Here is a 57,275-nt window from a genome sequence, read left to right on the forward strand (position 1 = left end):
GGGCTGGGTGAAGGTGGACGTGGAGCCGGGCCGACAGCCTTTGTTCCGCTACACCGCGCGCCCATACAGCCCGGTACAGGCGGAAAAGTCCAACTGAAACGCTCAGCGCTGTTGCGGGTTCATGCGTCCCATGACCTGCTCCAGCGCGCGTCGAACGCTGTCGGCCGCCGCATCGACGCCATCGGTCGCCGCGACTTCGCTGACCACGTGATAATGCAGCACCAGCAGGCCGCGGAGCTTGTCCCAGGCGACCGGGTTGTCCGATGGGCACAGGTTCTTGTCGCCGCGCAGCACGCCCTCGGCGATACCGGGCTCCAGCAGGCTGATGTCGCACAACTGGGCCAGGCGGGCGATTTCCAGGTCGATGGACAGGAGTTCCGCGTCGTGGTTTTCGAAAGTGGCCATGGTGTGAAGGCTCCGCAATGATTTCAAGCCCATATTACCGCAGCGCAACAAATAAAACGTCATGACCGTGCCCATCGATATCAGCGAAGAATCCGGCGTCCGCTACCTGCATTTTGGCTCGGTGTGGGTGCAGGGCGCGATGCGCATCCGTAAGCCGGACGCGCTGGAACTCGAATACACCCGCGAGATGATGGCAGGCCTGCTGCTGCGGGCCGCACCGTGGCCCGAGCGGGTGCTGCTGATCGGCCTTGGCGCCGGCTCCATCGCCAAGTTCATCCACCGCCACCTGCCGCAAGCCCGCACCACCGTCGTCGAGATCGCACCGGAAGTCCATGCGGTGGCCAGCCAGTATTTCCGTCTGCCGCCCGAGGATGAGCGCTTGCAGGTGATGATTGGCGACGGCGTGCATTTCGTCGTCAACGACGACAGCCAGTGGGACCTGATCGTCGTGGATGGCTTCGATCGCAATGCCCGCGCCGGCAAACTTGCCAGCCAGGCCTTCTACGCAGCTTGCAGGGCGCGGCTGTCGCCCAACGGTCTGTTGAGCGTCAACCTGTTCGGGCAGATCCGCGGTTTCAAGACACAGCTCAAGCGCCTGGGCGAAGCCTTCGACGGGCGAGTGTTCGCGCTGCCGCCCTGCCCCAGCGGCAACGTGGTGGTCTTCGCCCACGCTGGTAATCCGGTGGAAACATCGCTGGCCGCGCTCGGCGAGCGTGCTTCCGAACTCAAGACTGCCAGCGGCCTCGACCTCAAGCCGAGCCTCAAACGGCTGGACAAGTCGGGGCAACTGCCGGACGGACGGATCGCCTTCTGATGGAGCGCGTGGACTGCGTGGTGATTGGCGCCGGCGTCGTCGGCCTGGCCTGCGCCCGCGCCCTCGCCCAGGCTGGACGTGAAGTGCTGATCCTCGAAGCCACGGAGCGCTTCGGCAGCGGCATCTCCAGCCGCTCCAGCGAGGTGATCCACGCCGGGCTCTACTATCCGACGAACTCCTGGCGCGCCCGCCTGTGCATGGCGGGCCGCCAGGCCTTGTACGCCTATTGCGCCGAGCGTCCCATTCCCCACCGCCGCACCGGCAAGCTGCTGGTGGCGACGGACGACGCCCAGCTACCGCAACTGGATGCCATCGCCAGCCGCGCCGCCGCCAACGGCGTGACGGGGTTGAGCCGCCTGCACGCCGACGAAGCCGTCGCGCTGGAGCCTGAGCTGCGCTGCGTCGGCGCCCTGCTGTCGCCGGACACCGGCATCATCGACAGCCACGCGCTGATGCTGTCCCTGCTTGGCGACGCCGAGGCGGCTGGTGCCACACTGGTCACCCACAGCCCGGTGCTGCGCGGCGAGCGCATCGCGAGCGGCTTTGCCCTCGAAGTGGGTGGCGATGCAAGCTTGAAGCTGCACGCCCGTAGCGTCGTCAACGCCGCCGGCCTGGGCGCCGTGCCGCTGGCCCGCCGTTTTGGCGGTCTGGCGGAAGCACGCCTGCCGAAGGCCCATTTCGCCAAGGGCAATTACTTCACGCTGCAGGGCAAGGCCCCGTTCAGCCACCTGATCTACCCGATCCCAGAGGCCGCCGGGCTGGGCGTGCACCTGACGCTGGACCTGGGTGGGCAAGCTCGTTTCGGCCCCGACGTGGAATGGATCGATGCGCCGGACTACGGCGTGGCGCCGACGCGCGCCGAGTCCTTCTACCCCGCCGTGCGCCGCTACTGGCCCGACCTGCCGGACGGCGCGCTGCTACCCGCCTATGCGGGCGTACGGCCGAAGATCCACGGCCCCGAGGAAGCGGCCGCCGATTTCATGCTGCTCGGCCCGCGGGAGCATGGCGCGCCGGGCCTCGTCGAGCTGTTCGGTATCGAATCGCCGGGCCTCACGAGCTGCCTGGCCCTGGCGGATGCAGTGCTGGCCGCGCTGGGCCAGCACCCGTGGGACAAGGAAACACGGGATAGCCCGACGTTTCCTTGAGGGTTTCAGGTTGCCGGCGCGTCGGCCGGCGCAGGCGGCAGCCACAGGCAGTTGCCCTTGTTGGCCTTGGCGATCTCGCCGAGCACCTTGTCGTGGCCTTCCAGCTCTTCCGGGGACGCGCGCAGCACCCGCAGTGGCGGGCGCTCGATGGGGCCGCCGGTGTCGCCATCGTCCACCTGGGCGGCCGGCTCGTCGAGCATCATGATCAGGCTTTCCTGTCCACGGGTCATGGCCAGGTAGACATCGGCGAGCAGCTCCGCATCGAGCAGTGCGCCGTGCAGGGTGCGGTGCGTGTTGTCGATCTCGTACAGGCTGCACAGGGCGTTCAGGGACGCCTTCTTGCCGGGGTTCTGTTCCTTGGCCAGCCTGAGGGTGTCGATCACGCTCGGGCAGATCGCAGTGAGCAAGGGCCGGCCCAGCAGGCTCAGCTCATAGTTCAGGAAGCCCACGTCGAAGGGCGCGTTGTGGATGACCAGCTCACCATCGGCAACGAATTCCTCAAACTCCTGGACGATGTCCTTGAACACCGGCTTGTCGGCCAGGAATTCATTGGTGATGCCGTGCACCGCAATCGCGCCGGCATCGATGTCCCGCTTCGGGTTGATGAAGACGTGGTAATGGCGTCCGGTCAGTTTGCGGTCAACCAGCTCGACGCAACCGATTTCGATCACCCGGTCGCCGCTCTTCCAGTCCAGGCCGGTGGTTTCCGTGTCGAGAACGATCTGTCTCATGCCGCAACTCCTGTATCCACTATTTTTCCTGTCTTGCGCACGGCATCCACGCCGCGCCGCGCGAGGGCGTCGGCCCGTTCGTTCTCCGGGTGGCCGGCATGGCCCTTGACCCATAGCCAGCGGATCTGGTGGCGGGACGCCTCGCTGTCGAGGGCGCGCCACAGGTCCTCGTTCTTGACCGGCTCCTTGGCGGCGGTCTTCCAGCCCCGTGCCTTCCAGCCATGGATCCACTCGGAAATGCCCTTCTGCACGTACTGGGAGTCCGTATGCACACGCGCTGCAACCGGGCGCTTGAGGGCCTGCAGTGCGCGGATCACCGCCAGCAGCTCCATCCGGTTGTTGGTGGTGGCGGGCTCCCCGCCCCACAGCTCCTTCTCGTGGGGACCGGCGCGCAGGATCGCGCCCCAGCCGCCCGGGCCCGGATTGCCCGAACAGGCGCCGTCCGTATAAATATCAATCTCGTCCAAAATCTTTCTCGACCAGGGTTGTCTGCGGGCGTCCCTTGCGGGAACCCGTCTTCTGAATGAGGGGCGCCAGCGCACGTGCCGCCGCCTTGCGTTCCCATTTGGGCATGATCAGCCTCATGCCCTGCACCCGCTTGATGGCGTGGATGATGTACACCCCACCGCCAATCGGCCACCAGCGGTCACCCGCGGCATCCATGAAAGCCAGGCGCTCGATCCACTTCTGCTGCTCCATGGCCGGCACATAGCAGCCCGAGGCCTGACAGTTGGCCTCAAAGCTGAGCAACGCCAACCAGTCCTTGATGCGTCGCAGGGACAGGTATTGCCCGTGCCACGGGTAAGCACAGGCTTCCCGAGCCAGCAGGCGCTTCATCCCGAACAGGCTGAGGGGATTGAAGCCGGCGATCACCACATGCCCTTCCGGCACCAGCACCCGCTCCACCTCCCGCAACACCTGGTGCGGATTGGCGGCGAATTCCAGCACGTGGGGCAACACGACCAGATCCAGGCTGGCCGCGGCAAAGGGCAGTGCAGCGTAGTCGAGCTCCACCTGCACCTTGCCGGCCCCGGCACGAAAACGGAAAGGCATCCGGTTGGTCTGCAACAGATCGAACTCGGGCAGCCCCAGCTGCGCTGCGTTGTAGCCGAAGATGTCCGCCACCAGCGTGTCGAAACGCGCTTTCTCCCACGCCATCACGTAGCCACCCAACGGGGTTTCAAGCCATGCATGGAGACCGGGAAAGGATTCGGAAGAGGGCATGTCGGATGCGGACGTACAGCGGCTACAATGACCAAATGCAGATTATCCCTCTTCCCGCGTTCCGCGATAACTATATCTGGGTCCTCCGCAACGAACGGTACGCCGTGGTCGTGGATCCGGGCGACGCCGCACCGGTGCTGCGCTACCTGACCGACGAAGGGCTGACCCTGGAGGCCATCCTCGTCACGCATCACCACTCCGACCACGTCGGCGGCCTGCCGGCCCTGCTCGCCGCAACCCCGGTGCCCGTATATGGGCCGGCGCGGGAGGACATCGCCGGCATCAGCCATCCGGCAGCGGAGGGCGAGGAAGTCCGCCTGCCGGGCATCGGCGCATCCTTCACGGTGCTGGACATCCCGGGCCACACCGCCGGTCATGTGGGCTATTACGGCGAAGGCTCGCTGTTCTGTGGCGACACCCTGTTTGCTGCCGGCTGCGGACGGCTCTTCGAGGGAAGTCCGGCCCAGATGTACGCCTCACTCGCCAAGCTGGCAGCCTTGCCGGGTGAGACCCGGGTCTATTGCACGCACGAATACACCCTGTCGAACCTGGCTTTCGCAGCAGCCGTCGAACCGGACAATGCCGCGGTCGCCAAGCGCATCGCCGCGAGCGAGGCATTACGCGCGGCCAATCAACCGACCGTGCCCTTCGCGCTGGCCGGCGAAATCGACAGCAACCCCTTCCTGCGGACCGGCGAGCCCGCAGTGATCCGCCAGGCCGAGGTGCAAGCCGGACGTGCGCTCACCGATCCGGTGGAGGTGTTTGCCGCGATCCGGGAATGGAAGAACCGCTTCTAGGATCAGGCCGGCGGTGACGTGACGGCCGCCGCTGCGGCGATACGATTCCGCCCACCCTGCTTGGCCTGGTACAGCGCGTCGTCGGCAGCCTTGACCAGATTTGCCGAGCGGACATCGCCGCGCCCCGGTATCACCGATGCGGCGCCGATGCTGATGGTCACCACCGTGTTGGCGCGGGAATAGCGGTGGGTGATGCTCAAGCCCTCGACCGACGAGCGCATGGTTTCTGCCACCTGCAGGGCACCGGCGATGTCGGTATCCGGCAGGATGACCGCAAATTCTTCGCCGCCATAGCGGGCCACCAGGTCTGCCGGCCGACGCAGGCTGCCTTTCAGGATGCGGGCCACCGCCTTCAGGCATTCATCTCCCACCTGATGCCCGTAGCCATCATTGAACTGCTTGAAGAAGTCCACGTCGCAGAACAGCAGCGCCAACGGACGCCCCTGCCGGCTGGCACGGCGCCACTCGGACTGCAGCGTGTCATCGAACTGGCGGCGGTTCGGGATGGCCGTCAGGCCATCCAGGGAGGAAAGACGGGTCAGCTCCTGGTTGGCTTCGTCCAGCTTGCGGGTCAGCACCAGCAGCGAGTAACGCATCTGGGCGATGCGCTGCATGGCCCGCACCTTGGCGGCCAGCACGGTTTCCGAGACAGGTTTGATCAGGTAGTCGTCGCCACCGACGGCGATACCCTTCTCCAGGTCTTCGTCGCTGGTGCGCGCGGTGAGAAACAGGATCGGCGTCCATTCGCCGGCCTGCTCCAGTTGCCGGATACGCCGCGCCACCTCGAAACCGTCCATGCCCGGCATGATGATGTCGAGCAGGACCAGGTCCGGGCGTTCCTGCTTGAACAGCTCGATACCCTTTTCGCCGTTGCGTGCGACGATAGGCTCGATCCCGATCTTGCGGAGTTGATGGGAGACCAGCGTCGCACTGGTCAGGGTATCCTCAATCAACAACGCTTTCACTGAACGCTCTCGGACAATAAGTGGGGAAACGGATCAGGGCAGGACCTGCCCTGAGGGGGATTGTGCCCTAAATGGGCTTGAAATGGCGCCCTCCGCCCCCCACGGAGCGCAAGGATTTGTTGCGGAATGGCGCGGCCCGCGGTTTGACCCCCCTGTACGCGGGCAGATAGAATTCCGCCTTTGCTTTTTGCGCGACGAATCCTGATGTTTCCAAGAGTTATCGCGCTGCTCCTTTCTCTAACCTGGGTCGCGCCGCTGATGGCCGCTGAAAACGGCCAGGCCCCGCTGCAGGTGGCCCAAGCCCCGTCGCTCTTCAATGCGAACGGTGCATCGCCCACGACGCAGACCTTCGAGATCCGGGATCAGCACGTCAAGGTGCCGACCATCGATCTGACGGTGGCGCCCGATGACCTGTGGGAACGCATCCGCCGCGGCTTCTCGATGCCGGACCTCAACACCGACCTGGTGACCGACCGGCAAATCTACTACATCAACCGCCCCGCCGCCCTGCGCCAGATCTTCAGCCGCGGCCAGCGCTACCTCTATTACATCGTCGATGAACTGGAGCGCCGCGGCATGCCCACCGAACTGGCCCTGCTACCGATGGTGGAGAGCGCTTTCAATCCGATGGCCCTGTCCTCGGCCCAGGCATCCGGCCTGTGGCAATTCGTCCCGTCCACCGGCAAGAGCTACCGGCTGGAACAGAACTGGTGGGTGGACGAACGGCGCGACGTGGTCGCATCCACCAACGCCGCGCTGGACTACCTGCAATACATCTACGAGATGCACGGCGACTGGCACCTGGCCCTCGCCTCCTACAACTGGGGCGAAGGCGCGGTCGGCCGGGCCGTGGCCAAGAATCGGGCTGCCGGCCAGCCGACCGAATACCAGTTCCTAAACATGCCCGGCGAAACACGCTACTACGTGCCCAAGCTGCAGGCACTGAAGAACATCGTGGCCCAGCCGGAGCTGTTCGGCATCACGCTACCGGCGATTCCCAACCGGCCCTACTTCGCCACCGTGGAGAGTCGCGTCCCCCTCGATCTGGCGACGGCCGCCCGTCTGGCCGAAACGCCGGTCGAGGAAATCCTCGCCCTCAACCCCGGCTACAAGCGCCCCGTGCTGCCGACCAACGGTACCCAGTCGCTGATCATTCCAGCCGACAGGGTGGACACCTTCCTCAGCAACCTCGAAAAACACGATCCGGCCAGCGCCAGCTGGAAGACCTACGAGCTCCAGGAGGGTGAAGCCCTGGAAGGCGTGGCCGACCGGCTGGGCATCTCGGCAAGCCGGCTGCGGCAGGTCAACGGACTGTCGCCGCGGGCCCGCATCGGCACTGGCTACACCCTGATCGTGCCGTCGGAGAGCGAAGGCGAGCGCATCACCCTCACCAACATGCTACCGACCAAGCCCCAGGCCGGCGCCATCGAGCCCCCCACCTTCATCGTCCAGCGCACCGTCGTACGTGGCCGTAACGGCAAGCCGACGGTGATCGAACGCAAGGTGCCGGTCAGCAGTCCGCCGATCAAGCCGTTCTCTTCCACCCACAGCAAGAGCGACACCTCTTCTGCCAAGGACAAGGATCAGGCGAAAGAGGCACCGCACGGCAAGCAAGCCAAGGGCAAAAGCACAGACAGGCAGGGCGAGAAAGCCGCCCCCGAAAAGCCATCCTCGAAGGACAAATCCGCTTCCTCTACGAAAGAGAAGGCCCCTGATAAGGAAAAGGCCTCCGAGAAATCCCAGGGCAAGGAAAAGGCCGCGGGAAAAGACAAATCCAGCGATAGCAAGGCGGAAGGCAGCCACAAGTCTGACAAGAAAGACAGCGCTGACAAGAAGGACGGTGGCAGCAAGTCCAAGGATGCCAAGGACAGCTCAAGCAAGGAAAAGAAGCATCACTGAAGGCGGGTGCCCGCGCGGGCACCCGCCTTCAGTGAAGATGGCAGCGCACCACGCGAGTCGGAGACAGCCGGGTTTCCTCCGGATAGGTCTTCCGGCAAACCTCCATCGCCTGGCTGCAGCGGGGATGAAAGTGACAACCTGCAGGCGGTGCCAGCGGGGACGGCAGATCTCCATGGGTCGTGTCGCCCCCGGGAGGTACGCCCCCACCATGCTCATCCACCCGCAGCACGGCCGCCAGCAACATGCGCGTGTAGGGGTGGCTGGGCGCTCTCAGCACCTCCTCCACACTCCCCTGCTCGACGATCCGCCCCAGGTACATCACCGCCACATGGTGGGCCAGATAATCCACGACAGCCAGGTTGTGGGTGATGAACAGGTAGGACAGGCCGTATTCCGCCTGCAACTCCCGCAGCAGATTGAGGATTTGCGCCTGGACGGACACGTCGAGGGCGCTGGTCGGCTCGTCGCAGACGATCAGCTTCGGCGATACCGCCAACGCACGGGCGATGGCGATGCGCTGGCGCTGCCCGCCCGAGAATTCGTGGGGAAAACGATGGCGCATCGCCGGGTCCAGGCCCACCCGCTTGAGCAGGGCTTCGACCCGTAGTGCACGCGCCTCGGCGGTCTTCTCAACCTTGAGGGCCTCCATCCCCTCCTCCAGAATCTCGCCGACCCGCATGCGCGGATTGAGGGAGCTGAAGGGGTCCTGGAAGATCATCTGCAGATCCCGCCGCAGAGGCTGCCACTCGCGGGGGCTGAGTTCGAGCAGTTCGTGGCCGCCATACCGGGCCGAGCCCCCGGTGGCCGGCAGCAGACTGAGCAGCGCCTTGCCCGCGGTGGTCTTGCCGCAGCCCGACTCGCCGACGAGGGCCAGGGTTTCCCCGGCCGGCACCTTCAGCGACACCCCGTCCACAGCCTTCACGTGGCCGACGACCCGGCGGAACAAACCCTTGCGGACCGGAAAATGGACCTGCAGGCCTTCCACCTCCAGCGCTCCGCCGGCCGTGGCCGGACCCGCAACGCCGGATTCAAGGCCGGCCGGCGACTCCGGCAGCCAGCCAATCGGCGCGGCCGGATCGTAGAGGTGGCAGCGCACGGTCTGATGGCCGACCGTGTACATGGCCGGCGCCACCTGGCGGCACAGATCCTGCGCCTGGGGGCAGCGGTCGGCAAAGCGGCATCCCTGCCGATGGGCGCCGAGACGGGGCACCTGGCCACGGATGGTCTCCAGCGCCTTGCCCCGCTGTGCCTGGGTCGGCAGTGCGGCAAAGAGTTTGCGGGAATAGGGATGCAGCGGTGCGCTGAAGAAATCCTCGCGCTCACCGGTCTCCACCAGTTCGCCGGCGTACATCACGCCAACCCGGTGCGCCATGCGTGCCACCACACCCAGATCGTGGGTGATCAGCAGCATGCCCATGCCCCGCCGGGCCTGCAGGTCGGCGAGCAGGTCCAGCACCTGGGCCTGGATCGTCACATCCAGCGCCGTGGTGGGCTCGTCGGCAATCAGGATCTGCGGGTCGCCTGCCAGGGCAATGGCGATCATGACCCGCTGCTTCATGCCGCCGGATAGCTGGAATGGGTACTCGGCCAGGCGCCGGCGTGCGTCGGAAATGCCAACTGCTTCGAGCAGGCGTTCCGCCTCGTTCCAGGCAGGCTGGCCGTGCATTCCCCGATGACGGACCAGCACCTCGCCAATCTGGTCGCCAACCGTCATGACCGGGTTGAGGCTGGTGGCCGGCTCCTGGAAGATCATCGCCAGGCGGCTGCCCCGGATGTCGCGCATCCGCGCTTCAGGCAGGCTGTGCAGCGCTTCACCGCCGAGACGTACCGAGCCTTCCGAGATCCGTCCGCCGGCTGGAAGAAGGCGCATGCAGGCGAGCGCGGTCATCGACTTGCCACAGCCGGACTCCCCAACCAAGGCGAGGGTGCGTCCAGCCGGCACATCGAAGCTGACGCCATCCACCGGGCATACGCGCCGACCTGGAACGCCCAGCTCCACCTGCAGATGGTCCACCTGCAACAGGGCCTGAATGTCCGTTTCCGATTTATTCATTGCAAACAAAACGGACCGCAATGCGGCCCGTTTATCGAGTCCGGGCTGACCGGCACCGGAATGACTCCCGAGCGCCGGCCAATAGGCACATCAGTGGTGATGGCCGCCTTCACCGTGCACGTGGCCATGGCCGATTTCTTCGGCGCTGGCTGCACGCACGCCCTTGACGGTGATGTCGAAGAGCAGCGCCGTGCCGGCGAGAGGATGATTACCGTCCACCACCACCTTGCCGTCGGCGATGTCGGTGATGCGGTAGACCATTTCGTCCTCGCCATCCTCGCCCACGCGCTCGAAGGACATGCCGACTTCGATGTTGTCGGGGAACAGGGTGGCGTCTTCCACCAGCACCAGCTCCTCGTCGTACTCGCCAAAGGCGTCTTCCGGCTGCAGCTTGACCTTCAGGCTGTCACCGGTGTTCTTGCCGTGCAGCGCTTCCTCGATCACGGTGAAGATGCCGTCGTAACCGCCATGCAGGTAAACCAGCGGATGCTGGCCGTCGTCGATCACGTTGCCATCCGGGTCGGTAACCTTGTAGTCAAGCGTGACGATCGTGTTCTTGGCGATTTCCATTTACATTCCTTGAGTTGAGTTGCTTTATCAGCTGGAAGACTTCGGCGGCATGACCGCGCGGATTCACATCGTGCAGCACATGCTGCACCACCCCGTCGCTGGAGATGATGAAAGTCGAGCGACGCACACTGCGCTTGGCGACCCCATCGACCATGCCCGACAACCACACGCCGTAAAGACGGCACACATCGCCATCCTCATCGGACAGCAACTCCACCGACAGGCCGTGCTGATCGCGGAAATCGGCATGGGTCAGGCAGTCGTCGGGACTCACACCGATCACCATGCAGTCTTCCTGCGCGAAATCGGCATCGTGATCGCTGAAATCGATGGCCTGACGCGTGCAGCCGGGGGTGTTGTCACGGGGATAGAAGTACAGGACCACATGCTTGGAACCCAGCACCGAAGCCAGATCGAACATTTCCATGTCGGCATCGGGCAGGGAAAAGAGCGGAGCGGGCGAACCTTCGCAAGGCACCACCGGCGAGTCGGAGGATTCTAACCGAGCAGCGCTGAGAACTCTACCCGAAGCGTGTTGCGGGCTGACGTACATGGGCATCTCTCCTCCGGGGGCTGGGGGCTCTCGGGAGCCCGTGGGGGTTGGGCGAATCGATTCGTGTGGCGCGTCTTGTCTTCGAGATATGTCGGCGGCGGCTCCGTGGCCAGCTTGCCACACCTGCATCCATCAGGAGAAGGCATGCTCTTGAATGGATAGTCCACCGCGGGCGGCGCCTCAAGTGATTTGTGACAGTGGCCTGAAGTTTGTCACGCTTGCCGGCACGGCGCACCCGGCAAGTCCATGGCACTCACTGCTTGCCATTCAGCGCAAGCTGTATAAAATTACACAAGACTCACAGGAGCCCCCAATGTCCGACAATCTCACTCCCCGCCAACAGGAAATCCTCCAGCTCATCCGCGACACCGTGGAGCTGGAAGGGCGTCCGCCAACCCGGGCCGAGATTTGCAGCGCCTTCGGCTTCCGTTCGCCCAACGCAGCAGAAACCCATCTGCGCGCGCTGGCCGCCAAGGGCGTCATCTCCCTGGAAGAAGGTCGTGCCCGGGGCATCCGCCTGAAAGAAGCCCTCGGCCTGCCGCTGATCGGGCGGGTCGCCGCCGGCAGCCCCATTCTCGCCGCCGAGCATGTGCAGGGCCGCTACCAGGTGGATCCGGGCCTGTTTTCCCCACGGGCCGATTACCTTCTGATGGTGCGTGGCCTGAGCATGCGCGATGCCGGCATTCTCGACGGCGACCTGCTGGCCATCCATCGCACCACCGAGGTCCGGGACGGGCAGATCGTCGTCGCCCGCGTGGAGGACGAAGTCACGGTCAAACGCCTGACCCGCAAGGGCCCCATCGTCGAATTGCTGCCGGCCAATCCGGACTTCGAGCCCATCGTCGTGGACACCCGCAGTGCCCCGCTGGAGATCGAAGGCATCGCCGTCGGCCTCATCCGCAACGACAGCTTCTGATCCCGCCTGCAAGGCTAAGTCACGCCATGGCCGCGCCCGCCTCCGTCGCCTCACCCCTGGACCACCTGGTCTGGCGCGGTGACCAGCTGGCGACGCCGGTCCTGCCCGGGCGACCGACCGGCCATGCCGCACTGGACGCAGCCCTGCCGGGTGGTGGCTGGCCCCCCGCCGCACTGACCGAACTGCTGCTGCCCCGCAACGGTGTCGGTGAACTGGGCCTGCTGTTACCCCAGCTTGCGGCAGTGCCCTCCGGACGCTGGGCGGCCTGCATCGCTCCGCCCGGTCTGCCCTATGCGCCAGCCCTGGCTGCCGCAGGCGTACCCCTCGATCGACTCCTCATCGTCCAGGCCGAAAGCTCCGCCCATGCCCGCTGGGCGGCTCGTCAGGCCCTCGACTCCCGCAGTTGCGAGGTAGTCCTGCTGTGGCTGGCCGAGGCCGACATGGGAGCGCTGCGCCGCCTGCAACTGGCCGCCGAGGAGAGCGGCACCCCCCTGATCCTGCTCCGTCCGGAAAGTGCCGCCCACCAGCCCTCACCGGCCGTCCTGCGGCTGGCGCTCACGCCCTGTCGCGGTGGGGTCGGGATCCGCATCCTCAAGCGCCGGGGACCGCAATTGGCCGCAGCTCTGGCCCTCCAGCTTCCGTGGCCGGGCGAAGGCTCGCGGCCCGACGGCGACACTGCGCCCTCCCCCGCAACAGCCGCTTTACAGCCCCCCTCCTCTCCCGGCAAGCATGCTCTGGTGCGCCCTTTACCTGCCCGATCTACCCCTTCAGGTCTTCACACGAGGGCGCAGTGAAAGCGCCCCGCTTGCAGTCCTCGATGGCCATCCTCGCCGGCGGATTGTGGCCGCGGATCCGGCGGCAATGGCGTGCGGCGTGGAGCCAGGGCTTGGCCGGGCCAGCGCACTGGCCATAGCGCCCGAGCTGTGCCTGGTCGATCGAGCGCCGTCGCTCGAACATGCCGCCCTGATCGACATTGCCAGCTGGGCCGGACGCTTCACGCCTGCCGTCAGCCTCGACCCACCCAATACCGTCCTCCTCGAAGTGGAGGCCTGCCTGCGCCTGTTCGGCGGACTCGCCCCCCTGGGCCGGCAGATCACCCGGCAAATCGAAGAGCTGGGCTTTCATGCCCGCTTGGCCTTCGCGCAGACAGCACTGGCCGCCCGCTGGCTGGCCCGCTTCGGCACCGGGGACGACGTCGGGAAACCGCTTGCGGAGCGGCTCGACCGGCTGCCACTGCGCGCCCTCGCCGAAGGCACGCCGGTGGGCTCCGACAACCTGGACCTGCTCACCGGAACCGGCCATGCCACCCTGGGAGAAGTGCGCCGCCTGCCCCGCCACGGCCTGGCACGACGTCACGCCCAGGCAGTCACCGACGCCATCGATCGCGCTTACGGGCATGTCCCCGATCCCCGCTCGTGGTTCTCTCCCCCCGAGCGCTATCTGTCCCGCCTGCCGCTGCCGACGCCGTCCGGGCAGGCCGACACCCTGCTGTTCGCCACTCGTCGCCTGCTTGCCGGCCTGGCCGGCTGGCTGGATGCCCGCCAGGCCGGCGTGGAGCGTTTCACCCTGGTGCTGGAATTCGAACGCAACAGCCAGGTGCCGGAAACGTCCGTCGAGATCGTCCTCGGTGTCCTGTCCCGGGATATGGTGCGCTGCCAGTTGCTGGCCCGCGAACACCTGAACCGCCTGCCCCTGCCGGCCGCCGTGGACGCCCTGCGTCTCGCGGCAGACTTGCCGTGTCCGCTGGCGCCCTCCGCGGGCGAACTTTTCGAGGGGGATGACGAGCATCGGGGAGACGCGGGCCTGCTGGTAGCCACCCTGCGCGCACGCCTTGGCGACCAAGCAGTACGCTGCCTGACACCGCACCCCGATCACCGCCCCGAGAAGGCCTGGCGCTGGATCGAGCCTCCGGTCCCGGGGCCCGTCCATACCCGCTCGACGCCCATCCCGCTGCCACCGTCACCTCGCCCCCTGTGGCTGCTGCCGGAGCCCCGCGCCATCCCCGCACCACAGCCCTGGAGCCTCCTCGCCGGCCCGGAACGCATCGAATCCGGCTGGTGGGATGGGCCGGAAGCTACGGTAGGCCGGGATTATTTCGTTGCCCGCACACAGGATGGCTGCCTGGCCTGGGTCTTCCGGGAGAGGGGCGCCCCCCATGGCTGGTACCTCCACGGCTACTTCGCCTGAAGGACGCCTGTCCAGCTGGGCTAGACTACGCGCCTCATGAAATCGTCACCCTCGCCCAGCCTCGTCCGGCGCATCCTCGAAATCGCCTGGCCGGTACTCGTCGCCCAGCTGTCGTCCATGACCCAGATGGTCAGCGACACGGTCCTGAGCGGCCGTTATGGCACCACGGACCTGGCCGCCGTCGCAGTCGGCAGCGGCATCTACATTTCCATCGTGATGCTGCTGGTGGGTATCCTGCAGGCCGTCTCCCCCACCGTCGCCCACCATGTCGGCGCAGCCCGCCACCAGGAAATCGGCCCTACCCTCCAGCAGGGCTTCTGGCTGGCCCTGCTGCTGTCCATCCCGGGCGTGGTGTCGCTTACCCAACCGGACTGGCTGCTGCAGCTCAGCGAGATGAGCCCCGAAGTCGAGGCCCTCACGCGCGACTACCTCGGCAACATCGCCTGGGGCCTGCCGGCAGTGCTGCTCTACCGGACCTTCTACGCCTTCACCAATGCGCTGGGGCACAGCCGGGTGCTGATGGTGATCAGCCTGGCCACGACCTCGGTGCACATTCCCCTGTCGTGGGCGCTGGTCAACGGCCATCTTGGAATGCCCCCCTTGGGCGGCACCGGCTGCGCCGTCTCCAGCGCCACGGTCGGCTGGCTTGCACTCTTCTGCGCCCTCTTCCACATGGCCAGATCGCCCATCTTCAGCGCCTATCGGCTTTTTTCCCGTTGGCAGGCGCCTCATCCACGGGTACTCGCCGAGTTGCTGCGGCTGGGCCTGCCGATGGGCTTTTCGAGTTTCGTGGAGATCACGGCCTTTACGCTGATCGCCCTGCTCGTCGCCAAACTGGGGGCATCGGTGGTGGCCGGCCACCGCATCGTCGGCAACCTCGGGGCGCTGATCTACATGCTCCCGCTGGCCCTCGCCATCGCCACCCTTGTACTGGTCGGCCAGGCCGTCGGTGCGCGGGATGGACGAGGCGCCCGTCATGCGGCCAAAGTCGGCATCATCCTGGCAGCCAGCCTGTCGACGGCCGTCGCCACCGCCATCTGGCTGGCCCGCGACCCGATCTTTGCCGCGTACACCAACGACCCCGCGGTACATCAGCTGGGAGCCTCACTGATGATCTACATCTGGCTCTACCAGTTCTTCGACGCCATCCAGACCGTGGCCGCCCACGCCCTGCGCGGCTACAAGATCACCTTTGGCCCGATGCTGGTGCACACCTTGTGCTTCTGGGGCATCGGCCTGGCAGGCGGCTACGGCCTGGCCTTCTACGGGCTCGGCACGCTGCTGGCGCCCCAGGGCGTGGCAGGCTTCTGGCAAGCCGCGGTGCTCAGCAACATTGCCGCGGCACTGCTCTTCGGTGCTTACCTGTACCGCGTGGCGCGAGGTCAGGCTGAGGCAGCCAGCCAACCCTGACGCAAGGTCTTGGCCTGGCCCGAACTGCGCTCGGCGAGCGCCAGCTTGGCGGTATCCGCCGGCGCGGCCTGCAGTTCCACCTCGAACTCCATCAGCTCATCCCGCCGGAAGGCATGCACACGCACCGTTTCGCCGGCCAGCCGGCGGGCCAGCAGCTTGTCCAGATTGGCACTGGTGATGCGGATGCCGTCCAGCGCGACCAGCACGTCCCCCGCCGACAGCCCGGCCGCCTGCGCCGCACCGCCGTCGTAGACGTTGGCCAGCTTGAGCGCATCGCCGTCGGCCGCAGTGCGTACGCCCAGGCCCGGACTACCGTTCGGCGCCTCCCAGGCCAGGGTCAGCCCCAGGCGCTTGAGCCAGGCATCCAGCGGGAGCTCGTCGGTCCCTTCGACCAGTTCGCGCAGCCAGCGCCCGAGTGCCGGCCCGCCGAGTTCCGCCGCCAGCGCGAAAATGCCCTCCTCCTCAACGCCGACGCCGGTGAGTCCGTGACGCTGCCATAGCGCACGCATCAGATCGTCCAGGCTGCGGGCGCCCTTGCTGTCCGCGCGCAGGCGCAGGTCGAGCAGCAGGGCCACCAACGAGCCCTTGGTGTAGTAGCTGACGATGGCGTTGGGGCTGTTCTCGTCCTGGCGGTAATACTTGGTCCACGCCTCGAAGGACGACTCCGCCACGCTCTGCTTGCGACGGCCGCTGCCCTTGTGCACCTGCGTGATGGTCTTCGACAGCAGCGCCAGGTAGTCCTTCTCGGAGATCCGGCCGCTACGCACCAGCATCAGGTCGTCATAGTAGGAGGTGAAACCCTCGAAGGCCCACAGCAGGCGCGTGTAGCCTTCCTGCGTCAGGTCGTAGGGCACGAAGGCCGCCGGCTTGATGCGCTTGACGTTCCAGGTATGGAAGTACTCGTGGCTGCACAGGCCGAGGAACTGCCGGTAGCCCTCCGTCGGCTCGTCCATGCCCGCATACGGGAGATCGTTGCGGCTGCACAGCAGCGCGGTGGAGGCCCGGTGCTCGAGGCCGCCGTAGCCGTCACCCACGGCCATGGTCAGGAATACATAGCGGTCCATCGGCGCGGGCTCGCCGAACAGCCGGATCTGTGCCTCGCAGATCGGCTTGAGGTCGGCGACCAGGCGCGTCGTATCGCAATCGTGGCGCCCGGTGATGGCCACCGCATGGGGCACACCACAGGCATCGAATTCGGCGAGGGTGAACGTACCCATCTCGACCGGATGATCGATCAGCGCGTCGTAATCTTCCGCACGGTACAGGCCGAAACCGTAGCGCTCTGCCGCGCCAGCTTCGCCGGCCGCTTCCGGCAGGCTGGTGGCCACACGCCAGCCTGCATCCTTCAGGCCGCGCGGCGGGCGGATATCCACGAAATGGGGCTGCTGCTCGCAGCCATGCACCTTCAGGAAGACGCTCGTGCCATTGAAGAAGCCATGGGTCTGGTCCAGGTGTGCCGCACGTACCGACAGATCCCACGCATACACCGTGTAGTTCACCGTGACCGGCTCATCCAGCCGCGCCGGCAACACCCAAGTGTGCTTGTCCTGCTTGACCACCGCCAGATGGCGGGCACCGGCCTTGGCGGTCAGGCTGACGACGTTTCTGGCGAACTCGCGGATCATGTAGCTGCCGGGAATCCAGGCCGGCAGGCTGAGAACCTGCCCCGCCGGGTCGGGGCGCTCGATGCGCAGGGTGATGTCGAACAGATGGGCGGCCGGCTGTGCGGCCTGGATGGTGAACCGGACGGAGCAAGGCATGGAATCGATCGGTGCGGAAATGTGACGGAGCCGTGATTCTACTCGCCACGCGGCTTATAGCGTGCCGCCAACGCACCCGTCATCAGGGAATGAAAGGCAGATCGATCAGATCGCTGCGCGCCGCGCCGGCCGTCATCTGCCGGCACAGGGCGATGAACTCGCGCATGCCGGCGGTCACGTACTTGCGCTTGTGGGTCACGAACTGGAACTGGCGGCGCAAATCCAGCTCCGACGTCTCCACCGGCACCAGGCTGCCGCGCCGGAAGGCCTCGCGCAGCGCCAACCGTGAAATACAGCCGATGCCCACGCCGCTCTCCACCGCCCGCTTGATCGCCTCCGTGTGCTCCAGTTCCAAGCGCACCTTGAGCTCACCGTTGAAATGGCGCAACGCCTGATCGAAGGTTTCCCGCGTCCCCGAGCCGCTCTCGCGCAGGATCCAGTCCTGGCCGGCCAGCTCGTCGAGGCCGATCCGCCCGGCCTTCGCCAGCGGGTGCGAAGGCGCACAAAAGACAACCAGTTCGTCCTCCACCCACGGCTCCACCAACAGATCGGCGTGCCGGCAGGTGCCTTCGATCAGCCCCAGGTCGAGCTCGTAATGGAGCAGCTGATCGACGATGGTCGTCGAGTTATGCACTCTCAGCTTTACCTGGGCGCGGGGGTGGCGGCGCAGGAAATCGGCAGCAATCAGCGTCGCCAAGTAGTTGCCGACGGTCAGCGTCGCGCCGATCTGCAGGGGCCCGAAATCGGTCTGCCGGGCCAGCAAGGATTCGATCTCCACCGCGTGTTCGAGCAGTTGCACCGCGTGGGGCAACAGCACCCGCCCCAGCTCGTTGAGACGCAGGGACTTGCCGATGCGGTCGAACAGCTGAGTGTCGAACTGGCGCTCGAATTCGCCGAGCGCAGTGCTCGCCGCCGACTGGGACAGGGCCAGTTCGTCAGCCGCCCGCGACACGCTTTCCTGGCGTGCCACCGCGACGAAGATTTCCAGCTGGCGTAAGGTGTATTTCATATCTGCAAAACAGAATATGTATATAGATACAATCCATTTTACCGATCTTACAGGCAGGTTAAAATTGCTGCACTACCGCAATCCACTCCGTCGCCGCCATGAGCAAACTCAGCACCCAAACCGTCCTGTCCGTCCATCACTGGAACGAATCCCTGTTCAGCTTCAAGGTCACCCGTGACGCCGGCCTGCGCTTCGACAACGGCCAGTTCGTGATGATCGGCCTGGAAGTGGAAGGTCGCCCGCTCACCCGCGCCTACAGCATCGCCAGCCCCAACTACGAGGAGCACCTGGAGTTCTTCAGCATCAAGGTCCCCAACGGCCCGCTGACCTCCCGCCTGCAGCACCTCCAGCCGGGCGACCCGATCGTGATCAGCAAGAAGCCCACCGGCACCCTGGTGCTGTCCGACCTGCTGCCCGGCCGCAACCTCTATCTGTTCTCCACCGGCACCGGCCTCGCTCCGTTCATGAGCGTGATCCAGGATCCGGAAACCTACGAGCGCTTCGAAAAGGTCATCCTGCTGCACGGCGTGCGCTATGTGTCCGAGCTGGCCTACAGCGAGTTCATCGAGCAGGAACTGCCGCAGAACGAATTCTTCGGCGAGGAAGTGCGCAACAAGCTGGTGTATTACCCCACAGTAACCCGCGAAGAGTTCCGCAATCAGGGCCGCGTGACCGAAGTGATCACCACCGGCAAGCTCTTCGAAGACACCGGCCTGCCGGTCATTGACCCGGCCCAGGACCGCGCCATGATCTGCGGCAGCCCGGCCATGCTCGACGACTGCTGCAAGATGCTCGATGGCCTCGGCTTCAAGATCTCCGAGCACATCGGCGCCCCCGGCGACTACGTGATCGAACGCGCTTTCGTCGAAAAATAATACAAAGCGCCTCCAACCCCAGCGAAGTCCGGCTCCGGCCGGACTTTGTCGTTTACCGCCCGGCCGGCTCGGTCAGGCGGGTAAGCATGCGCCGCACCGCGATCATCTGCGGCCCCTTCTGCGTGGCGTAGTCCGGCGACCCGTAGCCCCACCAGTCCCAGCAGCCCTTCGGGTTGTAGAGCCAGCGCCAGGAACCCGAGGCCAGGCCGCTGCGCGCCGCCACCTGCGGATAGAGCACGATCAGCCGGTTCGCCTCGGCCCACTCGTTGTAGCCCGCCCCCTCGACAAAACGCCGGCTGATCTGGTCTTCGCCCTGCAGGCAACCGTGAAAGGCCACGTGCACCGCGCAGCCCCCCGCGCGACAAGCGCGCGGCACATAGGCATAGCCCTGCTCGGCCAGCCCTGCATCAATGGCCGGGCCGTCGATGAAGGGACGCTGGTCGAAGGCCTGCAGCGCGGCAGCATCCGCCCGGACGCGTGGCTGCAGCGGCCCCAACAGGCTGCGCAACAGTTCGCCAGGCGCATCGAAATCACCGCAGCGGTTGATATAAGGCGGTTCCGACGTCGCACAGGCATTCGGATGCGCGTCCGCAACGGAGATCATCGCGTGCCCCGCGTTCGGCAGACTCACCACCTGCAGCGCCGACGCCGGCACCCACTGGCGGTAGAACGCGACCAGCGCATCCACCACCGGACGCGCGACGGTACGATCGCCGCCACCGCTGAACACCCACACCTTGTCGTCGGCCAGTCCCGTCGGCGGGTCGATCAGTCCGCTGCGGGCACGGGCGTCGACGCGAGCACGCATCTCGGCGGGCATCGGCAACTGGGCCCAGGCCTGCGGCGACATGCAATTGACGAGCGCGCGCCAGACGCTGCCCTCCGCGCAGTCATACGGCCCCGCCGCCAGGATGCCGGCGCCCTTGACGAACCGCGACCAGGCAACCTGGAACTGCACCGCCATATAGCCGCCGGACGAGATGCCCGACACAGTGACCGAGTCCGCCTTCGCACCCACGGCGGATAAGGGCGGAGCCGCCAGCACGGCCGCGGGCAGCGCCACCTCGAGCGAAAGCGCCAGTGCGACGATCTTCAACTCACGCACCGATCAAGCTCCACAACACGCCACCGCCTGCGGCCAAGCCCAGCGCACCAAAGGCCAGTGCCCCCACGGTGAAACCGCCAGCCCGCTTCTCCGGCGCCCGCGCGTAGCCGACGGCATACCAGATGCGCCCGACCAGCCACACTCCGCCCAGCAGCGCAGCGATACCGTCGCTCACATAGGCCGCGCAGATCCACAGGCAAGGCAGCGTCATCACCGCCCATTCGAGGGTGTTCATCTGCACGCGGTACAGTCGCTCGAACACTGGGTGGCCGATCACCGCCGGCGCCTGGATGCCGTACTTGTGACGCCCCTTGCCGACGGCAAAACTCGTTCCGAACATCAACAACACGATCAACAGGGTGACACCGGCGGTCAGAGGCGAGGCAGACAACATGGCAGGAACATTTTTGATGGACGAAGTGCCTTAGCTTACCGGGCAATCACGCTGCCACCTACAATCCCGTCGCTGACCTTCCCCATGCCCGCACCCAAGCCTATGCCGCTCCACCCCGCCCGCGCCCTGCTGCAACTGCTCGCCCCTTATCGTTCCCGGGTTTTCATCGCCGCCATCGCGCTGGTGGTCGCCGCCGGTGCCATGCTGGCCGTCGGCCAGGGGCTGCGGGCGGTCATCGACAAGGGTTTCTCGGCCGGCGATCCGGCCTGGCTGGACCGCACACTGGCGGCGATGTTCGGTGTCATCGCGCTGCTTGCCGCCGCCACCTACCTGCGCTTCTACAACGTCTCGTGGCTCGGCGAGCGGGTCACCGCCGACCTGCGGCGGCGCGTCTTCGACCACCTGCTGAGCCTGCCGCCGTCATGGTTCGAGGCCGGACGCACCGGAGAGGTGATCTCCCGCCTCACCTCCGACACGACCCAGATCGAGAACGTCGTCGGCTCCAGCCTGTCCATCGCGCTGCGCAACGCGCTGCTGCTGATCGGCGGGCTGGCCATGCTGTTCACCACCAGTCTCAAGCTCACGCTGCTGACCCTCGCCGGCGTGCCGCTGGTGGTCACACCGATCATCCTGTTCGGGCGCCGCGTGCGCCGCCTGGCGCGGGAAAGCCAGGACCGCGTGGCCGAGCTCGGCAACCGCATCGACGAGACCATCCACGAGATCCGCATCGTGCAGGCCTACAGCCACGAGGACGCCGACCGGGGCGACTTCGGCCGGCTGGTGGAAGCCAGCTTCGGCACCGCCCGCCAGCGCATCGCCAACCGGGCCCGCCTGGTGGCGGCGGTGCTGGTGCTGGTGTTCGGCGCGATCGCCTTCATCCTGTGGATCGGCGGCCACGACGTGCTGGCCGGCCGCCTCAGCGCCGGCGAGCTGTCGGCCTTCGTGTTCTACGCCGCGATCGTCGCCGGCAGCGTCGGCGCGCTGTCCGAAGTGTGGGGCGACCTGCAGCGGGCCGCCGGCGCCACCGAGCGGCTGATGGAGATCCTCTCCTCCACGCCGGCCATCCAGGCGCCCAAGGCGCCGCTGGCGCTGCCCAGCCCGGCGGAAGGACGCATCGCGCTGGACGACGTGCGCTTCCACTACCCCACCCGGCCGGACGCCCCCGCCCTCGACGATTTCAACCTGCAGGTACAGCCCGGCGAGACCGTCGCGCTGGTCGGCCCATCCGGCTCCGGCAAGAGTACTGTCTTCCAGCTCCTGCTGCGCTTCTACGATCCGGAGCGTGGCCACGTCAGCATCGACGGTGTCGATCTCACGGCTGCCGACCCGCTGGCCCTGCGCCAACGCATCGCACTGGTCTCCCAAGAGGCCGTGATCTTCGCCGCCAGCGTAGCCGACAACGTGCGCTACGCCCGCCCGGACGCCAGCCTGGACGACGTGAAAGCCGCCTGCGTGGCAGCCTTCGCCCACGACTTCATCGCCGAACTGCCGGAAGGCTACGACACCGACCTCGGCGAGCGCGGCGTGCGCCTGTCCGGCGGACAGCGCCAGCGCATCGCCATCGCCCGTGCGATCCTGGCCGACCGCCCTATCCTGCTCCTCGACGAAGCCACCTCGGCGCTGGACGCGGAGAGCGAACGCATGGTCCAGTCGGCCCTGGACGGACTGATGCGCCAGCGCACGACCATCGTCATCGCCCACCGGCTCGCCACCGTGCAGAAGGCCGACCGCATCGTCGTGATGGACAACGGCCGCATCGTGCAGCAAGGCAACCACACCGAACTCATCGCCCTGGACGGCCTCTACGCCCACCTCGCCAGGCTGCAATTCGTTGCCTGAAGGCAGCGCCCGGCGCCTGCATCGGGTAAAGTCTCGCCTTCGATTTTTGCATCTCCGGAAAGTACCCCGATGGCCCAATACGTCATGTCCATGCTGCGCGTCAGCAAGGTCGTCCCACCCAAGCGGCAGATCATCAAGGACATCTCCCTGTCCTTCTTCCCTGGCGCCAAGATCGGCCTGCTCGGCCTCAACGGCGCCGGCAAATCCACCGTGCTGAAGATCATGGCCGGCGTCGAGAAGGAATACGACGGCGAGGTCCAGTGGCAGCCCAACATGTCCATCGGCTACCTGCCCCAGGAGCCGCAGCTCGACCCCGACAAGACCGTCCGCGAGGAAGTGGAGTCTGGCCTCGGTGAAGTCATGGAAGCCAAGCAGAAGCTCGAGGAGGTGTACGCCGCCTACGCCGAGCCGGATGCCGACTTCGACAAGCTGGCCGAGCTGCAGGCCAAGTACGAAAACATCATCGCCACCAGCGGCGCCGATGTGGAAACCCAGCTCGAAATCGCTGCCGACGCCCTGCGCCTGCCGCCCTGGGACGCCAAGGTCGGCCCCCTGTCCGGCGGTGAAAAGCGCCGCGTGGCCCTGTGCAAACTGCTGCTGTCACGCCCCGACATGCTGCTGCTCGACGAACCGACCAACCACCTGGACGCGGAATCCGTCGAGTGGCTGGAACAGTTCCTGGTGCGCTTCCCGGGCACCGTGGTGGCCGTCACCCACGACCGCTACTTCCTCGACAACGCCGCCGAGTGGATCCTCGAACTCGACCGCGGCCAGGGCATCCCCTGGAAGGGCAACTACTCCAGCTGGCTGGAACAGAAGGAAGCCCGCCTGGAGCAGGAAGCCAAACAGGAAGGCGCCCGCATGAAGGCCATGAAGCAGGAACTGGAATGGGTGCGCTCCAATCCCAAGGCCCGCCAGGCCAAGAGCAAGGCCCGTATCGCCCGCTACGAGGAGATGTCCTCGGTCGAATACCAGAAGCGCAACGAGACCCAGGAGATCTTCATTCCGGTCGGCGAGCGCCTCGGCGACAAGGTTATCGAATTCACCGACGTATCCAAGGGCTTCGGCGACAAGCTGCTGATGGACAAAGTGAACTTCAGCATTCCCGCCGGTGCGATCGTCGGCATCATCGGTCCCAACGGTGCCGGTAAGTCCACGCTGTTCAAGATGATCACCGGCCAGGACAAGCCCGATTCCGGCGACGTGGTGATCGGACCTACGGTCAAGATCGCCTACGTGGACCAGTCCCGCGACTGCCTGGACGGCAGCAAGACGGTCTTCGACGAACTCGCCGGCGGCGCAGACATCCTGACCATCGGCAAGTTCGAGATGCCCAGCCGGGCCTACATCGGCCGCTTCAACTTCAAGGGCGGCGACCAGCAGAAGCTCGTCGGCAACCTGTCCGGCGGCGAACGCGGCCGTCTGCACCTGGCCAAGACGCTGATGAGCGGCGGCAACGTGCTGCTCCTCGACGAACCGTCCAACGACCTTGACGTGGAAACCCTGCGGGCCCTGGAAGACGCGCTGCTGGAATTTGCCGGCTGCGCGCTGATCATCTCCCACGACCGCTGGTTCCTCGACCGGATCTGTACCCACATCCTGGCCGCCGAAGGCGATTCCCAATGGAACTTCTTCGCCGGCAACTACCAGGAATACGAGGAAGACAAGCGCAAGCGCCTGGGTGAAGAAGGCGCCAAGCCCAAGCGGATCCGCTACAAGCCGATCAGCCGCTGAGGCGGGACGAAGGAACCGTGGGGGCGAATGAATTCGCCCCAACAGGAAAAACGAAGAGCCCCTGGCATTGCGCCAGGGGCTCTTTGCTTGGTGCTTCAGGAAACGATCAGAACGCGTGCAGCAGCGACAGACCGATGATCTGGGTAACCTGATCCGGCTTCACGAAGACCTTGGTACCGTCCGCATACACCCACTGCGACCAGGTGTAGTCGTCCATCTTGCGCAGGTCGTAGATGTAGTCCAGGCGCACGCGGGTTTGCTTGCTGACCGGATAGGTCGCGTTCAGCTTGAGGGTGTTCTGCGTGTACTTGGTATCCGGCAGCACACCCATCCCGGATGCCAGGGCTCCCGTCGTGGTGCAGGTCGCATTGGTGCAGGTAGTAGCCGGCAAGTCGCCAATCAGCTGCTTGTTGGTGTCCTGGGAGTACAGGAACTGGGCACCCACATCCACCATCTTGACCTTGCCGTTCACGCCGACCCCGAACTGGTCGGAGTTCTGCTTGAGCGTCGCATCCCACTGGATGAGCGTGCCGGTGCGGAAGGTATTGACCGTGCAATTGCTGTTGTTGCCGGTGGTACATGCCGCACCCTGCATGTTCTGGGACGACTCGCCCGTCTGCTTCGAGTACCAGGCATTCAGCTTCCAGATGTCGCTGAGGGTGTAGCTGCCGTCCAGGGACAGCACCTGGCCCTTGCCCTTGTCGAGACCGTAGGTGCTCTTGCGGTAGTCGTCGAAGTAGGCCTCATACGCGACCTGCAGGTTCAGGCTCTCGGTCGCGCTCCAGTCCAGCATGCCACGGACCTTGTCGCGATTGCGGTCGGCCAGATACACCGGATAGATCGGCAGCGCGGTGGCACCGAACCAGTCCGAGCCGGTACGCTCGGAGTGGGCCAGCGACAGGGTCCCGTTAACCGTTTCGCTCATGGTCTTGCGCAGGGCAAGGCGTGAGGTGGTTTCGGAAACCCGGTGACGCTCCCATTCGAGGCTGCTCTTGTCGTAATAATCGAAGCCGGCGGTCACGCTGTAGCCACCACCGATCCGGTAATCCGCTTCGAGCTTGCCCCAGTTGGCCACATGGGACTCGGGATTGTTGTAGTAGTTGGTCGTCACGCCCGCGCTGGTCGAGGTGGCGAACAGCCGGATCGGCGTCTTGTCCTGCCGGTCTTCATAGCGCCAGGATGCCAGCAGCTTGAGGTCCTTGTTGATCCGCGAGGTGATCGACGAGAAGACTTCGGTGGTACGCACCACGCCCATCAGGTTCTCGCCGATGCCCGGCAGGGTGGCCTGCCCGGCCAGGAAGTTGTCGTCCTGGCGACCTTCGGAATACGAGACCTTCAGGGAAGCCCGCGTGTCCTTCGTGAAGTTGTAGGCCCCATTCACGTAGAACTGCTGCACGGAGTTGTCCGGCGCCAGCGCGATCGGCGACAGGCCCGGGACGACCAGGGCCGTGTTCGAGCCTGGCGTCACCGTCAGCGAGCTGTATTTGGTGCTCAGGAAGCTGCCGTAATAGCCGCCGGTAAGCTGGAACTTGCTGGAAACGTAATCGACCGTGGCCTCGAACTGCTTGTGGTTCTGATCGATGGGTTCCGGTGAGAACAGGAAGCCGCTATACAGGTTGGGTGTGCCCGTGCCGGCCACGCCACGCACGCCATCCATGCGCGTGCCGGTCTTGTCTTCGTTCTTGAACGAGAAGCCCAGCTTGAGCCCTTCGGCCACAAACTTGCTTGCGGTCAGCGTGGTGATGGCTCTCTCGGTCTTGAGGGTGACGTCGTAGGCATTCGGGTTGTTGCCCGACACCGCCGTGCTGGCGATGTTGGGCTGCACGATGGTGTTGCGTCCGACGCCTTGGACCGCCGTCGTCACGTCATAAGGGGCGTAGCGCGGGATCTGGTCGTAGCTGAGGCCCAGCGACCAGTCGCCCTGCTTCTCGTAGCGGATGTCCAGTTCCTGGGTGCGCAGCCCCAGATTGCGGGCGTTCAGCTTGAACCACTTGGCCTCCTCATCGCGGCGCACCACGTCGATGTCCACGTTGCCGTTGAAACCTTCGTTGTTCACCCCGCTGTATTGGCGGTACAGCGGGTTCACCGCGCTGTAGTACGGCAGGTTGAGGGCTGCCTCGGTCTTGTTGGGGCTGGTCAGCTCCTCGACTTCGTCAGCCCACACGCTGGCGACCGGAAACACCGCCGACAAGGCCATCACGATGGCAGTCTGCCGGAAATTCAGATGCTTGCTCATGATCATCCTCCTCGGTCAGCGGAAGAAGCGGAACGGGCCGCTGGATGTCGCATTGCTGGGGCTGTTGCTGCCGTGGATATTGGTATGGCAGTTCATGCAGCCGCGTGCCTGGGCCATGCCCGGGCCGATGTTGGTGCTCACCGCGTTGGGCTGGTTGCTGCGCACGCCAGGGATGTTGCCCGGGTGCGAGGACTCGCCGTGGCATTGCTGGCACAGGAAGGGCTGACGCGCCTTGAGCATGCCTTCGGCGGTAGTGCCATGGGGGTTGTGGCAGTTGCCGCAATCCTCGACGACCGGCTGATGGTTATGCACGAAGGGGCCGCGCTTCTCGGCGTGGCAGGTGTAGCAGGTGGCGTTGGTGGTGTCCTTCACCAGCATCTTCGGACCGGCGGAGCCGTGCGCGTTGTGGCAGTCCGAGCAGGTCATCTTGCCTTCGGGGATCGGGTGATGCGACGGCTTGTTGGCCTCGGCGCGCTGCTGCTTGTGGCAGGTGTAGCAGACTTCCGCCTGGGTGCGCTTGTCGCGGACCTTGTCCTTGCCGGCATGGACCTGGTGGCAGGAGGTACACGAGACGTCGCGGTTGGCGTGGGCGCTGGTATTCCAGTTGATGTGCTTGCCGCCCTGGTGGCAGGTCGTACAGGCCGCGCTCTTCTCATCGGCGCTGAGCTTCGAGGACTTGCCGAAGCTGCGGTCGGTGGCCGGACGCTCCTTCAGTTTTTCGGGGTTGTTGACGTGCTTGTCGCTATCGCCGTGGCAGCTGGTACAGCTCGGCGTGCGGCCATCGGCAAGGCTGCCGTGCTTGGTCTTGCCGATGTGGAGCAGCTTGGGTTCGTCGCTCTCGTCGTGACAGGACGTGCACTTGGCATCCCCCTTCAGCACGAGGTCCTTGGCGGGCGGCTTGCCGCCGGTCGTCGGGGCATCGGCCGCCAGCACAGCAGTAGTGCCGGTCAATGCCCCAAGCAACACGCATGAGGCAATCAGCTGTCGCATAAATTTCATGTTGTTTCTCCCTGGTACAGCCTTCGTTGTCCGGGATGCCCTGCAAGTCGGGCATCCCACCCGAACGGTTTACTTGCCGAGCGACAGGATCCAGTCGGTCAGATTCTTGATGTCGGCCTTGTCCTTGGTCTTGAGGATCTTGTGCTCCTCTTCCTTCCCATCCTCGAACTTCACCTTGTCGCCGGACGTCAGGTGATGCAGCAGCTTGGCCTCAGCATCGGGCTTGCCCTTCAGCGACTTGGAAATTTCGGTCAGGGACTTGGCTTCCTTCTTCTTGTCTACCGCGTGGCACTTGGTACAGCCTTCTTTCTTGGCCAGGGCCTGGGCGGCGTCGGCATCGAAGGCAAAGACTTCGGCAGACAGCATCAGGCCGGACGCGCAAAGGCTGGACATCAGCACGGCGGTCAATTTGGATTTCATGTGCGACTCTCCTCGAGGATGTTTATTGCTTGAGTTGAAACGGGAAATCAGTGCTCGTACCAGCCGGTGATCATCATCTTGAACAGGCTGGAAACCTTGGGGCCCATGGTGCCCAGGTAGATGTGGCTGACGGCGAACAACACGATTACCGCCGCGCCGAGGTAATGGATCAGCGCGATCGGCAGCAGGCCGTCGAGGCCGAACAGGCGGTCGGGCGCAAACTGCGGGTACAGGAAGACCAACCCGGTAACGATGACCACCGGCAGCACCAGGTACATGATCGACCAGTAGGTGACCGCCTGCAGGGCGTTGAAGTTAACCTCGGGGGTCGGCGGAAACGGCTCCTTCTCGCCCTTGAAGATGCCCGCACCGTAGTACTGCATCTGCGTCAGGCAGCGCCCGATGATGCCGGGTGGCTTGGGCACGTATTGCCACCAGTTTCCGGTGACGATGTTGCCGATGACGAAGACCGCATACAGACCGGCCAGGCACACGCCGGCCACGTTGTGGATGCGGGCCGCCAGCGAGAACTCGACCAGCGGCAGGTCCGGGTTGGAGAAGTGCAGGCTGACGCCGGTCACTGCCAGCACGATGATCGCCAGGGCATTGCTCCAGTGCCACAGGCGGATCCACAGGGGCAGCATGAAAACGCGATTAGTCATGGTTCTTGCTCCGGCGCATGCGGGTGGTGATGATGCGGACCAGACCGTGGCCGATCACGCCGACGACGGTGGCGACGAACAGCCCGATCACGATCCAGTCCAGTGACGGGTTGCGGGTCGCACCGACCACATAGGAGTTGCTCAGGATCACGCTGTTGAGGAAGCCATACTTGTTCTGCTCCTCCTTGGCCAGGTGACGGTAGAGTCGCGCGTTCAGCGACGTATTGGCGCTATGGCAGGTGGCGCACTTCTTCTCGGCCTTGTCCTTGTTCTGAATCTCATGGGAGAGGGACAGCTTGTCCTCGGCCGGCGTGTGGCATTCGATGCAGCGCACGGCCTGCCAGTGCAGACGGGTGTTGGGCAGCCAGCTATGGATGTCGTCGATGGGCGGACGCTTTTTCTTCTCCGGCGCGATCTTGGCAAAGGCCAGGTCGGAATCGTGGCAGTCCAGGCAGATCTTGTTGTCCTGGGCCACGATCTTGTGCGGGTCGCGCAGCTTGGAGGCCAGCGTCATCACATGCGCATCGTGACAGGTCGTGCAGGTGAAGCTGTCGCTGAGGTTCTCCGCATGGACCGACTTGTCGAACTGGCGCTCGATGCGCATCGCCTTGCGGGCGTGGCAATCCTGGCATTCGCTCAGGCCCTCCTTGGCTTTGGCGTCATGGGGATGCTTGTCGTAGCCATCGCCATGGCACTTGCTGCAGGCCATCTGTCCGTGATCGGACGCCGTATAGGTATCCAGATCGACCAGGTAATGACGCAGTTTCTTGAGATCTAGTCCTTCCTTGGGCGGCTTCTTGAGCCCTGCTTCCGAATGGCAGGTGAGGCACTCGCCATTGGCAGCCTTGATCTTGACCAGCTCTTCCGGTGTTGGGGGGGGATCGTCGGCAAAGACCGTGGCGGTCGCCAGCAGGGCCAGCAAGGCCACGACGCCGCACAGCTTGTTTTTAAAATTGGCAAACACGTGATTTCCTCTGAATTCCGACCGTCGAATTATCAACGTCTCCCTTTTTGGCAGAACATTTCGATACACATAATCGCAATGCCCTTGACCAAGATCAAGGGCTGGCGCGGTTTCGTAGGCATTTATGCGACACCGGAACTCTTACCGGGATAGGCGTCCAAACACCCTGTTGTCAAGATTTGTCGATGACAATCGCTAGTCGAGGATTTCCACCGGCATGCCGACACGTAGCTCGGTGCGCCCTTCAACAATCACGTTCTGGCCGAAAATCACTCCAGCCGGAGTTCGTCGATACTGGGCAAGGGTGCGCAGCGGCTCCTGGTCGAGCCCCTTGCGCCCCGTAGCCGGATCGACTGTGGTGAAGACACAACGCTCGCAGGGCTTCGCCACGCGAAACACCGCGTCGCCGATGCGGAGACGCTTCCAGCCGTCTTCCGCAAAGGCATCGTTGCCGGTCACCACCAGGTTGGGCCGGAAACGCTCCATCTCCAGCGGGCGCCCGACCCGCACGGACAGATCGTCCAGGGAAGCCCGGGTAGCCAGCAACAATGGAAAGCCATCAGCAAAGGAAAGCGGCACGTCCACGTGATCCCTTAAATGCCGGGACGTCTCGGTGCCGATCCACAGGAACGTGAGGCGCGCCCCCACATACTCCGAGATCCAGTCGTCCGCAGCCTCCGCGCCATGCCACGCAAAAAACGTATCGCTCCACACCGTCGCCGGATGCGGCATGGTGAATGCCGTATTGGGCACGAACAAAGACTGACGGCCCGGCGCCGACAGGTGGACGCCCTCCTCCGTCGGTGCGGCATCGACCAGCACCAGCTCGGGATACTCGCGGCCGGTCATCAGGCGCCCCTTCGGGTCGCCAACCATCCAGTTGCGATCGAAGGGCAGGCCGATGGGACTTACCGGGCTGGCGTCAAGGCGCTGGCCACGCATGGACTTGACCGGATAGCGATAGAGGGCGGACAGGATGAGCGGGCTGTCGGACATGGTGTTCTTTCTGGGAATGGAAGAAGTAAGCGGAAGGGCACCGAAACGGCCTGCCAAGGTTCCGCGCCGATTATCCAGGCAGCGCGCGGCGACCAGCAATCGGACACGGATCGCCGGAGCGCTTTAAAATGGCGGGCCGTAACCGATTGCCGCCTGGCGGCCCCGCCTCCCATGACCTACGAAGAACACCTGGACGAAGTCGCCACCCTCCTCTTCGAGCGCTACAAGCTCAGCGAACACGCCGCCATCCAGCTCGTCATGAAGGCCCAGGCCGCCGGCTACTTCAGCGGCCACGACGACGATCCGTCCATCTGTACCCAGCTACGCGCCGAACAGGATGCCAAACACGTGTTCAAGGAATATGGCAAGCCCGCGGCAAGCAAGCCTGCCGCCCCACCCCGCGGCCGCGGACGCCGCTGAAAGAACCGGGAACCAAGCAGGTCGCCAGCGGCTCTGCATAAGGACAATTTTCTTCTTCTCCCTGCTCACATGACGCCTAGCGCCATCCAGTTCATCGGCACCGCGCTGTTCGCGGTCGCCATACTGCACACCTTCGCCACCCGCTTCTTCGAGCACCTGGCCCATACGCGCCCCGCCCATGCCGGAATCTGGCACCTGCTCGGGGAAGTGGAAGTCGTCTTCGGGCTGTGGGCGATGGTCCTGATGCTGGCGATAGTCTTCATCGATGGCGCCCAGCCGGCCATCGCCTACATCGAGTCGCGCAACTTCACCGAACCGATGTTCGTCTTTGCAATCATGGTGATTGCCGGCACACGCCCCATCCTGCACGCCGCCAGCGGACTCGTCCGGCTGACCGCACGGGCCGTGCCGCTCCCCGGGCCGGCAGCGGGCTACTTCACCATCCTCGCGCTGGTGCCCCTGCTCGGCTCCTTCATCACCGAACCGGCGGCAATGACCCTGGCGGCACTGATGCTGCGCGATGAATTCTTTAGCCGCGGCCTGTCCACCCGCCTTAAATACGCCACCCTCGGCGTGCTGTTCGTCAATGTTTCCATCGGCGGCACGCTGACGCCCTTCGCCGCCCCGCCGGTGCTGATGGTCGCCGGCAAGTGGGGCTGGGACACCGCTTTCATGCTGAGCCAGTTCGGATGGAAAGCGGCCATCGCCGTCGGCATCAACGCACTCGCGGCGACTCTGGCCTTTCGTCGGGAACTGGCGGCCCTCGCCCCGGCAGCCGCTGACGCCAGGACACAGCCGGTTCCGCTGCCGCTGACCCTGGTCCACCTGCTGTTTCTCTGCGGCGTCGTGGTGTCCGCCCACCATCCGGCAGTCTTCCTGGGCCTCTTCCTGTTCTTCCTGGGCATCGCCGATGCGTATTCCCGGCACCAGGACCGCCTGATCCTGCGCGAAGGCCTGTTGGTAGCCTTCTTCCTGGCCGGTCTGGTCGTGCTCGGCGGACAGCAGCAATGGTGGCTTCAGCCGCTGCTGCTGAGCATGAGCAGCGATGCCGTCTTCGTCGGCGCCACCGTTCTGACCGCCTTTACCGACAACGCGGCGCTGACCTATCTTGGCTCACTGGTCGAAGGGCTCAGCGACGCTTTCAAGTACGCGCTGGTTGCCGGCGCCGTGACCGGCGGTGGCCTCACCATCATCGCCAATGCCCCCAACCCCGCCGGCAGCGCCATCCTGCGCGGCAGCTTCGACGATGAGGCGATCAACGCCGGCGGACTGCTCCTCGCCGCCTTGCTGCCGACGCTGGTGGCAGGGAGCGTTTTCCTGCTGCTCTGAACGAGCAATCCCGCTCGCAGAATAAGCTTCCACGTTTTTCTTGGTTCAGTCGGCCCCCGGCCCTGCCTAGACTGCCCTCATTCCATAAAACGTGACACAGGCAGCAGAACGCGGGCGAAGAGACCGTCAGGTCACTCCGCCCGCGCCGCTCTGTTCGCCGGAAAGCGCCTCATGCACCACACCACCCTCATCGTCCCCGGCTTCCACGGCAGCGGCCCGACCCACTGGCAGACCTGGCTGGAGTCCCAATTGCCCGACACCCGGCGTGTCAGCAACATCGATTGGGAAAGCCCGGTCCTGGCCCGCTGGGCGCAGGCGGTTCGCAACGAGATCGACGTATCCCCCGGCCCGGTCTGGCTCGTTGCCCACAGCTTCGGCTGCCTCGCCTCAGTGGTGGCCGCCAGCGACCGTCTGAACCGGGTCGCCGGCCTGCTGCTGGTGGCACCGGCGGACCCCGAACGCTTCACCCCTGTCGGGCTGCGGGACGAGAACAGCCATCCCGAGGACGAGAGCCTGAGCCGCTGGATTCCCCGCGACGCCCTCGGCGCCCCCAGCATCGTCGTCGCCAGCACCAACGACCCGTGGGTCCGCCTGTCATCCGCCGCCTACTGGGCCGACAACTGGGGAAGCCACCTGGTCGAGATCGGCGCCGCCGGCCACATCAACGTGGAGTCAGGGCATGGCCCGTGGCCCCGTGGCCTCGAACTGCTGCACGCCCTCAAGGCCGCCTCCGACGATCTGCCCCTCGGCAACATCGACGACGTCAGCCTGGTACGCCGCGGCCGCCACGGCGCCCTGGCCCGCCTGCGCCACGGTACCCGCGGGCGCCCCTAGAAACGACACAGCCCCGCGCGAAGCGGGGCTGCATCAACGACCGGCAATACAGCGGGGCCGCGCCAGGCTCAGAACTCGCCGGCGTAACCGTCCTTCTCCGGACGCAGGGCCGAGCGCACCACGCTCTCGGTCAGTTCCTCCGAGCACAACTCGATGAAGCGGTACGCGAAGCCGCGCAGAAAGTGACCACGACGGACCGCGATGCGGGTCACGTTCTCCTCGAACAAGTGACTGCTCGGCAGCATCTTCAGCCCCTGGTCCCGATGCGCGTCATAGGCCATCGACGCCACGATGCCGACCCCCAGCCCCAGTTCCACGTAAGCCTTGATCACATCGGCATCCAGCGCGGACATCACCACGTCCGGCGTGAGGCCGCTCTTGGCAAAAGTCTCGTCGATCTTGGTTCGTCCGGTAAAGCCCTCGTGGTAAGTGATCACCGGATACTCGGCGATCGCCTCCAGCGTCAGCGGCTCGACCGACTCCAGCGGATGGCCGACCGGCACGATCACCGAGTGATGCCAGCCGTAGTACGGGAAGGACACGAAGTCAGCCACACCGGCCAGCGACTCGGTGGCGATGCCGATGTCGGCACGGCCGTCCTGCAGCATCGTGACGATCTCCGTCGGGCTGGCCTGGTGCAGCACCAGATGCACCTTCGGGAAAGCCTGCTTGAACTGGGTCACCACCCGCGGCAGCGCGTAGCGCGCCTGAGTGTGGGTGGTGACGATGGTCAGCTGGCCATGGTCCTTGTTGCTGAACTGATCGGCGATGCTCTTGATGTTGCGCGCATCCATCAGCATGCGGTCCACGATGTGCACCAGCTCCTGCCCGGGTTCGGTGAGCCCGAGCAGACGCTTGCCCTTGCGGATGAACAGCTCCAGGCCCAGCTCGTCTTCCAGGTCCTTGATGTGCTTGGACACTCCCGACTGGGAGGTGAACAGCGCGTTGGCCACCTCCGTCAGGTTGAAATTGCGGCGCACCGTTTCATGAATGATGCGCAGTTGCTGAAAATTCATCAGATCACCCAGTTCGGCGCCTGCTCGGCGCCATTCTTCTCTGCATTACGTTCGAAAACCCGCAGGCGAGAGGGTACCAGACGAACCGTCTGCCCTTCCTCCAAACCCAGACGCTGCACTTCGTCGCGGGTCACCTCGACCTCGAAAAGCTGGCCGGTCGAACCGTTGAGCCCATCGAGCTCGACGCGCGCCGTCACACCGAAAGCCAGGATGCGGCTGATCTTGGCTGCCACACCGCCCGCCTCCTGCGGATTCACCACGATGTTCAGCTCGTGCGGACGGGCAAACGCGAACACCTCGGAACCATGGGCCAGATCCACCTTCCCCGGTGCCAGCACATCGTCACCGACATGCACCTTCTGACCATCGACGCGACCGTGGAACAGGTTCACCGAACCGAGGAAGCCATACACGAAAGGCGACGCGGGGTGGCGGTACACCTCTTCCGGCGTGCCCACCTGCTCCACCTTGCCGTGGTCCATCAGCACCACCCGGTCGGCCACTTCCAGCGCTTCTTCCTGGTCGTGGGTCACGAAAATGGAGGTGATGTGCAGCTCGTCGTGCAGACGGCGCAGCCAGCGGCGCAGCTCCTTGCGCACCTTGGCATCCAGCGCACCGAAAGGCTCGTCGAGCAGCAGCACGCGGGGCTCCACTGCCAGCGCGCGGGCCAGCGCGATGCGCTGACGCTGGCCGCCGGACAGCTGGGATGGGAAGCGATCGGCCACCCAGTCGAGCTGGACCAGCTTCAGCAGCTCGGTCACCTTGGCCTTGATCGCACCTTCCGACGGACGCTGGCTGCGCGGCTTCATGCGCATGCCGAAGGCCACGTTGTCGAACACCGTCATGTGGCGGAACAGCGCGTAATGCTGGAACACGAAGCCCACCTGGCGCTCGCGCACATGGGTATCGGAGGCGTCGGCGCCATCCAGCAGCACCTTGCCGCTGTCCGCCGACTCCAGCCCGGCGATGATGCGCAGCAGCGTGGTCTTGCCGCAACCGGACGGGCCGAGCAGCGCCACCAGTTCGCCGGTGGGGAAGTCCAGCGAGACGTCGTTGAGGGCAGTGAAACTACCGAATTCCTTGCGGATGTTCTGAACCTGGATGCTCATGATCTCATTCCTCGGATTGCTGGCTTGCCTTACCGGCCTGGTGCTCCACCCAGGTCTTGATGACCAGGGTCACGAGCGCCAGCAGCGCCAGCAGGGAGGCCACCGCAAAGGCGGCGGCAAACTGGTATTCGTTGTAAAGAATTTCCACGTGCAGCGGCATCGTGTTGGTCTGGCCGCGGATATGGCCCGACACCACGCTCACCGCGCCGAACTCGCCCATCGCTCGGGCGTTACACAGGATCACACCGTACAGCAGGCCCCACTTCACGTTGGGCAGGGTCACGTACCAGAAGGTCTGCCAGCCCCGTGCACCCAGCACTACGGCAGCCTCTTCCTCGTCGCGCCCCTGGGCCTCCATCAGCGGGATCAGCTCGCGGGCCACGAAGGGAAAGGTCACGAAGACCGTCGCCAGCACGATGCCCGGCACCGCGAAGACCACCTTGATGTCGTGCTCCGACAGCCACGGGCCAAACCAGCCCTGGGCGCCAAAAACCAGCACGTAGATCAGGCCAGACACCACCGGCGATACCGAGAACGGCAGGTCGATCAGCGTGATCAGCAGATGCTTGCCGCGGAACTCGAACTTGGTGATCGCCCAGGCTGCCGCCACGCCGAACACCAGGTTGAGCGGCACCGAGATCGCCGCAGCGATCAGCGTCAGCTTGATCGCCGCCCACGCATCGGGCTCGATCAGCGCAGCGAAATACACATCCCAACCCTTGCGCAGCGCCTCCACGAACACCGTGATCAGCGGAAGCAGCAGGAAGATCGCAAAGAAACTCAGGGAGACAGCCAGGATGCCCCACTTCACCAGCGCCGGCTCGCGCGTGGCGGCCTTCGATTCGAATCGGGCGGCGTGATCCGCCGACCCATGAAATACAGCAGCAGCGCCGGACATCAGCGTTCCCTCCCGGTACGTTTGGCAGTCCATGCCTGCAGGCCGTTGATGACCAGCAGCAGCACGAACGAAATCAGCAGCATGACCACAGCAATGGCAGTCGCCCCGGCGTAGTCGTATTGCTCAAGCTTGGTGATGATCATCAGCGGGGTGATCTCGGACACCAGCGGAATGTTGCCGGCAATGAAGATCACCGAACCGTATTCCCCCACCGCGCGGGCGAAGGCCATCGCGAAGCCGGTCAGCAGCGCCGGCAGCACGGTCGGGAAGACCACGTGGAGAAAAGCCTGCCAGCGGTTGGCCCCAAGGCTCACGGCCGCCTCCTCGTACTCGGTATCCAGATCCTCGAGGATAGGTTGCACGGTACGCACCACGAAAGGCAGCCCGATGAAGATCAACGCGATCAGCACCCCCAGCGGCGTGAAGGCCACCTGGATGCCCAGCGGTTCCAGCAGCTTGCCGACCCAGCCGTTCTTGGCATACAACGCGGTCAGCGCGATACCGGCCACCGCCGTCGGCAGTGCGAAAGGCAGGTCCACCAACGCATCCACCAGACGCTTGCCGGGGAAGGAATAGCGCACCAGCGCCCACGCCAGCATCAGGCCGAAGACGGTGTTGATCAGCGCAGCGATCAGCGAGGCGCCGAAAGTCAGGCGGTAGGACGCCAGCACCCGCGGCGACGACACCGCGGCGATGAAGTGGTCCAGCCCCAGCGAACCCGCTTTCAGGAACACTGCCACCAGTGGGATCAACACGATCACCGACAACCAGGTCAGGGTGTAGCCGAGGCTCAAGCCAAAGCCCGGCAACACACGAAAGGATCTCGTTGCAGCCATCAGCGTTTCACCACGATCTGGTCATACACGCCGCCATCGGCGAAATGGGTCTTCTGCACCGCATCCCAGCCGCCCAGCTTGCTCTCCACCGTAAAGGTCTTCACCGCCGGGAAACGGCTGGAATACTTCTTCAGCACCGCCGGATCGACCGGACGGAAATGGTGCTTGGCGATGATCTCCTGGCCTTCCGGCGAGAACAGGAAGTTCAGGTAGGCGGTCGCCTGCTTGCGCGTGCCGCGCTTGTCCACCACCTTGCTCACCAGCGCCACCGGCGCAGCGGCCTCGATGGACACGGACGGATAAACCACGTCGAACTTGTCGCCGCCCACTTCCTGGTCGATCAGCACTGCCTCGTTCTCGAAGGTGATCAGCACATCGCCGATGTCACGCTGGGTGAAGGTCGTCGTCGCACCGCGGCCGCCGCCGTCGAGCACCGGCACGTTGGCGAACAGCTTGGTCACGAAGTCCCGCGCACCGGCGTCGCTGCCGGTCTTCTGCAGCGCATAACCCCACGCTGCCAGGTAGGTGTAGCGGCCGTTGCCGGAGGTCTTGGGGTTCGGCACGATCACCTGCAGGCCCGGACGGACCAGATCGGACCAGTCCTTGATGCCCTTCGGATTGCCCTTGCGCACCAGGAAGATGGTGTTCGTCGTATACGGCGCCGCCGCGTGCGGGAAAGCCTTCTGCCAGTCAGAAGCAACCAGGCCCTGCCTGGCCAGCACGTCGATGTCCGGCACCTGGTTCATCGTCACCACGTCCGCCTCCAGGCCCGCCGCAACCGACTGGACCTGCTTGCTCGAACCGCCGTGGGACTGGTTGATCGTCAGCTTCTCCTTCGCCGTGCGCTGCCACTGGGCGATGAAAGCCGGATTGATGTCCTTGTAAAGCTCCCGCGACACATCATAGGAGACATTGAGAAGCGTGGCATCGGCCAAGGCCGGCGCCGCCGGCAAGACCGCCAGGCCAGCCAGCAAAGCCAGCACGGGACGCAGCGCGGCACGGGTCGGGGACATGGAATTCTCCTGTTTATCGAGTCAGGACCCGAGTCTAGGGAGGAGTCGCGACGCACCAAACCAATAAAAATGGCTTTATATATTCCTGGTCGTGCAATGAGGAGAGGCGTAACAGATTTTCGCGTTATAAGAAGGTACGCACTTCCGAGTTGATACAGGCAGCGCAGCATGGAGCTCTGAGGCAACCCAAGTGCGCGGGGAAGCGCGGGAAACGAACCAGGGGTATGCAACCCTAGTTCCGTTCGGGCTTACCTATGACCTATGGCAGGTAACCAGGGTCTGGATGTCGGCCAAAGCTGCCATCTGGTGGAAGAGCCGCGCCGATGGCAGCTTTACACAAAATCTCGGACATGCCCATGGAACTCATAGCGAGTGATGGTGGTTCAAGGCGGCACAGGCTTTGCGGACGGTGTCTGCGAGAACGCCCTGCAGGGGGTGCGGAGCTGCGATTTCCGGAAGAAGCATATTCACCTGGTAACCGATGGCAACGGTAAGAGGCCGCACTACTAGGTCCGGTCCGCTGAGTTCCAGTGCGGTGAGCGGATTTACGATGGCAACGCCCAGGCCCTGACGCACCATGGCGCAGACGGCCACTGCGCTCGTGGTTTCAAGCAGGGTTGCGCGATGTACTTTAGCGTCCTCGAACATCGCATCAATGGCGGTTCGATACGGGTCACCAACCGCGAGACTGATGAAGCGCTCGCCTGTAAAGTCGCGTGGTTGCAGTCGCGCCTTGTGGCAAAGGCTGTGATCACGTGGCAAAACAGCCACTTCATTGACTTTCAGTAGGGGCTGCAAGGCAACTCCAGCAGGTGCCTCTTGGGTTTCACTCAGTCCCAGGTCAAAACGCTGTTCACTCATGGCTTGCTCCAGCCAGGGCGACTCTAAGGGATGCACGCTGACTCCTAGTTCAGGATGTGCATGTGAGAGATATACCAGTGCGCGGGGTACCAAGGCATGGGCCAATGCCGGCAAACACGCAATGCGCAAGCGACCTGTCACTTGCGTGCGCAATTCGCTGGCGCGCGCTGCGATCTGTTCCAAGCCTATAAACGAGCGTTCTACTTCCTGCATCAGCGCAAGTGCTCGCACGGTAGGTCGTAATCGGCCCCGCACCCGGTCAAAAAGGTTAAACCCCAGTAACTGCTCCAGACGACCCAGCTCGCGACTCAAAGTGGGCTGGCTTGACGCGCACGCGTCAGCTGCACGCCCCAGGTTGCCGTGCAGCATGATGGCGCGAAACATAGTCAGCTGGCGATGAGTTAAATTCATATCAATATTGAATAGCTACATGACAAAAATAGCATTGATTGAATTGACTATGAAGGGAATCATCCACTCATGAACCCTTTTTCTCCCGCTACCATCGCTCCTTTGGCCCAGCAGTTCGGTACCCCGCTGTGGATCTACGATGCCGACACCATTACGCGCCAGATTGCCGCTCTGCGGTTTTTTGACGTAGTGCGTTTCGCTCAGAAAGCCAACTCCAATACACACATCCTTCGCCTCATGAGGCGACAGGGCGTAGTGGTGGACTCGGTGTCTTTGGGTGAAATCGAACGCGCGTTGGCTGGTGGTTTTACGCCGGGCTTGCACAACGGGCACACAGACATCGTGTTCACGGCCGATCTGCTGGACCGCGCTACGCTTGCGCGCGTGGTGGAACTCAATATTCCCGTGAACTGCGGCTCCATGGACATGCTGGACCAATTGGGTGCGGTCAACCCGGGGCACCCGGTGTGGCTACGCATCAACCCAGGTTTCGGGCATGGCCATTCCAAGAAAACAAATACCGGTGGCGAGCATAGCAAGCATGGCATCTGGCATGGCGACCTAGTACGCGCCTGCGAAAAGATCAAGTCCAACGGCCTGGCCTTGCAGGGCCTGCACATGCACATCGGCTCAGGCGTGGACTACGAGCACTTGCAGGAAGTGTGCGGTGCCATGCTGAAGCTGGTAGAGGTAGTGAATGCGCAGGGTTTGGACCTGCACGCCATCTCCGCGGGCGGCGGTCTGTCCGTTCCCTACCAGGCCGGTGACCCCACGATTGATACGGCGCACTACTTTTCATTATGGGATGCAGCGCGCCATGCCGTGGAACAACTGCTGGAGCACCCAGTGAAACTGGAAATAGAACCGGGCCGCTATTTAATGGCCGAGTCCGGCGTGCTGGTCACCGAGGTACGCGCCACGAAGCAACAGGGCGCCAACCATTTTGTGATGGTGGACGCCGGCTTCAGTGATCTGGCTCGCCCGGCCCTATACGGCGCCTACCACGGCATGGAGTTGATCCACTCTGATGGCACAGCGGTTAATGGCCTGCAGTTTGACACGGTGGTTGCCGGACCTCTGTGCGAGTCGGGAGATGTGTTTACGCAGGGAGACGGTGGAGTGGTGTTGCACCGGTCCTTGCCGCAGGCGCAGGTGGGAGATCTGCTGGTGTTGCACGACACCGGTGCGTATGGCGCCTCCATGTCATCGAACTACAACGCGCGCCCGCTGATTGCCGAAGTGCTGATGGAAAATGGTGAGCCCCGGCTTATTCGACGAAGGCAGACGGTGGCTGAGCTGCTCGCGCTGGAGGCGGTGTAAGGCATCTATGGCCGAATGGCTGCTTGGGGTCGGAAGTTCGCGTTCGCTGGATGGGAAAGCTGCCGTTCAAGGGCTCCCAAAGCTGAACGGCAGGTAAACGACAGATTGCAGCCCGATTCCGCGCATTAGGCCAACGGCCGGATTGGCCGACATCCAGCCATTGATACGACTGGCTCGTCCTCACCGATGACCTGTCCCATGCAACATCCCACCACCCCGCATGAATGTCCTACCCCAACCTCCCTGAGCCCCATTCCGCCGAGGAGCCACACATAAGCTTGCATCTAGATGCCGCTCAGGATGCGTCGGCCGAACGACTGGAAAATCCATTGAAATGCCCGCCACCAGAAACGCCCCCACGTCTCCAAGCAGCGGTATCGTGCTCTCAAGTCCCAACGCACTGCCGCCTCTGCTCGTCCACAAACACTTATTTTCACTGCGCATCTCATACTGCTGAAGCCACATTCCATGTTGCGCGGTCAACATTCGATCCAGCGACGTGAACTTGGAATGCTGGCCCGCTCCCAGGCGATGTTGTGTGGCGCGCATTATTATCTCCTTGGCATGGCACAACATATTGCGGCGGCAATTTCGAATGTTGGCTGTTCGACATTGAAATAGCCCATCGCAAGATTGCATGTCGCGCAAGCATTGCGCCATGCGATGGCGGCAACATCGATTGTTCACCGCTCATGCTCGTATGTTGTGAACGGCATATTGACTGAGCGGCTGCGCACCTATCATCCACAGGCTGTCTCGGTCGAACAGTCCGACGCAACATATGCCCCGCCGCGTGGATCAAAGGCATTGCAGTCCTCCTTCCACAGCCAAGCAGGCATCCACCATGAAGCCTCTGCCCCTCATCTTCTTTAGCGTCGCCCTCGCCGCCCTGCTCTCCGCCTGCGCCGGTCCGCGCTTTCCGGTGAATGCCGCCACCGTCGATGAACTCATTGCCCGCCTCGGTCCGCCCGCCAGGCGCTGGCCGGTAGAGGGCGGCGGCGAGCGACTGGCTTTCACCACGGCGCCGCGGGGTATCCATACCTGGATGGCCGTCGCCGATGGCGTCGGCCGGGTACGCAGCGTGGAAAACGTGCTCGACATGCCGCACTTCGCGCGCATCCAGCCGGGCATGGGCGAGGATGAGGTGATGCACGAGATCGGGCCGCCCTACCCATACTGGACGGTGACCTATCCGGCGCGCAATGAGCGCGTGTGGGAATGGCGTTATTGCGATGTATGGAACGAACCGGCGCGCTTCGACGTGTTGTTCGACACCGACACCGGCAAGGTCCGCTCGACGATGAGTCTCACCGAACGCCAGTCGCTCTACGGCAGCGGCAGGCGCAGCGAGTGGTGCAGCCCGTAACACCCTTGCCGCGGCCGTGGGCCGGACGTCCGACTCCTGCACGAACGTCCGATTCCCGGTCGCCGATTTTCCCCTCGACCTTTTCCCTTCGGAGCCGACCTAAAACCAGAAAATCCTTTTCTTTCAGTCTCCTATCTCCTTTTAGCCGGGACTGGCACAACCGTTGCCCTATCTCTTGCGGGGACAGCGGCTCGCCCCGGGGTGCAGCGAAAGCTGCATCAGTCCAAACCAAGGAGACATGGAGACAATAATGGAAGTCCAACAATCGCAAGTACAGGTGATGGGCATCGATGCCGGCGGCACGATGACCGATACCTTCTTCGTTCGGGCCGACGGACGCTTCGTCGTCGGCAAGGCGCAGAGCAACCCGGCCGACGAATCGCTGGCCATCTTCAACTCGTCGGAGGACGCCCTCGCCCACTGGAACCGTACGGTGGACGACGTCTATCCGGAACTGGCGACCTGCGTCTATTCCGGCACCGCGATGCTCAACCGCATCCTGATGCGCAAGGGCCTCGACGTGGGCCTGATCTGCAACAAGGGCTTCGAGCAGATCCATTCCATGGGCCGCGCGCTGCAGAGCTACCTGGGCTACGCGCTGGAAGACCGCATCCACCTCAACACCCACCGCTACGACGAACCGCTGGTGCCCGTCTCCCGCACCCGCGGCGTCACCGAGCGCACCGACGTGCAGGGCAAGGTGGTCATCCCGCTGCGCGAGGAGGAAGTCCGCCAGGCCACCCGCGAACTGGTCGCCGCCGGCTCCAAGGCCATCGTGATCTGCCTGCTGCAGTCCCACAAGAACGAATCCAGCGAAACCCGCGCCCGCGACATCGTGCGCGCCGAGCTGGCCAAGCTGAAGGTGGACATCCCGGTCTTCGCGTCGGTGGATTACTACCCGTCCCGCAAGGAAAGCCACCGGATGAACACCACCATCCTGGAGGCCTACGGCGCCGAACCGTCGCGCCAGACCCTCAAGAAGGTCAGCGACCGCTTCAAGAAGCACGGCGCCAAGTTCGACCTGCGCGTGATGGCCACCCACGGCGGCACGATCAGCTGGAAAGCCAAGGAACTGGCCCGCACCATCGTCTCCGGCCCGATCGGCGGCGTCATCGGCTCCAAGCTGCTCGGCGAATACCTCGGCGACGAGAACATCGCCTGCTCCGACATCGGCGGCACCAGCTTCGATGTGGCGCTGATCACCAAGGGCAGCTTCGCCATCAAGTCCGACCCGGACATGGCCCGTCTGGTGCTGTCCCTGCCGCTGGTGGCGATGGATTCGGTGGGTGCCGGCGCCGGCAGCTTCGTGCGCCTCGACCCGTACAGCAAGTCGATCAAGCTCGGCCCGGACAGCGCCGGCTACCGGGTTGGCACGTGCTGGCCGGAGAGCGGCCTGGATACGGTGTCGGTGTCCGACTGCCACGTGGTGCTCGGCTACCTCAACCCGGACAACTTCCTGGGCGGTGCGATCAAGCTCGATGTGCAGCGCGCCCGCGACCACATCAAGGCGCAGATCGCCGACCCGCTCGGCCTGTCGGTCGAGGATGCGGCGGCCGGCGTCATCGAGCTGCTCGATCTGACCCTGTCCGAGTACCTGCGCGCCAACATCAGCGCCAAGGGCTACAACCCAGCCGAGTTCACCTGCTTCTCCTACGGCGGCGCCGGCCCGGTACACACCTACGGCTACACCGAGGGCGTGGGCTTCAAGGACGTGGTGGTACCGGCCTGGGCGGCGGGCTTCTCGGCCTTCGGCTGCGCCTGCGCGGATTTCGAGTACCGCTACGACAAGTCGGTGGACCTCGGCGTCGCCCAACTCGCCGACGACGACACCAAGGCGGCCGCGTGCCGGACGCTGCAGGACGCCTGGTCCGAACTGGCGCTGAAGGTCATCGACGAGTTCGTGCTCAATGGCTACAAGGCCGAGGACGTGCTGCTGATCCCCGGCTACAAGATGCAGTACATGGGCCAGCTCAACGATCTCGAAATCGTCTCGCCGGTAACCAGCGCGGCCAGCGCCGAAGACTGGAACCAGATCGTCGATGCCTTCGAGAACACCTACGGCCGCGTGTATGCCAGTTCGGCGCGCTCGCCGGAACTGGGCTTCTCGATCACCGGCGCCATTTTGCGCGGCACCGTGCTGACCCAGAAGCCGGTGCTGCCGGAAGACGAGGACGCCGGCCCGACGCCGCCGCAGAGCGCCTACCTGGGCACCCGCCCGTTCTACCGCCACAAGCGCTGGGTCGATGCCGCGCTGTGGAAGATGGAAAGCCTGAAGGCCGGCAACCACATCGTGGGGCCCGCGATCATCGAATCCGACGCCACCACCTTCGTCGTGCCGGACGGCTTCGCGACCACGATCGACAAGCACCGCCTGTTCCATCTGAAGGAAGTTCGCTAAGCCCAAACGACATTGAGGAGACATCGTCATGAACATGATGAACAAGAATGAACTCGGCTTCGCCGACCTGCTGAAGAACGGCCAGACCCTGAAGCAGTTCCGCGACGGCATCATCGAACGCACCAAGGCCAGCGGCTACTACAACGGTATCGAGAAGCTGGCCTTCCGCGACAGCGACCCGATCGGCTATGAAAAACTGTTCTCCAAGCTGCGCGGCGGCCTGGTGCATGCCCGTGAGACGGCCAAGAAGATCGCCGCCAGCCCCATCGTCGAGCAGGAAGGCGAGCTGTGCTTCACGCTCTACAACGCCGCCGGCGACTGCGTGCTCACCTCCACCGGCATCATCATCCACGTCGGCACCATGGGCGCGGCGATCAAGTACATGATCGAGAACAACTGGGAGGGCAACCCCGGCATCAACCCCGGCGACATGTTCACCACCAACGACTGCGCCATCGGCAACGTGCACCCCTGCGACATCGCCACCATCGTGCCGATCTTCTGGGAAGGCAAGCTGATCGGCTGGGTCGGCGGCGTGACCCACGTGATCGACACCGGTTCGGTGACGCCGGGCTCGATGTCCACCGGCCAGACCCAGCGCTTCGGTGACGGCTACATGATCACCTGCCGCAAGACCGGCATCAACGACGAGCCGCTGCGCGACTGGCTGCACGAATCCCAGCGCTCGGTGCGCACGCCCAAGTACTGGATCCTCGACGAGAAGACCCGTATCGCCGGCTGCCACATGATCCGCGAACTGGTGGAGGACGTGATCCGCGCCGACGGCATCGAGGCCTACGAGAAGTTCGCCTTCGAGGTCATCGAGGAAGGCCGCCGCGGCCTGATGAGCCGCATCAAGGCCATGACCCTGCCCGGCAAGTACCGCAAGGTGTCCTTCGTCGATGTGCCCTACAAGCATGAAGACGTGCAGGTCTCCAACGCCTTCGCCAAGCTCGACTCCATCATGCACTCGCCGTGCGAGATGACGATCAAGCCGGACGGCAAGTGGCGCCTCGACTTCGAAGGCGCGAGCCGCTGGGGCTGGCATACCTTCAATGCCCACCAGGTGGCCTTCACCTCCGGCATCTGGGTGATGATGTGCCAGACCCTGGTGCCGACCCAGCGCATCAACGACGGCGCCTACTTCGCCACCGAGTTCCGCCTGCCCAAGGGCACCTGGTGCAACCCGGACGACCGCCGCACCGGCCACGCCTACGCCTGGCACTTCCTGGTGTCCGGCTGGGCTGCCCTGTGGCGCGGTCTCAGCCAGTCCTACTTCAGCCGCGGCTATCTTGAAGAGGTCAACGCCGGCAACGCCAACACCTCCAACTGGCTGCAGGGTGGTGGCATCAACCAGGACGGCGAGATCCACGCGGTGAACAGCTTCGAGGCCAGCTCCTGCGGCACCGGCGCCTGCGCGGTGAAGGACGGCCTCAACCACGCCGCCGCCATCTGGAATCCGGAAGGCGACATGGGCGACATCGAGATCTGGGAGATGGCCGAGCCGCTGCTCTACCTCGGTCGCAACGTCAAGGCCAACTCCGGCGGCTACGGCAAGTACCGCGGCGGCTGCGGCTTCGAAACGCTGCGCATGGTGTGGAACGCGCAGGACTGGACGATGTTCTTCATGGGCAACGGCTTCATGAACAGCGACTGGGGCCTGATGGGGGGCTATCCGTCGGCCACCGGCTACCGTTTCGAAGCCCACAAGACCGGGCTGGAAAACCGCATCGCCATCGGCGACAGCCTGCCCTTGGGCGGCGACCTGGATCCGTCCAACCCGGACTACGAACGCCACCTGGACGCCACCGCCACGGTCAAACGCGACAAGCAGTGCATCACCACCGAGGACTGCTACGCCAACCACGACCTCTATCTCAACTACCTGCGTGGCGGCCCCGGCTTCGGCGACCCCATCGACCGCGAGCCGAAGGCCATCGAGGCGGACCTCAACCAGAAGTTCCTGCTGCCCGAGTACGCCGAGAAGGTCTACGGCGCCGTGCTCACCCAGGATGCCAAGGGCGTGTTCACGGTGGATGCCGCACTGACCCAGCAACGTCGCGCCGAGATCCGCAAGGAACGCCTGGCCCGCGCGCTGCCGACCCGTGAATGGATGAAGGAGGAGCGCGAACGCATCATCAACAAGCACGCCTCCATCCAGGTCCAGCACATGTTCGCCACCAGCTTCGCGCTGTCCGAGAAGTTCACCCAGCAGTTCAAGGACTTCTGGAGCCTGCCGGGCGACTGGCTGGTGCGCGAGGAAGAGCTGGGCGTGCCGTCCTACGGCGCCAAGCACCGCATGGACCTGTCCCTGCTGCCCGACGTGACCACCGTCGTCCAGGTCGAAGAGTAATCACCGAAACAAGGAGCCCGAACATGTCCACCTACACCAATGAGCAGGTCGCCCACCTTGTCGAAGGTACGCTCGACTGGGAAACCACCTTCCGCATGCTGTCCATGCCCAAGGACCACAGCCGCTTCGAGCAATACCTGGCGGCCCTGCAGGCGAAGGTCAGCTTTCCCGACCGCATCGTGCTGCCCCTCGGCCCGCACCTCTACATCGTGCAGTCCGCCAAGACCAAGGAGTGGGTCACCCAGTGCGACTGCGGCCACGTCTTTGGCGACTACCGCGAGAACTGGAAGCTGAACGCCAGCATCTACGTGCGCGACACTGAAGAAGCGATGACCGAGGTCTATCCCAAGCTGATGGCACCGGACACCCAGTGGCAGGTCTATCGCGAGTACTACTGCCCGACCTGCGGCACCATGCACGACGTGGAGGCGCCGACCCCGTGGTACCCGGTGATCCACGACTTCGAGCCCGACATCGAAGCCTTCTACAAGGACTGGCTGGGCCTGCCGGTGCCCGAGCGCGCATAACTCCGGTTGCAAGCGCTTTGCGGGGCTCGGTCCTGGTGGCCGGCCCCGCTTTTTTCCGTCCCCCACCGTTGGGGCGAATTCATTCGCCCATCGCACGTCCATGAAGCTCCGCGGGCGAATGAATTCGCCCCAACGGGTGTGAACGTCCGAAAACGAGTCGGCCGCCGTTCGATACGTCCGATTGTCGGACGCCGGACGCAGGGCGATGGAATCCGTCCCACCGGCGCCCCTTGCACCGCATGGCCTGCACGCCAGCAGGGCAAGTGGCACTTCATTTGCTAATCTCCAGGATGGCAGTCCGATCGGCGGACTGCCAACTCAAGATCGGAGGCTCGCGACACCCGCAGATCAACCACTACCGTCCCGCCATGCGCAGAATCCAAACACACCGGCCGCATCCCTTGGATAGCGGTCCGCCACGGCGGGTACGTATCCAAAGGAGCAAGACGTGAATGCAGCGCAACACGGAGGGACAAGTGTTCTCCAATCCGTATAACGACTCTGCCGTAATGGCCGCCTGGGAATCCTTCCTGAACGGCGACGCCGCCCGCAACGACACCCTGCGGACCTTGGTGGACCGCTCCTGGCGACGCTGCCAGGAGGCCCGGGTGGACCCGGTCCGCCGCTACGCACCCGACCCGCTCCCCGAACACACCTTGTATGCCCTGCGGGAGAGCAACAGCGAACTGCTGGAGGCCAGCGCCCCGGTGATGGCCTATGCCCGGGATTTCCTGGCCGAAACCGGCACGATGATGCTGCTCGCCGACACCCAATGCACCATCCTCACGATGGAAGGCGACACCCCCACGGTGGACACGGCCGAATCCATCCGCCTGATTCCCGGCGTCACCTGGAGCGAGCGCCTGTGCGGCACCAACGCCATCGGTACGGCCCTGGCGGTCGGCCAACCAGTGCAGATCCACTCGGCGGAGCACTTCTGCGCCGGTATCAAGCGGTGGACCTGTTCGGCGGCGGTGATCCGCCATCCCCAGAGCGGCGAGATCGTCGGCGTGATCGACGTCTCCGGGCTCTCCGAGACCTATAGCCGCCAGAGCCTGGCCCTGGCCGTCACCACCGCCAGCCGTATCGAAAGCCGGCTCGCCGCACGGGAGATGGAACTGCGCTGCCGCCTCCTCGAAGGGGCGATGGGGCGCTGGGGCTCCAGCGCCGCCGACGGCCTGATCCTCTTCGACCGGCGCGGCGTACCGGTAAAGGTCAATGAACACGCAGCCTCGGCGATTGCCACCCGCGGCGGCGACCTGGACGTAACCACGTCCCGCATTCCCGAAATGGCCCTCGCCGAGGATGGCCCCATCGGCCCCCTGCCCGAGTGGATGAACAACGACTGGCTGGTGCCGGTGAGCTGCAACGGGCTGCGCCTCGGCACCCTGCTGATCATGCCGCTCAGCCGCGGCAACCGCTCGATCCATACGCTACGGCCGGCGGCTGACGTCCCGCGGGCGGAGCAGCCCGCCAAGGTGCGCAATTTCGCGTCGCTGGTCAGCCGCAACCCGGCCCTGCTGTCGGCCATCGACAAGGCCCGCCAGTTGGCCCGCTCGAAGGTACCGGTGCTGCTGCTCGGCGAAACCGGGGTCGGCAAGGAGGAATTCGCCCGCGGCATCCACGATGCCAGCCAGGGCGCCAGCGGCACCTATGTGGCCCTCAACTGTGGCGGACTGTCGCGGGAGCTGCTGGCCAGCGAGCTGTTCGGCTACGCGGAAGGCGCCTTCACCGGTGCCCGCAAGGGCGGCATGATGGGCAAGATCGAGTCCGCCGACGGCGGCACGCTGTTCCTCGACGAAATCGGTGAAATGCCCATCGATCTGCAACCGCACCTGCTGCGGGTGCTGGAAGAAGGTGAGATCCACCGCCTCGGCGAAAACACCCCCCGCAAGGTCAACTTCCGCCTCGTCGCCGCCACCCACCGCAACCTGCGCGAGGAAGTGGCCGCCGGCCGCTTCCGCATGGACCTGTATTACCGCATCGCCGTCACCACGCTCAACCTGCCCCCGCTGCGCGAGCGCCGGGAGGACATTCCCTTGCTGGTGGATCTCTTCCTGGCCCGTTTCGCCACCCAGCACGGTCTGCCCGAACGCCGGCTCGGCACTGGCATCCTGGAGCGCCTGCAGGCTTATGCCTGGCCGGGCAATGTGCGGGAGCTGCGCAACGCGGTGGAAAGCATGGTGCTGATGAGCGACGGTCCGGAGATCGGCGCCGACGTACTGCCGGGCGAGCTGTCGGAAATAGAGGTGCCGCCGCCAGCAGTAACGGGAAGCGCACTGGTCTGCAGCATTGCCGACGGCGAACTGGAACTGATCCGGCGGGCCATCGCCGCCACCGGCGGCAACCTCACCTGGGCCGCGCGCCAGCTCAACATCGCCAAGAGCACCCTGTATCTCAAGCTCAAACGCTACGGACTGGAGGTGGATCGGGAGCGCGCCCGCACCAGCGCCTGACGACAGGCTTGCAGCCGGGGGCGGATTGTGTAAAAAGCAGCCCGCCCCGCCGCGCGGCGGACTAAAATCCGGCCGATGTTCGACTTGCCCCATTCCAGGTCCTCGCGCGCCCTCCAGCTGGCGATCGCGACATCCTTGCTCGTGCATGGCCTACTGCTGCTGGTCAAGCTGGCCCCGCCAGAAGGGGAGCACGCCAGCCCGCGTCTGGAAGCCCGCCTCGCCCCGCCGCCCGCACCCCGCGCGGATGTGAAGCCGCGCCCAAAGGAGCCGGTCAAGGTCGCTGAGGCGCCACCACGCAAGCCGCAACCCACGCAGAAGCCAAAACCCAAAGCCGCCGAGAGCCGCACGCGCATCCTTACCGCACGCAAGCCCGACGCGCCCGCCGTCCGGAGTGCCGAGCCGACGCCGACCTGGAGCGTGGCGCAGAAGGAGGAGATGGACAACTTCCTCAACGATCTGGCCCGCGACGCGAAGAAGCCGCCTCCCCCACCGCCAACCCTCGCCGAGCGCTCCATGGCGATGGCTCGCGAGATCGGCCGCGAGCAGATGCGTGAATCCCGCGGGCGCAGTGCCAGCAGCCAGGAAGACCTGGTCGAGCGCATCCCCAACAGCCCACCGGTGGATCCCTTCAGCCTGGAGTTCTACATGGATGCGCTGGTCAAGAAGCTCAACCGCAGCGCGTCCTTCGTGAAGAACGACCCGCGTACCCGCGGCATCCGCAACGCCTCCGTCGAGGTCCGCCTGAACCCGGACGGTTCCCTGAAGAGCTTCAAGATCGTCAATGCCGGCGACCAGCAGGACGAGATCGCCTTCGTGAAATCGGTCGTCGAACGGGCGGTGCCCTTCTCCGCATTTCCGCCGGACATCGTCAAGTCCGCCAAGTCCCTGGCCCTGATGATCTGCATCCAGCCGCCCAGCCTTGGCGGCGGCAGTTTTGGTTTCACGCGCCGCGGCGACGGCAGCGGCTGCTGAGCGGCACCCGACGTCGCGCAAGCTGCCATGGCCTACGACATCATCGGCGACATCCACGGCCAGGCCGACAAGCTCGAAGCCCTGCTGCTGCACATGGGCTACCGCCTCTGCGACGGCGCCTGGCGCCATCCCTCGCGCACCGCAGTCTTCGTCGGCGACTTCATCGACCGCGGCCCGCAGCAGCTACGCACCGTCCGCCTGGCCCGCGGTATGGTGGAAAGTGGTACGGCGCTGGCGGTGATGGGCAACCACGAGCTCAACGCCATCGCCTGGCACACGCCAGACTCCGCACATCCCGGCGAATACCTGCGCCGCCATTACAGCGCCCGCTGGGGGCACAAGAACCGCATCCAGCACCAGCGTTTCCTGGACGAAGTGGAACACGACCCGGCGCTTCACACCGAGCTCATCGCGTGGTTCCGTACCCTGCCCCTGTGGCTGGCACTGCCGGGCATCCGTGTCGTGCACGCCTGCTGGCACCAGGGGTTGATGGACTGGCTGAGCGCAACGGGCTGCGTCGAGAACGGCCGCCTGTTGCCGACAGCCTTTCCTGACGCCACCCGCGAGCCCGACGACGACTCCGTGACGGACACCCCCGAACCCAGCTTGTTCCGCGCCGCCGAGATCCTCACCAAGGGGCTGGAGATCGCGCTACCGGACGGCGTCTCCTACCAGGACAAGGATGGCATCGCGCGCCACCGGGTGCGCATCCGCTGGTGGGACCGGGACGCCACCACCTGCCGGCGCGCCGCCCTCGTTCATGAGAAGCTGCGCAGCCAGCTGCCGGATTTACAGCTCCCCGCTTACGCCCACATTGAGGACGATGACCCACGACCGGTGTTCTTCGGCCATTACTGGATGACCGGGCAGCCCCACGTGCTCACACCGCATGCCGCCTGCGTCGATTACTCGGCCGGCAACGGCGGGCCGCTGGTGGCCTATCGCTGGGACGGCGAGGCCCAGCTGAGCGACGCCCATTTCTGCCAGGTTTCCTGAGCCCACCTCCACAATGGCATACGCGCCCGTTCAACTTCGGCGTGGAGTGGGCTAGATTGGGAACCTCAGCCTCTCCCGAGTGCCCGTGCCATGTCTTGCCTCCTCGCCCTCGACCAGGGCACCAGCAGCAGCCGTGCCATCGTTTTCGACATCCACGGCGCCGCCCTCGGCAGCGCCCAGCTGGAGTTCCGCCAGAGCTATCCGCAGCCCGGCTGGGTCGAACATGACCCGCTGGAGATCTGGCAAACCCAGCTCGACTGCGCACGCCAGGCCCTGAGCAAGGCCGGGCTGACGGGCGCCGACGTGGCCGCCATCGGCATCGCCAACCAGCGCGAGACCACTGTGCTGTGGGAACGGGCCGGCGGCCAGCCCCTGGCGCACGCCATCGTCTGGCAGGACCGCCGTACCGTGCATGCCTGCGAAGCCCTGCGCACAGCCGGCCACGCCGCCCTGATCCGCGCCAGGACCGGCCTGGAGGTGGATGCCTACTTCTCGGCCACCAAGCTGGCCTGGCTGCTCGATCACGTGCCGGACGCCCGGCGCCGCGCCGCTGCCGGCGAACTAGCCTTCGGCACCATCGACAGCTGGCTGGTGTGGCAGCTCACCGGAGGCCGGCTGCACGTCACCGATCCGGGCAATGCGTCGCGCACGATGCTGTTCGACATCCACCGCCAGTGCTGGGACGACGAGTTGCTGACCCTGTTCGACATTCCCGCGGCGCTGTTGCCCGAGATCGTTGAAACCAGCGGCGTGCTGGGCACGACCGATCCCGCCCTCTTCGGCAGTGCGATTCCCATCGGCGGCCTGGCCGGCGACCAGCAGGCCGCCACCTTCGGTCAGGCCTGCCTGCAGCCCGGCTCGGCGAAAAACACCTATGGCACCGGCTGCTTCCTGATGCTCAACACGGGCGCCCAACCCGTCGAATCCCACCAGCGCCTACTCACCACCGTCGGCTGGCGAATCGGCGGACACGCCACCTACATGCTGGAGGGCAGCGTTTTCATCGGTGGCGCGGTGGTGCAGTGGCTGCGCGACGGGCTGGGGCTGATCCAGCGCGCAGCCGACATAGAAGCCCTCGCCGCTTCGGTGCCGGACACCGGCGGCGTGGTGCTGGTGCCGGCCTTCGCCGGCCTCGGAGCGCCCTACTGGGACGGCTACGCCCGCGGCACCCTGCTCGGCCTGACCCGCGGCAGCGGCAAGGCCCACATCGCCCGCGCTGCGCTGGAGGCCATCGCACTGCAGACCGTCGACCTGGTGGACGCCATGAACCGCGACGGTGCCGACCCTCTGACCGAGTTGCGGGTGGACGGCGGTGCGGCGCGCAACGACCTGCTGATGCAGATCCAGGCCGACCTGCTCGGCGTACCGGTGATCCGTCCCCGACAGACCGAAACGACAGCCCTCGGCGCGGCCTATCTCGCCGGTCTGGCGGTGGGCCTGTGGCGCGGCCCTGAAGAACTGTCCGCCCACTGGCGGGCGGAGCGGATCTTCGAGCCGCTATGCAGCGAGGACGAGCGCAGCGCACGCCTTGCCGAGTGGCACCGGGCCGTCGAGCGTGCCCGCGGGTGGGCCGTAGCATGAGGCGCGCGGATCTGCTCGACCGCCTGCGCCAGACGCCGCGCTGGGACGTGCTGGTCATCGGCGGCGGCGCCACCGGCCTCGGCTGCGCGGTGGATGCCGCATCGCGCGGCTATTCGACCCTGCTGCTGGAGGCCCACGATTTCGCCAAGGGCACCAGTTCGCGGTCCACCAAGCTGGTGCACGGCGGCGTCCGCTACCTCGCCCAAGGGCGTATCGGGCTCGTCCATGAAGCCCTGGCCGAACGGGCGCTCCTGCTCGCCAACGCGCCGCATCTGGTGCATCCGCAACGCTTCGTCGTGCCGCTCTACCGGCAGTGGGACCGCCTTCAGCTCGGTGTCGGCCTGGCCGCCTACGACTGGCTGGCCGGCGCCCACAGTCTTGGCGCCAGTCGCCCACTGTCGGTGGAAGAAACCCGCCGCGCGCTGCCCGGCGTGCGTGAAGACGGGCTGGTCGGCGGCATCGCCTACATGGACGCCCGCTTCGACGACGCCCGGCTGGCGATCACGCTGATGCGCACGGTGCTCGATTTGGGCGGCCTGGCGCTCAATCGGCTGCCGCTCACGGGGCTGCGCCATGAGGGCGGGCACGTCGTCGGTGTCGACGCGCAGGATGCGGAAAGTGGCGAGGCGTTCGCGCTGTCGGCGCGGGTCGTCATCAATGCGGCTGGAGTGTGGGCCGACGCCATCCGGCGCCTTGACGACCCGACGAGCACGGCCCAGTTGAATCCCAGCCAAGGCGTACACATCGTGCTGGACCGGGACTTCCTGCCCGGCGATGCGGCGCTGCTGGTGCCCCGCACCGACGACGGCCGCGTGCTGTTCATCATCCCCTGGCAGGGCAAACTGCTGCTCGGCACCACCGACACGCCACGACCGGACATTCCGCTGGAGCCTCGGCCGCTGGACGGCGAGGTGGACTTCATCCTCGCCACGGCGGCCCGCTATCTGCGCCGCAAGCCGCACAGGAGCGACATCCGCAGCCAGTTCGCCGGCCTGCGCCCACTGATCGGCGGCAGCGGCAACACGTCGAGCCTGTCGCGGGAGCACGTGATCCAGGTCTCACCGAGCGGTCTGGTGTCGGTGGCCGGCGGCAAATGGACTACCTACCGGTGCATGGGCGAAGAGACCATCGACCGGGCCGCGGCCGTCGCTTGCCTGCCGGCCCGCCCCTGCCGGACCCGCAGCCTGGTTCTGCACGGCAGTCCGGCGTCGCCGTCCGAGGATGTCTTCGGCACCGATCGTCCCAAGGTGGACACCCTGCCCGGTGCTGGCCGCCAGTTGCACCCTGCCCTGTCCCTGAGCGAAGCCGAGGTCCGCTTCGCCGCCCGCGAGGAGCAAGCCCGCAACGTCGAAGACGTGCTGGCCCGCCGCCATCGGGCGCTGTTCGTGGATGCCACAGCGGCCATCGAAGCCGCGCCGGCGGTCGCCGCGATCCTTGCCGAGGAACTGGGCTGGGACGCGGAATGCACCCGTGAAATGACGGAAGCCTTCCACGGGCTGGCAGAAGGCTTCCACTGAAGGCCGGGCCTGAGCGGACTCAGGCCGCGTCGATCACGCCGTGGTTTCGGCGATGCGTTTGGCGATGTGCTCCAGCGCCTCTTCCACCTGGTCGATGAGGATCAGGCACAGGTCACCGGACTCGAGCTTCTTCAACGCGAAGTCGATGGCCACGAACTCGCCACGGATCTCGCTGACCTCCTTCGTCCGCGGAGCGCCCACCAGGCCTTCCTGCAGCAGCGCCAGCACCTCGCCGTCAGCACGGCCGCGCTGGCAGTCGTCCTGGTACAGCACCACTTCGTCGAAGACCTTGCCGAGGATGCGGGTCTGCTCGCGAATGTCCTCGTCGCGGCGGTCGCCGGCACCGCTGATGACCACCGAGCGGCGCTTGGCCGGCATGCTCTCGACGGCCTGCACCAGCGCCAGGATCGCATCCGGATTGTGGCCGTAGTCGGCGATCAGCGTGGCGCCCTTGTAGTCGAACACATTGAAGCGGCCCGGCGCGGTGGCGGCGTCGTTCACGAAGCTGGCGGCACCGGCGATGATGGTCTCCGGCGGAATGCCCAACGCCCAGGTAGCGGCGATGGCGGCCATCGCGTTCTCGACCTGGAAGGAGATCGCGCCGTTGCGGGTGATCGGGATGCCGGCCAGCGGCACACGGAACTCCTCGCTGCCCTGGGCAGCAACGATTGCGTCGTCGCCCACGAAGACCACGCGGTGGCCCTGCACGCGATGGGTGACCAGCACGTGGTTGTACTGGTCGGCGGCGAAGAACAGCACCGAGCCCGGGCAGGCACTGGCCATCTTGACGACCATCGGATCGGCGGCGTTGAGCACCGCGGTACCGCTGGACTTCACGTTCTGCACGATCACCCGCTTCACCACCGCCAGGTCTTCGACGGTGCTGATGTAAGACAGACCAAGGTGGTCGCCCATGCCGATGTTGGTAACCACCGCCACGTCGCAGCGGTCGAAGGCCAGGCCTTCGCGCAGCACACCGCCACGAGCGGTCTCGAACACCGCGGCGTCCACGTCCGGGTGCAGCAGGATGTTGCGGGCGCTGCGCGGGCCGCTGCAGTCGCCCGTATCGATGCGGCGCTTGCCCACATAGACGCCGTCGGAGTTGGTCATGCCGACGCAGTTGCCGGCCACGCCGAGGATGTGGGCCGACAGGCGCACGGTGGTCGTCTTGCCGTTGGTGCCGGCCACCGCAATGACCGGAATGCGGCCGTCTTCGCCGGGCTTGAACATGTTGGCGACGATGGCCTCACCGACCGGGCGGCCCTTGCCGTAGGACGGCTGCAGGTGCATGCGCAGGCCGGGCGCCGCGTTGGCTTCGACGATGCCGCCGCTCTGGGCTTCCAGCGGTTCCAGCACGCTCTCGCAGACCACGTCCACGCCGCAGATGTCGAGACCGATGTTCTTGGCCGCGGCAATCGCCCGCTCGGCGACTTCCGGATGCACGTCGTCCGTCACGTCGGTGGCGGTGCCGCCGGTGGACAGGTTGGCGTTGTTGCGCAGGATCACCCGCTTGCCCTTCGGAGGCACGGACTCGGCCTCATAGCCCTGCTTGGCAAGAGTGGCAAGGGCGATCTCGTCGAAGCGGATCTTGGTCAGCGAGGTGGCGTGGCCGACGCCGCGGCGCGGGTCGCTGTTCACATGGTCCACCAGCTCGCGGATGGTGCGCTGGCCGTCGCCGATGACCAGCGGCGGCTCGCGGCGGGCGGCGGCGATCAACTTGTCGCCCACAACCAGCAGGCGGTAGTCGTGGCCCGGCAGGTAGCGTTCCACCAGCACGTCGTCGCTGATCTCCTCGGCGACGCGGAAGGCGTTCATCACCTCTTCCTTGGTACGCAGCTTGACCGCCACGCCCTTGCCCTGGTTGCCGTCGCGGGGCTTCACGACAACGAGGCCGCCGAGCTCCTTGGCAGCCTGCCAGGCGTCTTCCGCGCTGGTCACCGAGCGGCCCAGCGGCACCGGTACGCCGGCGGCGCGCAGCAAATTCTTGGTGAGTTCCTTGTCCTGGGCGATGGCTTCGGCCACCGCACTGGTCAGGTCGGTCTCGGCAGCCTGGATGCGTCGCTGCTGGCTACCCCAGCCAAACTGCACGAGGCTGCCTTCGGTGAGGCGGCGATAGGGAATGCCGCGGGCGGCGGCGGCCTGCACGATAGAACCGGTAGAAGGCCCGAGGCGCACGTCCTCATCCAGCTCGCGCAGGCGGGCCAGCGCGCCGGCCAGATCGAAGGGGCCATCGATTTCGGCGGCGCGGCACAGTTCGGTGGCCAGATCGAAGGCCAGGCGGCCGACCTTTTCTTCGGTGTATTCCACCACCACCTGGAAGACGCCCTTCTCGATGGTCTTGGCGGTGCGGCTGAAGGTCACCGGGCAACCGGCGCAGGCTTGCAGGCCGAGGGCAGCGAG

The 57,275-nt window shown here is 65.2% G+C and carries 50 protein-coding genes (2 of these 50 running past the window's edge); 25 read left to right on the forward strand and 25 right to left on the reverse strand.

Annotation, left to right across the window (positions count from 1 at the left end; genetic code table 11):
- Positions 1–97: the 3' portion of a hypothetical protein gene (locus tag B4920_RS06360; protein WP_079433781.1), read on the forward strand. It extends 872 nt beyond the left edge of the window; only the last 97 of its 969 coding nucleotides appear in the window; its start codon lies off the left edge, out of view; it ends in the stop codon at positions 95–97.
- 5 nt (positions 98–102) lie between these two features.
- Here the strand turns inward: B4920_RS06360 and B4920_RS06365 are convergent, their stop codons facing one another.
- Complete coding sequence (locus tag B4920_RS06365) at positions 103–405, reverse strand: hypothetical protein (protein WP_079433782.1); 303 nt, start codon at positions 403–405, stop codon at positions 103–105.
- A gap of 61 nt (positions 406–466) precedes the next feature.
- Here B4920_RS06365 and B4920_RS06370 point away from each other — a divergent pair, with 61 nt between their 5' ends.
- Positions 467–1,219 (forward strand): fused MFS/spermidine synthase, encoded by a 753-nt coding sequence (locus B4920_RS06370; protein WP_079433783.1) that lies wholly within the window; start codon positions 467–469, stop codon positions 1,217–1,219.
- Positions 1,219–2,364 (forward strand): NAD(P)/FAD-dependent oxidoreductase, encoded by a 1,146-nt coding sequence (locus tag B4920_RS06375; protein WP_079433784.1) that lies wholly within the window; start codon positions 1,219–1,221, stop codon positions 2,362–2,364. Before B4920_RS06370 ends, B4920_RS06375 begins: the two co-directional genes overlap by 1 nt.
- 5 nt (positions 2,365–2,369) lie before the next feature.
- Here B4920_RS06375 and dnaQ read toward each other — a convergent pair whose 3' ends face one another.
- From dnaQ to B4920_RS06390, 3 genes are read right to left on the reverse strand one after another with little or no spacing between them, the layout of a single operon-like run.
- Complete coding sequence (gene dnaQ / locus B4920_RS06380) at positions 2,370–3,095, reverse strand: DNA polymerase III subunit epsilon (RefSeq protein WP_079433785.1); 726 nt, start codon at positions 3,093–3,095, stop codon at positions 2,370–2,372.
- Positions 3,092–3,562 (reverse strand): ribonuclease HI, encoded by a 471-nt coding sequence (gene rnhA / locus B4920_RS06385; protein WP_079433786.1) that lies wholly within the window; start codon positions 3,560–3,562, stop codon positions 3,092–3,094. Before rnhA ends, dnaQ begins: the two co-directional genes overlap by 4 nt.
- Positions 3,549–4,319: a class I SAM-dependent methyltransferase gene (locus tag B4920_RS06390; RefSeq protein WP_079433787.1), complete on the reverse strand. Its 771-nt coding sequence runs from the start codon at positions 4,317–4,319 to the stop codon at positions 3,549–3,551. The genes rnhA and B4920_RS06390 overlap by 14 nt, the downstream gene beginning before the upstream one ends.
- 35 nt (positions 4,320–4,354) lie before the next feature.
- Here B4920_RS06390 and gloB point away from each other — a divergent pair, with 35 nt between their 5' ends.
- Positions 4,355–5,116 carry a hydroxyacylglutathione hydrolase gene (gloB, locus tag B4920_RS06395; protein ID WP_079433940.1) on the forward strand — a complete coding sequence of 254 codons (762 nt, stop codon included), beginning with the start codon at positions 4,355–4,357 and terminating at the stop codon, positions 5,114–5,116.
- 2 nt (positions 5,117–5,118) lie between these two features.
- On the opposite strand, the gene B4920_RS06400 is transcribed toward gloB, so the two are convergent.
- Positions 5,119–6,069, reverse strand: a complete 951-nt coding sequence (locus B4920_RS06400) for a diguanylate cyclase (protein WP_368664710.1) — start codon at positions 6,067–6,069, stop codon at positions 5,119–5,121.
- 216 nt (positions 6,070–6,285) lie between these two features.
- Here B4920_RS06400 and B4920_RS06405 point away from each other — a divergent pair, with 216 nt between their 5' ends.
- Positions 6,286–7,980 (forward strand): transglycosylase SLT domain-containing protein, encoded by a 1,695-nt coding sequence (locus B4920_RS06405; RefSeq protein WP_079433789.1) that lies wholly within the window; start codon positions 6,286–6,288, stop codon positions 7,978–7,980.
- A gap of 28 nt (positions 7,981–8,008) precedes the next feature.
- Here the strand turns inward: B4920_RS06405 and B4920_RS06410 are convergent, their stop codons facing one another.
- The 3 genes from B4920_RS06410 to B4920_RS06420 all read right to left on the reverse strand — a co-directional run bounded on the left by B4920_RS06410 (position 8,009) and on the right by B4920_RS06420 (position 11,156).
- Positions 8,009–10,033, reverse strand: a complete 2,025-nt coding sequence (locus B4920_RS06410) for an ABC transporter ATP-binding protein (protein WP_079433790.1) — start codon at positions 10,031–10,033, stop codon at positions 8,009–8,011.
- Positions 10,034–10,123: 90 nt separating this feature from the next.
- Positions 10,124–10,603 carry a peptidylprolyl isomerase gene (locus tag B4920_RS06415; RefSeq protein WP_079433791.1) on the reverse strand — a complete coding sequence of 160 codons (480 nt, stop codon included), beginning with the start codon at positions 10,601–10,603 and terminating at the stop codon, positions 10,124–10,126.
- Positions 10,569–11,156 (reverse strand): peroxiredoxin, encoded by a 588-nt coding sequence (locus B4920_RS06420; RefSeq protein WP_079433792.1) that lies wholly within the window; start codon positions 11,154–11,156, stop codon positions 10,569–10,571. Before B4920_RS06420 ends, B4920_RS06415 begins: the two co-directional genes overlap by 35 nt.
- Positions 11,157–11,469: 313 nt before the next feature.
- Between B4920_RS06420 and lexA the strand changes: the two genes are divergently transcribed.
- The 4 genes from lexA to B4920_RS06440 are packed head-to-tail and all read left to right on the forward strand — an operon-like array spanning position 11,470 to position 15,669.
- On the forward strand, positions 11,470–12,072 hold the full coding sequence (gene lexA / locus B4920_RS06425) for a transcriptional repressor LexA (RefSeq protein ID WP_079433793.1): 603 nt from the start codon (positions 11,470–11,472) through the stop codon (positions 12,070–12,072).
- A gap of 26 nt (positions 12,073–12,098) precedes the next feature.
- Positions 12,099–12,866, forward strand: coding sequence for a translesion DNA synthesis-associated protein ImuA (gene imuA, locus B4920_RS06430; protein WP_079433794.1), 768 nt, complete (start codon positions 12,099–12,101; stop codon positions 12,864–12,866).
- Positions 12,802–14,259 (forward strand): DNA polymerase Y family protein, encoded by a 1,458-nt coding sequence (locus B4920_RS06435; protein ID WP_079433795.1) that lies wholly within the window; start codon positions 12,802–12,804, stop codon positions 14,257–14,259. The genes imuA and B4920_RS06435 overlap by 65 nt, the downstream gene beginning before the upstream one ends.
- A gap of 36 nt (positions 14,260–14,295) precedes the next feature.
- Positions 14,296–15,669, forward strand: coding sequence for an MATE family efflux transporter (locus B4920_RS06440; RefSeq protein ID WP_079433796.1), 1,374 nt, complete (start codon positions 14,296–14,298; stop codon positions 15,667–15,669).
- Here B4920_RS06440 and B4920_RS06445 read toward each other — a convergent pair.
- Together B4920_RS06445 and B4920_RS06450 are read right to left on the reverse strand one after the other, a co-directional pair.
- Complete coding sequence (locus tag B4920_RS06445) at positions 15,642–17,429, reverse strand: M61 family metallopeptidase (protein WP_079433797.1); 1,788 nt, start codon at positions 17,427–17,429, stop codon at positions 15,642–15,644. The genes B4920_RS06440 and B4920_RS06445 overlap by 28 nt on opposite strands.
- Before the next feature lie 82 nt (positions 17,430–17,511).
- On the reverse strand, positions 17,512–18,438 hold the full coding sequence (locus tag B4920_RS06450) for a LysR family transcriptional regulator (RefSeq protein ID WP_079433798.1): 927 nt from the start codon (positions 18,436–18,438) through the stop codon (positions 17,512–17,514).
- A gap of 98 nt (positions 18,439–18,536) precedes the next feature.
- On the opposite strand from B4920_RS06450, the gene B4920_RS06455 reads away from it, so the two are divergent.
- Positions 18,537–19,313 carry a ferredoxin--NADP reductase gene (locus B4920_RS06455; protein WP_079433799.1) on the forward strand — a complete coding sequence of 259 codons (777 nt, stop codon included), beginning with the start codon at positions 18,537–18,539 and terminating at the stop codon, positions 19,311–19,313.
- A gap of 52 nt (positions 19,314–19,365) precedes the next feature.
- Here B4920_RS06455 and B4920_RS06460 read toward each other — a convergent pair whose 3' ends face one another.
- Positions 19,366–20,409 (reverse strand): PHB depolymerase family esterase, encoded by a 1,044-nt coding sequence (locus B4920_RS06460; RefSeq protein WP_254050851.1) that lies wholly within the window; start codon positions 20,407–20,409, stop codon positions 19,366–19,368.
- A 1-nt stretch (position 20,410) separates the two neighbouring features.
- The gene (locus tag B4920_RS06465) at positions 20,411–20,812 is read right to left on the reverse strand and encodes an MAPEG family protein (protein ID WP_079433801.1); all 402 of its coding nucleotides are present in this window, start codon (positions 20,810–20,812) and stop codon (positions 20,411–20,413) included.
- Positions 20,813–20,914: 102 nt separating this feature from the next.
- On the opposite strand from B4920_RS06465, the gene B4920_RS06470 reads away from it, so the two are divergent.
- Positions 20,915–22,651, forward strand: coding sequence for an ABC transporter transmembrane domain-containing protein (locus tag B4920_RS06470; RefSeq protein WP_079433802.1), 1,737 nt, complete (start codon positions 20,915–20,917; stop codon positions 22,649–22,651).
- A 69-nt stretch (positions 22,652–22,720) separates the two neighbouring features.
- Complete coding sequence (ettA, locus tag B4920_RS06475) at positions 22,721–24,385, forward strand: energy-dependent translational throttle protein EttA (RefSeq protein ID WP_079433803.1); 1,665 nt, start codon at positions 22,721–22,723, stop codon at positions 24,383–24,385.
- A gap of 106 nt (positions 24,386–24,491) precedes the next feature.
- Here ettA and B4920_RS06480 read toward each other — a convergent pair whose 3' ends face one another.
- The 6 genes from B4920_RS06480 to B4920_RS06505 form a co-directional block, all read right to left on the reverse strand.
- Positions 24,492–26,621, reverse strand: coding sequence for an MtrB/PioB family decaheme-associated outer membrane protein (locus tag B4920_RS06480; RefSeq protein WP_161493252.1), 2,130 nt, complete (start codon positions 26,619–26,621; stop codon positions 24,492–24,494).
- Positions 26,622–26,636: 15 nt separating this feature from the next.
- Positions 26,637–27,620, reverse strand: a complete 984-nt coding sequence (locus B4920_RS06485) for a DmsE family decaheme c-type cytochrome (RefSeq protein ID WP_368664711.1) — start codon at positions 27,618–27,620, stop codon at positions 26,637–26,639.
- A gap of 69 nt (positions 27,621–27,689) precedes the next feature.
- On the reverse strand, positions 27,690–28,040 hold the full coding sequence (locus B4920_RS06490; RefSeq protein WP_079433806.1) for a c-type cytochrome: 351 nt from the start codon (positions 28,038–28,040) through the stop codon (positions 27,690–27,692).
- 47 nt (positions 28,041–28,087) lie between these two features.
- A complete protein-coding gene (locus B4920_RS06495; protein WP_079433807.1) occupies positions 28,088–28,702 on the reverse strand; it encodes a cytochrome b/b6 domain-containing protein in 615 nt (204 codons plus the stop codon).
- Positions 28,695–29,666, reverse strand: a complete 972-nt coding sequence (locus B4920_RS06500; protein ID WP_079433808.1) for a cytochrome c3 family protein — start codon at positions 29,664–29,666, stop codon at positions 28,695–28,697. The genes B4920_RS06495 and B4920_RS06500 overlap by 8 nt, the downstream gene beginning before the upstream one ends.
- 195 nt (positions 29,667–29,861) lie before the next feature.
- On the reverse strand, positions 29,862–30,662 hold the full coding sequence (locus tag B4920_RS06505; protein WP_079433809.1) for an MOSC domain-containing protein: 801 nt from the start codon (positions 30,660–30,662) through the stop codon (positions 29,862–29,864).
- Positions 30,663–30,833: 171 nt separating this feature from the next.
- Here B4920_RS06505 and B4920_RS06510 point away from each other — a divergent pair, with 171 nt between their 5' ends.
- From B4920_RS06510 to B4920_RS06520, 3 genes are all read left to right on the forward strand, one after another.
- The gene (locus tag B4920_RS06510; RefSeq protein WP_079433810.1) at positions 30,834–31,082 is read left to right on the forward strand and encodes a hypothetical protein; all 249 of its coding nucleotides are present in this window, start codon (positions 30,834–30,836) and stop codon (positions 31,080–31,082) included.
- 69 nt (positions 31,083–31,151) lie between these two features.
- Positions 31,152–32,411, forward strand: a complete 1,260-nt coding sequence (locus B4920_RS06515) for a putative Na+/H+ antiporter (RefSeq protein WP_079433811.1) — start codon at positions 31,152–31,154, stop codon at positions 32,409–32,411.
- Positions 32,412–32,582: 171 nt separating this feature from the next.
- Positions 32,583–33,245 carry an alpha/beta hydrolase gene (locus B4920_RS06520; protein ID WP_079433812.1) on the forward strand — a complete coding sequence of 221 codons (663 nt, stop codon included), beginning with the start codon at positions 32,583–32,585 and terminating at the stop codon, positions 33,243–33,245.
- 68 nt (positions 33,246–33,313) lie between these two features.
- On the opposite strand, the gene B4920_RS06525 is transcribed toward B4920_RS06520, so the two are convergent.
- From B4920_RS06525 to B4920_RS06550, 6 genes are all read right to left on the reverse strand, one after another.
- Positions 33,314–34,261 (reverse strand): CysB family HTH-type transcriptional regulator, encoded by a 948-nt coding sequence (locus B4920_RS06525; RefSeq protein ID WP_079433813.1) that lies wholly within the window; start codon positions 34,259–34,261, stop codon positions 33,314–33,316.
- Positions 34,261–35,370, reverse strand: coding sequence for a sulfate/molybdate ABC transporter ATP-binding protein (locus B4920_RS06530; protein ID WP_079433814.1), 1,110 nt, complete (start codon positions 35,368–35,370; stop codon positions 34,261–34,263). The genes B4920_RS06525 and B4920_RS06530 overlap by 1 nt, the downstream gene beginning before the upstream one ends.
- 4 nt (positions 35,371–35,374) lie before the next feature.
- Positions 35,375–36,268, reverse strand: coding sequence for a sulfate ABC transporter permease subunit CysW (gene cysW, locus B4920_RS06535; protein ID WP_079433815.1), 894 nt, complete (start codon positions 36,266–36,268; stop codon positions 35,375–35,377).
- Positions 36,268–37,104 carry a sulfate ABC transporter permease subunit CysT gene (cysT, locus tag B4920_RS06540; protein ID WP_079433816.1) on the reverse strand — a complete coding sequence of 279 codons (837 nt, stop codon included), beginning with the start codon at positions 37,102–37,104 and terminating at the stop codon, positions 36,268–36,270. Before cysT ends, cysW begins: the two co-directional genes overlap by 1 nt.
- Positions 37,104–38,117, reverse strand: coding sequence for a sulfate ABC transporter substrate-binding protein (locus B4920_RS06545; protein WP_079433817.1), 1,014 nt, complete (start codon positions 38,115–38,117; stop codon positions 37,104–37,106). The genes cysT and B4920_RS06545 overlap by 1 nt, the downstream gene beginning before the upstream one ends.
- A 363-nt stretch (positions 38,118–38,480) precedes the next feature.
- Complete coding sequence (locus B4920_RS06550) at positions 38,481–39,389, reverse strand: LysR family transcriptional regulator (RefSeq protein ID WP_079433818.1); 909 nt, start codon at positions 39,387–39,389, stop codon at positions 38,481–38,483.
- 69 nt (positions 39,390–39,458) lie between these two features.
- Between B4920_RS06550 and lysA the strand changes: the two genes are divergently transcribed.
- From lysA to B4920_RS06600, 10 genes are all read left to right on the forward strand, one after another.
- Positions 39,459–40,709 carry a diaminopimelate decarboxylase gene (gene lysA / locus B4920_RS06555; RefSeq protein WP_079433819.1) on the forward strand — a complete coding sequence of 417 codons (1,251 nt, stop codon included), beginning with the start codon at positions 39,459–39,461 and terminating at the stop codon, positions 40,707–40,709.
- Between the two features lie 844 nt (positions 40,710–41,553).
- Positions 41,554–42,075, forward strand: a complete 522-nt coding sequence (locus B4920_RS06560; protein ID WP_079433820.1) for a hypothetical protein — start codon at positions 41,554–41,556, stop codon at positions 42,073–42,075.
- Between the two features lie 250 nt (positions 42,076–42,325).
- The gene (locus B4920_RS06565) at positions 42,326–44,473 is read left to right on the forward strand and encodes a hydantoinase/oxoprolinase family protein (protein ID WP_079433821.1); all 2,148 of its coding nucleotides are present in this window, start codon (positions 42,326–42,328) and stop codon (positions 44,471–44,473) included.
- A gap of 28 nt (positions 44,474–44,501) precedes the next feature.
- Positions 44,502–46,826, forward strand: a complete 2,325-nt coding sequence (locus B4920_RS06570; RefSeq protein ID WP_079433822.1) for a hydantoinase B/oxoprolinase family protein — start codon at positions 44,502–44,504, stop codon at positions 46,824–46,826.
- A 23-nt stretch (positions 46,827–46,849) separates the two neighbouring features.
- The gene (locus tag B4920_RS06575) at positions 46,850–47,353 is read left to right on the forward strand and encodes an acetone carboxylase subunit gamma (RefSeq protein ID WP_079433823.1); all 504 of its coding nucleotides are present in this window, start codon (positions 46,850–46,852) and stop codon (positions 47,351–47,353) included.
- A gap of 452 nt (positions 47,354–47,805) precedes the next feature.
- Entirely contained in the window at positions 47,806–49,809 is a 2,004-nt protein-coding gene (locus tag B4920_RS06580; protein ID WP_079433824.1) for a sigma-54-dependent Fis family transcriptional regulator, read from the forward strand.
- A gap of 75 nt (positions 49,810–49,884) precedes the next feature.
- A complete protein-coding gene (locus B4920_RS06585) occupies positions 49,885–50,781 on the forward strand; it encodes a hypothetical protein (protein ID WP_254050852.1) in 897 nt (298 codons plus the stop codon).
- A 27-nt stretch (positions 50,782–50,808) separates the two neighbouring features.
- Positions 50,809–51,777, forward strand: coding sequence for a metallophosphoesterase (locus tag B4920_RS06590; protein WP_079433826.1), 969 nt, complete (start codon positions 50,809–50,811; stop codon positions 51,775–51,777).
- Positions 51,778–51,867: 90 nt separating this feature from the next.
- A complete protein-coding gene (glpK, locus tag B4920_RS06595) occupies positions 51,868–53,358 on the forward strand; it encodes a glycerol kinase GlpK (RefSeq protein ID WP_079433827.1) in 1,491 nt (496 codons plus the stop codon).
- Positions 53,355–54,875, forward strand: coding sequence for a glycerol-3-phosphate dehydrogenase/oxidase (locus B4920_RS06600; protein WP_088179400.1), 1,521 nt, complete (start codon positions 53,355–53,357; stop codon positions 54,873–54,875). The genes glpK and B4920_RS06600 overlap by 4 nt, the downstream gene beginning before the upstream one ends.
- 33 nt (positions 54,876–54,908) lie before the next feature.
- Here B4920_RS06600 and cphA read toward each other — a convergent pair whose 3' ends face one another.
- Positions 54,909–57,275, reverse strand: the 3' portion of a protein-coding gene (gene cphA, locus B4920_RS06605) for a cyanophycin synthetase (protein WP_079433829.1). Its footprint extends 210 nt past the window's final position; only the last 2,367 of its 2,577 coding nucleotides appear in the window; its start codon lies beyond the right edge, outside the window; the stop codon is at positions 54,909–54,911.

It is taken from the genome of Zoogloea sp. LCSB751 (assembly GCF_002028455.1).
In the GTDB taxonomy this organism is placed as follows: domain Bacteria; phylum Pseudomonadota; class Gammaproteobacteria; order Burkholderiales; family Rhodocyclaceae; genus Zoogloea.

Excerpts from the sequence above, each read along its gene's own strand:
- B4920_RS06405 (WP_079433789.1), top strand. The coding sequence starts at position 6,286 with ATGTTTCCAAGAGTTATCGCGCTGCTCCTTTCTCTAACCTGGGTCGCG.
- B4920_RS06600 (WP_088179400.1), top strand. The coding sequence starts at position 53,355 with ATGAGGCGCGCGGATCTGCTCGACCGCCTGCGCCAGACGCCGCGCTGG.
- B4920_RS06370 (WP_079433783.1), top strand. The coding sequence starts at position 467 with ATGACCGTGCCCATCGATATCAGCGAAGAATCCGGCGTCCGCTACCTG.
- B4920_RS06420 (WP_079433792.1), bottom strand. The coding sequence starts at position 11,156 with ATGTACGTCAGCCCGCAACACGCTTCGGGTAGAGTTCTCAGCGCTGCT.
- B4920_RS06390 (WP_079433787.1), bottom strand. The coding sequence starts at position 4,319 with ATGCCCTCTTCCGAATCCTTTCCCGGTCTCCATGCATGGCTTGAAACC.
- B4920_RS06415 (WP_079433791.1), bottom strand. The coding sequence starts at position 10,603 with ATGGAAATCGCCAAGAACACGATCGTCACGCTTGACTACAAGGTTACC.
- cysT (WP_079433816.1), bottom strand. The coding sequence starts at position 37,104 with ATGGCTGCAACGAGATCCTTTCGTGTGTTGCCGGGCTTTGGCTTGAGC.
- B4920_RS06550 (WP_079433818.1), bottom strand. The coding sequence starts at position 39,389 with ATGAATTTAACTCATCGCCAGCTGACTATGTTTCGCGCCATCATGCTG.
- glpK (WP_079433827.1), top strand. The coding sequence starts at position 51,868 with ATGTCTTGCCTCCTCGCCCTCGACCAGGGCACCAGCAGCAGCCGTGCC.
- B4920_RS06480 (WP_161493252.1), bottom strand. The coding sequence starts at position 26,621 with ATGAGCAAGCATCTGAATTTCCGGCAGACTGCCATCGTGATGGCCTTG.
- B4920_RS06505 (WP_079433809.1), bottom strand. The coding sequence starts at position 30,662 with ATGTCCGACAGCCCGCTCATCCTGTCCGCCCTCTATCGCTATCCGGTC.
- B4920_RS06410 (WP_079433790.1), bottom strand. The coding sequence starts at position 10,033 with ATGAATAAATCGGAAACGGACATTCAGGCCCTGTTGCAGGTGGACCAT.
- lexA (WP_079433793.1), top strand. The coding sequence starts at position 11,470 with ATGTCCGACAATCTCACTCCCCGCCAACAGGAAATCCTCCAGCTCATC.
- B4920_RS06545 (WP_079433817.1), bottom strand. The coding sequence starts at position 38,117 with ATGTCCCCGACCCGTGCCGCGCTGCGTCCCGTGCTGGCTTTGCTGGCT.
- B4920_RS06515 (WP_079433811.1), top strand. The coding sequence starts at position 31,152 with ATGACGCCTAGCGCCATCCAGTTCATCGGCACCGCGCTGTTCGCGGTC.
- gloB (WP_079433940.1), top strand. The coding sequence starts at position 4,355 with ATGCAGATTATCCCTCTTCCCGCGTTCCGCGATAACTATATCTGGGTC.
- B4920_RS06445 (WP_079433797.1), bottom strand. The coding sequence starts at position 17,429 with ATGCCTTGCTCCGTCCGGTTCACCATCCAGGCCGCACAGCCGGCCGCC.
- B4920_RS06485 (WP_368664711.1), bottom strand. The coding sequence starts at position 27,620 with ATGAAATTTATGCGACAGCTGATTGCCTCATGCGTGTTGCTTGGGGCA.
- B4920_RS06565 (WP_079433821.1), top strand. The coding sequence starts at position 42,326 with ATGGAAGTCCAACAATCGCAAGTACAGGTGATGGGCATCGATGCCGGC.
- B4920_RS06530 (WP_079433814.1), bottom strand. The coding sequence starts at position 35,370 with ATGAGCATCCAGGTTCAGAACATCCGCAAGGAATTCGGTAGTTTCACT.
- B4920_RS06435 (WP_079433795.1), top strand. The coding sequence starts at position 12,802 with ATGCTCTGGTGCGCCCTTTACCTGCCCGATCTACCCCTTCAGGTCTTC.
- lysA (WP_079433819.1), top strand. The coding sequence starts at position 39,459 with ATGAACCCTTTTTCTCCCGCTACCATCGCTCCTTTGGCCCAGCAGTTC.
- B4920_RS06510 (WP_079433810.1), top strand. The coding sequence starts at position 30,834 with ATGACCTACGAAGAACACCTGGACGAAGTCGCCACCCTCCTCTTCGAG.
- B4920_RS06520 (WP_079433812.1), top strand. The coding sequence starts at position 32,583 with ATGCACCACACCACCCTCATCGTCCCCGGCTTCCACGGCAGCGGCCCG.
- B4920_RS06490 (WP_079433806.1), bottom strand. The coding sequence starts at position 28,040 with ATGAAATCCAAATTGACCGCCGTGCTGATGTCCAGCCTTTGCGCGTCC.
- cysW (WP_079433815.1), bottom strand. The coding sequence starts at position 36,268 with ATGTCCGGCGCTGCTGCTGTATTTCATGGGTCGGCGGATCACGCCGCC.
- B4920_RS06560 (WP_079433820.1), top strand. The coding sequence starts at position 41,554 with ATGAAGCCTCTGCCCCTCATCTTCTTTAGCGTCGCCCTCGCCGCCCTG.
- B4920_RS06580 (WP_079433824.1), top strand. The coding sequence starts at position 47,806 with ATGCAGCGCAACACGGAGGGACAAGTGTTCTCCAATCCGTATAACGAC.
- B4920_RS06455 (WP_079433799.1), top strand. The coding sequence starts at position 18,537 with ATGAGCAAACTCAGCACCCAAACCGTCCTGTCCGTCCATCACTGGAAC.
- B4920_RS06365 (WP_079433782.1), bottom strand. The coding sequence starts at position 405 with ATGGCCACTTTCGAAAACCACGACGCGGAACTCCTGTCCATCGACCTG.
- imuA (WP_079433794.1), top strand. The coding sequence starts at position 12,099 with ATGGCCGCGCCCGCCTCCGTCGCCTCACCCCTGGACCACCTGGTCTGG.
- B4920_RS06450 (WP_079433798.1), bottom strand. The coding sequence starts at position 18,438 with ATGAAATACACCTTACGCCAGCTGGAAATCTTCGTCGCGGTGGCACGC.
- B4920_RS06440 (WP_079433796.1), top strand. The coding sequence starts at position 14,296 with ATGAAATCGTCACCCTCGCCCAGCCTCGTCCGGCGCATCCTCGAAATC.
- ettA (WP_079433803.1), top strand. The coding sequence starts at position 22,721 with ATGGCCCAATACGTCATGTCCATGCTGCGCGTCAGCAAGGTCGTCCCA.
- B4920_RS06465 (WP_079433801.1), bottom strand. The coding sequence starts at position 20,812 with ATGTTGTCTGCCTCGCCTCTGACCGCCGGTGTCACCCTGTTGATCGTG.
- B4920_RS06470 (WP_079433802.1), top strand. The coding sequence starts at position 20,915 with ATGCCGCTCCACCCCGCCCGCGCCCTGCTGCAACTGCTCGCCCCTTAT.
- B4920_RS06375 (WP_079433784.1), top strand. The coding sequence starts at position 1,219 with ATGGAGCGCGTGGACTGCGTGGTGATTGGCGCCGGCGTCGTCGGCCTG.
- dnaQ (WP_079433785.1), bottom strand. The coding sequence starts at position 3,095 with ATGAGACAGATCGTTCTCGACACGGAAACCACCGGCCTGGACTGGAAG.
- B4920_RS06575 (WP_079433823.1), top strand. The coding sequence starts at position 46,850 with ATGTCCACCTACACCAATGAGCAGGTCGCCCACCTTGTCGAAGGTACG.
- B4920_RS06590 (WP_079433826.1), top strand. The coding sequence starts at position 50,809 with ATGGCCTACGACATCATCGGCGACATCCACGGCCAGGCCGACAAGCTC.
- B4920_RS06525 (WP_079433813.1), bottom strand. The coding sequence starts at position 34,261 with ATGAATTTTCAGCAACTGCGCATCATTCATGAAACGGTGCGCCGCAAT.
- B4920_RS06495 (WP_079433807.1), bottom strand. The coding sequence starts at position 28,702 with ATGACTAATCGCGTTTTCATGCTGCCCCTGTGGATCCGCCTGTGGCAC.
- B4920_RS06585 (WP_254050852.1), top strand. The coding sequence starts at position 49,885 with ATGTTCGACTTGCCCCATTCCAGGTCCTCGCGCGCCCTCCAGCTGGCG.
- B4920_RS06570 (WP_079433822.1), top strand. The coding sequence starts at position 44,502 with ATGAACATGATGAACAAGAATGAACTCGGCTTCGCCGACCTGCTGAAG.